This is a genomic window from Pseudoxanthomonas putridarboris, from assembly GCF_038321125.1.
Lineage (GTDB): Bacteria > Pseudomonadota > Gammaproteobacteria > Xanthomonadales > Xanthomonadaceae > Pseudoxanthomonas_A > Pseudoxanthomonas_A putridarboris.
The window spans coordinates 834,532-890,719 of record NZ_JBBWWT010000001.1; the positions used below are offsets into that span (position 1 = coordinate 834,532).

Annotated in this window: 50 protein-coding genes and 1 pseudogene (2 of these 51 running past the window's edge); 20 read left to right on the forward strand and 31 right to left on the reverse strand. The window is 67.8% G+C overall.

Annotation, left to right across the window (positions count from 1 at the left end; genetic code table 11):
• From exbB to dnaA, 9 genes are all read right to left on the reverse strand, one after another.
• Window positions 1-637: the 5' portion of a TonB-system energizer ExbB gene (exbB, locus tag AAD027_RS03655; RefSeq protein WP_341724642.1), read on the reverse strand. It extends 119 nt beyond the left edge of the window; 637 of the gene's 756 nt are visible here — the first part of the coding sequence; the start codon lies at window positions 635-637; its stop codon lies off the left edge, out of view.
• Between the two features lie 79 nt (window positions 638-716).
• Window positions 717-1,391, reverse strand: coding sequence for an energy transducer TonB (locus AAD027_RS03660; protein WP_341724643.1), 675 nt, complete (start codon window positions 1,389-1,391; stop codon window positions 717-719).
• A 160-nt stretch (window positions 1,392-1,551) separates the two neighbouring features.
• Window positions 1,552-2,745: a tetratricopeptide repeat protein gene (locus tag AAD027_RS03665; protein ID WP_341724644.1), complete on the reverse strand. Its 1,194-nt coding sequence runs from the start codon at window positions 2,743-2,745 to the stop codon at window positions 1,552-1,554.
• 133 nt (window positions 2,746-2,878) lie between these two features.
• A complete protein-coding gene (locus tag AAD027_RS03670; RefSeq protein WP_341724645.1) occupies window positions 2,879-3,685 on the reverse strand; it encodes a M48 family metallopeptidase in 807 nt (268 codons plus the stop codon).
• Between the two features lie 77 nt (window positions 3,686-3,762).
• The gene (locus AAD027_RS03675) at window positions 3,763-4,611 is read right to left on the reverse strand and encodes a CPBP family intramembrane glutamic endopeptidase (RefSeq protein WP_341724646.1); all 849 of its coding nucleotides are present in this window, start codon (window positions 4,609-4,611) and stop codon (window positions 3,763-3,765) included.
• A 10-nt stretch (window positions 4,612-4,621) separates the two neighbouring features.
• Entirely contained in the window at window positions 4,622-7,063 is a 2,442-nt protein-coding gene (gene gyrB, locus AAD027_RS03680; RefSeq protein ID WP_341724647.1) for a DNA topoisomerase (ATP-hydrolyzing) subunit B, read from the reverse strand.
• A gap of 128 nt (window positions 7,064-7,191) precedes the next feature.
• The gene (gene recF / locus AAD027_RS03685; RefSeq protein WP_341724746.1) at window positions 7,192-8,277 is read right to left on the reverse strand and encodes a DNA replication/repair protein RecF; all 1,086 of its coding nucleotides are present in this window, start codon (window positions 8,275-8,277) and stop codon (window positions 7,192-7,194) included.
• Window positions 8,278-8,498: 221 nt separating this feature from the next.
• Window positions 8,499-9,599 carry a DNA polymerase III subunit beta gene (gene dnaN, locus AAD027_RS03690; protein WP_341724648.1) on the reverse strand — a complete coding sequence of 367 codons (1,101 nt, stop codon included), beginning with the start codon at window positions 9,597-9,599 and terminating at the stop codon, window positions 8,499-8,501.
• A gap of 499 nt (window positions 9,600-10,098) precedes the next feature.
• Window positions 10,099-11,427 carry a chromosomal replication initiator protein DnaA gene (gene dnaA, locus AAD027_RS03695; RefSeq protein WP_341724649.1) on the reverse strand — a complete coding sequence of 443 codons (1,329 nt, stop codon included), beginning with the start codon at window positions 11,425-11,427 and terminating at the stop codon, window positions 10,099-10,101.
• A 272-nt stretch (window positions 11,428-11,699) separates the two neighbouring features.
• Between dnaA and rpmH the strand changes: the two genes are divergently transcribed.
• The 5 genes from rpmH to AAD027_RS03720 all read left to right on the forward strand — a co-directional run bounded on the left by rpmH (window position 11,700) and on the right by AAD027_RS03720 (window position 16,866).
• A complete protein-coding gene (rpmH, locus tag AAD027_RS03700; RefSeq protein WP_097123437.1) occupies window positions 11,700-11,840 on the forward strand; it encodes a 50S ribosomal protein L34 in 141 nt (46 codons plus the stop codon).
• An 88-nt stretch (window positions 11,841-11,928) separates the two neighbouring features.
• Window positions 11,929-12,369, forward strand: a complete 441-nt coding sequence (gene rnpA / locus AAD027_RS03705) for a ribonuclease P protein component (protein WP_341724650.1) — start codon at window positions 11,929-11,931, stop codon at window positions 12,367-12,369.
• Between the two features lie 13 nt (window positions 12,370-12,382).
• A complete protein-coding gene (gene yidC / locus AAD027_RS03710; RefSeq protein WP_341724651.1) occupies window positions 12,383-14,104 on the forward strand; it encodes a membrane protein insertase YidC in 1,722 nt (573 codons plus the stop codon).
• Between the two features lie 88 nt (window positions 14,105-14,192).
• Window positions 14,193-15,533 (forward strand): tRNA uridine-5-carboxymethylaminomethyl(34) synthesis GTPase MnmE, encoded by a 1,341-nt coding sequence (gene mnmE / locus AAD027_RS03715; protein ID WP_341724652.1) that lies wholly within the window; start codon window positions 14,193-14,195, stop codon window positions 15,531-15,533.
• Between the two features lie 319 nt (window positions 15,534-15,852).
• Entirely contained in the window at window positions 15,853-16,866 is a 1,014-nt protein-coding gene (locus AAD027_RS03720) for an energy transducer TonB (RefSeq protein WP_341724653.1), read from the forward strand.
• Window positions 16,867-17,048: 182 nt separating this feature from the next.
• On the opposite strand, the gene AAD027_RS03725 is transcribed toward AAD027_RS03720, so the two are convergent.
• The 4 genes from AAD027_RS03725 to AAD027_RS03740 form a co-directional block, all read right to left on the reverse strand.
• The gene (locus tag AAD027_RS03725) at window positions 17,049-18,230 is read right to left on the reverse strand and encodes an ABC transporter permease (protein ID WP_341724654.1); all 1,182 of its coding nucleotides are present in this window, start codon (window positions 18,228-18,230) and stop codon (window positions 17,049-17,051) included.
• The gene (locus tag AAD027_RS03730; protein WP_341724655.1) at window positions 18,227-18,973 is read right to left on the reverse strand and encodes an ABC transporter ATP-binding protein; all 747 of its coding nucleotides are present in this window, start codon (window positions 18,971-18,973) and stop codon (window positions 18,227-18,229) included. Before AAD027_RS03730 ends, AAD027_RS03725 begins: the two co-directional genes overlap by 4 nt.
• Before the next feature lie 53 nt (window positions 18,974-19,026).
• Window positions 19,027-20,532: an alpha/beta hydrolase gene (locus AAD027_RS03735; protein WP_341724656.1), complete on the reverse strand. Its 1,506-nt coding sequence runs from the start codon at window positions 20,530-20,532 to the stop codon at window positions 19,027-19,029.
• Window positions 20,533-20,887: 355 nt separating this feature from the next.
• On the reverse strand, window positions 20,888-21,676 hold the full coding sequence (locus AAD027_RS03740) for a ferredoxin--NADP reductase (protein ID WP_341724747.1): 789 nt from the start codon (window positions 21,674-21,676) through the stop codon (window positions 20,888-20,890).
• Window positions 21,677-21,757: 81 nt separating this feature from the next.
• Here AAD027_RS03740 and AAD027_RS03745 point away from each other — a divergent pair, with 81 nt between their 5' ends.
• The 4 genes from AAD027_RS03745 (at window position 21,758) to AAD027_RS03760 (ending at window position 26,116) form a co-directional block, all read left to right on the forward strand.
• The gene (locus AAD027_RS03745; RefSeq protein ID WP_341724657.1) at window positions 21,758-22,729 is read left to right on the forward strand and encodes an ABC transporter ATP-binding protein; all 972 of its coding nucleotides are present in this window, start codon (window positions 21,758-21,760) and stop codon (window positions 22,727-22,729) included.
• The gene (locus AAD027_RS03750; protein WP_341724658.1) at window positions 22,726-23,535 is read left to right on the forward strand and encodes an ABC transporter permease; all 810 of its coding nucleotides are present in this window, start codon (window positions 22,726-22,728) and stop codon (window positions 23,533-23,535) included. Before AAD027_RS03745 ends, AAD027_RS03750 begins: the two co-directional genes overlap by 4 nt.
• The gene (gene panE / locus AAD027_RS03755) at window positions 23,535-24,473 is read left to right on the forward strand and encodes a 2-dehydropantoate 2-reductase (RefSeq protein WP_341724659.1); all 939 of its coding nucleotides are present in this window, start codon (window positions 23,535-23,537) and stop codon (window positions 24,471-24,473) included. Before AAD027_RS03750 ends, panE begins: the two co-directional genes overlap by 1 nt.
• 104 nt (window positions 24,474-24,577) lie before the next feature.
• Window positions 24,578-26,116 (forward strand): OmpA family protein, encoded by a 1,539-nt coding sequence (locus tag AAD027_RS03760; RefSeq protein WP_341724660.1) that lies wholly within the window; start codon window positions 24,578-24,580, stop codon window positions 26,114-26,116.
• Window positions 26,117-26,255: 139 nt separating this feature from the next.
• Here AAD027_RS03760 and AAD027_RS03765 read toward each other — a convergent pair whose 3' ends face one another.
• Complete coding sequence (locus tag AAD027_RS03765; protein WP_341724661.1) at window positions 26,256-28,256, reverse strand: winged helix-turn-helix domain-containing protein; 2,001 nt, start codon at window positions 28,254-28,256, stop codon at window positions 26,256-26,258.
• A gap of 193 nt (window positions 28,257-28,449) precedes the next feature.
• Here AAD027_RS03765 and AAD027_RS03770 point away from each other — a divergent pair, with 193 nt between their 5' ends.
• Entirely contained in the window at window positions 28,450-28,779 is a 330-nt protein-coding gene (locus AAD027_RS03770; RefSeq protein WP_341724662.1) for a hypothetical protein, read from the forward strand.
• A 58-nt stretch (window positions 28,780-28,837) separates the two neighbouring features.
• On the opposite strand, the gene AAD027_RS03775 is transcribed toward AAD027_RS03770, so the two are convergent.
• Window positions 28,838-29,635, reverse strand: a complete 798-nt coding sequence (locus AAD027_RS03775; protein WP_341724663.1) for a TatD family hydrolase — start codon at window positions 29,633-29,635, stop codon at window positions 28,838-28,840.
• A 224-nt stretch (window positions 29,636-29,859) separates the two neighbouring features.
• Here AAD027_RS03775 and AAD027_RS19030 point away from each other — a divergent pair.
• The 3 genes and pseudogenes from AAD027_RS19030 to AAD027_RS03785 form a co-directional block, all read left to right on the forward strand.
• A pseudogene (locus AAD027_RS19030) lies at window positions 29,860-30,303 on the forward strand (ATP-dependent helicase HrpB); the annotation flags it as partial.
• A 27-nt stretch (window positions 30,304-30,330) separates the two neighbouring features.
• Window positions 30,331-32,508, forward strand: coding sequence for an ATP-dependent helicase HrpB (gene hrpB, locus AAD027_RS03780; protein ID WP_425605386.1), 2,178 nt, complete (start codon window positions 30,331-30,333; stop codon window positions 32,506-32,508).
• Window positions 32,509-32,698: 190 nt separating this feature from the next.
• Window positions 32,699-33,082: a hypothetical protein gene (locus AAD027_RS03785; protein ID WP_341724665.1), complete on the forward strand. Its 384-nt coding sequence runs from the start codon at window positions 32,699-32,701 to the stop codon at window positions 33,080-33,082.
• 171 nt (window positions 33,083-33,253) lie between these two features.
• Here the strand turns inward: AAD027_RS03785 and AAD027_RS03790 are convergent, their stop codons facing one another.
• Both AAD027_RS03790 and AAD027_RS03795 read right to left on the reverse strand, forming a co-directional pair.
• Window positions 33,254-33,790: a pseudouridine synthase gene (locus AAD027_RS03790; protein ID WP_341724666.1), complete on the reverse strand. Its 537-nt coding sequence runs from the start codon at window positions 33,788-33,790 to the stop codon at window positions 33,254-33,256.
• A 133-nt stretch (window positions 33,791-33,923) separates the two neighbouring features.
• Complete coding sequence (locus tag AAD027_RS03795; RefSeq protein ID WP_341724667.1) at window positions 33,924-34,784, reverse strand: class I SAM-dependent methyltransferase; 861 nt, start codon at window positions 34,782-34,784, stop codon at window positions 33,924-33,926.
• A gap of 181 nt (window positions 34,785-34,965) precedes the next feature.
• Between AAD027_RS03795 and AAD027_RS03800 the strand changes: the two genes are divergently transcribed.
• On the forward strand, window positions 34,966-35,994 hold the full coding sequence (locus tag AAD027_RS03800) for an NADP-dependent oxidoreductase (protein WP_341724668.1): 1,029 nt from the start codon (window positions 34,966-34,968) through the stop codon (window positions 35,992-35,994).
• A 25-nt stretch (window positions 35,995-36,019) separates the two neighbouring features.
• Here the strand turns inward: AAD027_RS03800 and AAD027_RS03805 are convergent, their stop codons facing one another.
• The 3 genes from AAD027_RS03805 to AAD027_RS03815 form a co-directional block, all read right to left on the reverse strand.
• Window positions 36,020-38,725: a bifunctional acetate--CoA ligase family protein/GNAT family N-acetyltransferase gene (locus AAD027_RS03805; protein ID WP_341724669.1), complete on the reverse strand. Its 2,706-nt coding sequence runs from the start codon at window positions 38,723-38,725 to the stop codon at window positions 36,020-36,022.
• Between the two features lie 83 nt (window positions 38,726-38,808).
• Window positions 38,809-40,518 (reverse strand): bifunctional isocitrate dehydrogenase kinase/phosphatase, encoded by a 1,710-nt coding sequence (gene aceK / locus AAD027_RS03810; protein ID WP_341724670.1) that lies wholly within the window; start codon window positions 40,516-40,518, stop codon window positions 38,809-38,811.
• 36 nt (window positions 40,519-40,554) lie between these two features.
• A complete protein-coding gene (locus AAD027_RS03815) occupies window positions 40,555-41,427 on the reverse strand; it encodes a LysR substrate-binding domain-containing protein (protein ID WP_341724671.1) in 873 nt (290 codons plus the stop codon).
• A gap of 111 nt (window positions 41,428-41,538) precedes the next feature.
• Between AAD027_RS03815 and AAD027_RS03820 the strand changes: the two genes are divergently transcribed.
• The gene (locus AAD027_RS03820) at window positions 41,539-41,772 is read left to right on the forward strand and encodes a hypothetical protein (RefSeq protein WP_341724672.1); all 234 of its coding nucleotides are present in this window, start codon (window positions 41,539-41,541) and stop codon (window positions 41,770-41,772) included.
• A gap of 142 nt (window positions 41,773-41,914) precedes the next feature.
• On the opposite strand, the gene AAD027_RS03825 is transcribed toward AAD027_RS03820, so the two are convergent.
• From AAD027_RS03825 to queF, 5 genes are all read right to left on the reverse strand, one after another.
• Window positions 41,915-42,262, reverse strand: coding sequence for a gamma-glutamylcyclotransferase family protein (locus AAD027_RS03825; protein WP_341724673.1), 348 nt, complete (start codon window positions 42,260-42,262; stop codon window positions 41,915-41,917).
• A 176-nt stretch (window positions 42,263-42,438) separates the two neighbouring features.
• Window positions 42,439-43,767, reverse strand: a complete 1,329-nt coding sequence (gene icd / locus AAD027_RS03830; protein ID WP_341724674.1) for an isocitrate dehydrogenase (NADP(+)) — start codon at window positions 43,765-43,767, stop codon at window positions 42,439-42,441.
• Window positions 43,768-44,097: 330 nt separating this feature from the next.
• Window positions 44,098-44,574, reverse strand: coding sequence for a hypothetical protein (locus tag AAD027_RS03835; protein ID WP_341724675.1), 477 nt, complete (start codon window positions 44,572-44,574; stop codon window positions 44,098-44,100).
• A gap of 31 nt (window positions 44,575-44,605) precedes the next feature.
• Window positions 44,606-44,905: a LysM peptidoglycan-binding domain-containing protein gene (locus tag AAD027_RS03840; protein ID WP_341724676.1), complete on the reverse strand. Its 300-nt coding sequence runs from the start codon at window positions 44,903-44,905 to the stop codon at window positions 44,606-44,608.
• A gap of 109 nt (window positions 44,906-45,014) precedes the next feature.
• Window positions 45,015-45,830, reverse strand: a complete 816-nt coding sequence (gene queF, locus AAD027_RS03845) for an NADPH-dependent 7-cyano-7-deazaguanine reductase QueF (protein WP_341724677.1) — start codon at window positions 45,828-45,830, stop codon at window positions 45,015-45,017.
• 70 nt (window positions 45,831-45,900) lie between these two features.
• Here queF and AAD027_RS03850 point away from each other — a divergent pair, with 70 nt between their 5' ends.
• The 5 genes from AAD027_RS03850 (at window position 45,901) to AAD027_RS03865 (ending at window position 50,697) form a co-directional block, all read left to right on the forward strand.
• Window positions 45,901-46,335, forward strand: coding sequence for a protease inhibitor I42 family protein (locus tag AAD027_RS03850; RefSeq protein WP_341724678.1), 435 nt, complete (start codon window positions 45,901-45,903; stop codon window positions 46,333-46,335).
• A gap of 14 nt (window positions 46,336-46,349) precedes the next feature.
• Window positions 46,350-46,949 (forward strand): hypothetical protein, encoded by a 600-nt coding sequence (locus AAD027_RS03855; RefSeq protein ID WP_341724679.1) that lies wholly within the window; start codon window positions 46,350-46,352, stop codon window positions 46,947-46,949.
• A gap of 138 nt (window positions 46,950-47,087) precedes the next feature.
• Complete coding sequence (locus AAD027_RS19105; protein ID WP_486660055.1) at window positions 47,088-48,347, forward strand: lytic murein transglycosylase; 1,260 nt, start codon at window positions 47,088-47,090, stop codon at window positions 48,345-48,347.
• Between the two features lie 5 nt (window positions 48,348-48,352).
• Window positions 48,353-49,219 carry a D-hexose-6-phosphate mutarotase gene (locus AAD027_RS19110; protein ID WP_486660056.1) on the forward strand — a complete coding sequence of 289 codons (867 nt, stop codon included), beginning with the start codon at window positions 48,353-48,355 and terminating at the stop codon, window positions 49,217-49,219.
• Between the two features lie 203 nt (window positions 49,220-49,422).
• Window positions 49,423-50,697 carry a TCR/Tet family MFS transporter gene (locus AAD027_RS03865; protein WP_425605375.1) on the forward strand — a complete coding sequence of 425 codons (1,275 nt, stop codon included), beginning with the start codon at window positions 49,423-49,425 and terminating at the stop codon, window positions 50,695-50,697.
• Between the two features lie 52 nt (window positions 50,698-50,749).
• Here the strand turns inward: AAD027_RS03865 and AAD027_RS03870 are convergent, their stop codons facing one another.
• From AAD027_RS03870 to AAD027_RS03895, 6 genes are all read right to left on the reverse strand, one after another.
• Complete coding sequence (locus tag AAD027_RS03870; RefSeq protein ID WP_341724681.1) at window positions 50,750-51,208, reverse strand: PepSY domain-containing protein; 459 nt, start codon at window positions 51,206-51,208, stop codon at window positions 50,750-50,752.
• A gap of 131 nt (window positions 51,209-51,339) precedes the next feature.
• Window positions 51,340-52,527, reverse strand: a complete 1,188-nt coding sequence (locus tag AAD027_RS03875) for a benzoate/H(+) symporter BenE family transporter (RefSeq protein ID WP_341724682.1) — start codon at window positions 52,525-52,527, stop codon at window positions 51,340-51,342.
• A 236-nt stretch (window positions 52,528-52,763) separates the two neighbouring features.
• Window positions 52,764-53,105, reverse strand: a complete 342-nt coding sequence (locus AAD027_RS03880; protein WP_341724683.1) for a hypothetical protein — start codon at window positions 53,103-53,105, stop codon at window positions 52,764-52,766.
• Between the two features lie 75 nt (window positions 53,106-53,180).
• Window positions 53,181-53,546 (reverse strand): hypothetical protein, encoded by a 366-nt coding sequence (locus AAD027_RS03885; RefSeq protein ID WP_341724684.1) that lies wholly within the window; start codon window positions 53,544-53,546, stop codon window positions 53,181-53,183.
• Between the two features lie 100 nt (window positions 53,547-53,646).
• Window positions 53,647-54,522 carry a methylglyoxal synthase gene (locus AAD027_RS03890; RefSeq protein WP_341724685.1) on the reverse strand — a complete coding sequence of 292 codons (876 nt, stop codon included), beginning with the start codon at window positions 54,520-54,522 and terminating at the stop codon, window positions 53,647-53,649.
• 254 nt (window positions 54,523-54,776) lie between these two features.
• Window positions 54,777-56,188: the 3' portion of an FAD-dependent oxidoreductase gene (locus AAD027_RS03895; RefSeq protein WP_341724686.1), read on the reverse strand. Its footprint extends 40 nt past the window's final position; 1,412 of the gene's 1,452 nt are visible here — the last part of the coding sequence; the start codon falls outside the window, past its right edge; the stop codon is at window positions 54,777-54,779.

Consider the following 56,188-nt stretch of genomic DNA (forward strand, 5'->3'; position numbering starts at 1 on the left):
TAGCGACGAACAGACCGATGGCGGTCATGATCAGCGCTTCGCCCACCGGGCCGGCGACGGCGTCGATGGAGGCCTGGCCGGTGGCGCCGATGCGGATCAGGGCGCCGTAGATGCCCCACACCGTACCCAGCAGGCCGACGAACGGAGCGGTCGCGCCCACGGTGGCCAGCAGGGTCATGCCGGTCTGCAGGTTGGAGCTCTCGCGGGTCACGGCCTGGCGCAGCGCGCGGTCCACGAACTCCGAACGGCTCAGCGATTCGGCGAGGCTGGAGCCTTCCTGGCGCTGGTGGTGGGCGGCGGCAAGCGCGGCGTCGAGGGCGATCTTGGAGAACGGCTCGTTCTTCGGCTGTTCTTCCATCAGGCGGATGGCGTCCTGCGCATTCGGGGTTTCCCAGAACGTGCTGGTGACGCGATCGGCCTGGCTCTTCAGGCGGGTGCTCTTCAGCACGTTGATGACCGTCCAGTACCAGGACATGGCCGACATGACCACCAGGGTGAGCAGCACGACCCAGGAGACGACGAACTCGCCCGGCTTGCTGGTCATCTCGCTGATCATGTGCTCGAAGCCCATCTGCGACAGGGCATTCGCGGCGTTGTTGCCCCCGGCTGCGGCGGCGAAAAGGGTTTCCTGCAGCATGACGCTTACCTTTATATGTGTGTTGATTGAGGGTGTTGCGGGTTACGGTGTGAAGCGGTTGGGATACCGGGTGCCGGCGTCAGCCACCCATGTTGAAGTCCACCGGCACGCGGACACGGCCCGCGGCCTTCTGGCCATTGACGATGGATGGGTTGAAGCGCCACTTGCGGGCGGCATCCATGGCCGCGCGATCGAGATCGCGGTTGCGGCTGGATTTTTCCACCGACACGTTGGTCACGTTGCCGTTGGCATCGACGTCGATGATCAGGATGACCGTGCCTTCGATGCCGGCGCGGGCGGCGGCCGGCGGGTAGCGGGGCGGGTTCATGTTCTTCGACGAGATGTCGACGCTGGCGCCGATGTCCGGCGTGGGCGCCGGCGGGGCCGGCGGCGACGGCGGGGTGACGATGTCGGTCGGACGTGGCTCGGCGATGTCGACCGGCGGGGCTTCCGGCGGCGGCGGCAGCGGCGTGGTCTTCGGCGGCGCCAGGTTCTTGACCGGCGGCGGCGGGGTGTCCTGCTTCGGCGGCGGCGGCGGCGGCGGGGGAGGCGGCGGCGGCGCGTCGACGATGACGACCGAGGTGCGACGCTCCTGCTCCTTTTCCGCCGGCGGGGCGACCGCCGGGATCAGCAGCGCAAGCAGGGCGGCTGCGTGCAACGCGATCACGAAGGCAATACCGATGATACGGGGCCAGTTGAGGCTGTTGTCCTCTTCTTCGTCCCGGTACCTGTTGATGACCAGTTGTTCAGCCATGCGCCAATTAACTCAAGGTTGGATACGGGTGCCAGGGCACCACGTTTGAATTGGATCCCGCCGACAGGCTTTCTGTCGGCGGAACCCCCAGCTTATACCAATCCGACGCCGCAGTACCATCACCGATTGCGATTTCTGGCCTACGGTGTCATGAATCCGATCACGGCAGCGCGATGATCTTCCTCGCGTCTTCCGGTTTCTTCAGGCCCTTGTCCAGCGCCGCCTTGGCGGCCACCTTCGCCTCCGGAATGCGGTCCTCCTGCCACAGCACGCGGGCCAGGTTGAGATAGGTGTCGCCGGTGGGCGCCAGCGGGGCCGCCTTCTGCCAGGCCTCGATGGCCGGGCCGACCTGGTCCGAGTAGTAGTACGCCTGCGCCAGCGCCAGCTGGGTCTGGTAGTCGGGCTTCAGGATGCCCTTCTGCAGGCCCTCGTTGACCACGGAGATCACATCCTTCTCCCTGCCGTCCATGTTGGCGTAGGTCACGTAAAGCTGACGATACTCTTTTTCATCGGTCATCTGGCCGGCGGCGCGTATCTTCTCCAGCGTGGCGGCGGCCTTGTCGAACTGGTCGGCCTGCTGGTACGTGGCCACCAGGTTCAACAGGGTCTTCTTGTCGTCCGGATTCTTGGCCGCCAGCTGCTCGGCGATCCTGACCGCCTCGCCCGGCTGGTCGGCGCCGGCGTACGAGGCCAGCAACAGGCCGTACCAGGCGTCCTTGGGTTCGGTAGTGGCGGCGATGGCCTGGTTCAGGACCGGAATGGCCTCGGCGTACTTCTCCATCTGGTAGAGGGCCTGGCCCTTCTGGATAAGGTCTTCGGGCCTGGCCGACTTGGTTTCGGCCAGGTAACGGTCCAGGTTGGCCATGCCAGGCTCGAACTCGTCGTCCTGCAACTGCAGCTGGGCCAGCATCAGCAACGCCTGGTAATGCGCGTTGTTGTCCAGGCTGTTGAGATCGACCACCTGTTGCAGCAACTGCTTGGCCGTGGCCGTGTCGTCCAGGTTGTAGGCCGCCTGCGCGCCCAACTGGGCGGCCATGCCCTTGTCGTATTCGTTCGCGTCGGCTTCGGCCAGCAGTTCCCTGGCGAGCGCCAGCGTCTCGGCGTCGTTGTCATCCTTCTCGTAGGCCTTGAACAGCTTGCTCAGCTTGTTCTGCATCTTGCTGGAAGCCTTGGCCTTGGGCTCCTCGCGGGTGGCGTCGGGATAGCGCACTTCGGCCTTGGCACTCTTGTTGCTGCGCGAACTGCGGTCGGCCGAGCGCGCGCTCTGCGCCACGGCTTCGGCGACGATGCCGCCGCCGAAGGCGGCCAGCAGCATCAGGCTGAGAACGGTCTTTTTCTGCGTCAGAAGCTTCATGTCTAACCTCGTCGGGCCATCCGGGGGGATGACGGTCTACCCCGCCTGCATGCGGGGCCGGCAAAACTAACAGAAACGGGCGGGCGGCGGATACAGGTCCGGATGTTGCGCGGCAACCATACCGGGCCGTGTGTCAGCCGCACTTGGGGGTGTTTCCGGCCTTCCTGGCCGCCTCGTAGGTGGGGACGAGGGAGGGGGCGTCGCGTTGCAGTTCGCGGATGCGGTTGGCCGGATCCGGGTGGGTGGACAGCCATTGCGGGGACCGCGCGCCGCTGGCGGCCATCATGTTCTGCCACAGGTCCACCGCCTGGCGCGGGTCGAAGCCGGCCTGCGCCATCAACCGCTGCCCGACCACGTCCGCCTCGCTTTCCTGGGTGCGCGAGCCCGGCAGCAGGAAAGCCGCCTGGGCGGTCATGCCGCCGAGCTGGTTGACCGTGCTCGCCGCGCCGTCGCCGTAGCGGGCGCCCGCCAATGCGCCGAGCAGGCCCAGGCCCTTCTGCGCGCCCATCTGCCGGGTGATGCGCTCCTCGTGGTGGCGCGCGATCACATGGCCGATCTCGTGGCCGAGCACGGCGGCCAGCTGGTCCTGGTTCTTCGCGACGGTGAAGATGCCGGTGTTCACCCCGACCTTGCCGCCGGGCAATGCGAAGGCGTTGGGCTCGTTGTCCGAAAACACCGCGGTTTCCCATGCCACGTTGCGCTGCTCGGGCGGCAGCTGGCGGACCAGTGCGTTGACCACGCAGGTGACGTAGGCGTTCTGCCGCGCGTCGCGATTGAGGGTTTCCTTGGCCTTGGTCTCGGCAAAGGCCTGCGCGCCCAGTTGGTTCAGTTGTTCCTGCGACACCGCGCCGACCATCTGCGTGCGGCCGGTGGGCGAGGTGGTCGTTGCGCACGCGGTGAGGCCGAAGGCCACGGCGACCGCGAGAATCATGGGTTTCATGCCTGCCCCCTGAGGCGATTCGTACACGGCCAGTGTGGGCAATGCAGTCTTAAACTTTCGTCAATCACATTTGCGTTTCAGCCGCCGGACGCCTGCAACATCCCCAGCGCTAGCGCATTGTTCAGCATGTGGGCGCCGATCGGCGCCCACAGGGTGCCGGTATGCCGGTAGACCACGGCGAAGACGGCCCCCATCGCGACATAGACCGCCAGCAGGAACACCGTGGTCAGCGGCGGATTGCCGGTCAGTCCCGGTATTTCATGCATCAGCGCGAATACCGCGCTGCTCAGCGCCACGCCCAGCACCGGCCAGCCCGCCGCCCACAGGCGGCCGAACAGCACGCGCCGGAACAGCACTTCCTCGTACAGCGGCGCCAGCACCACCACGAACAGCGACAGGAACACCGGATACTGCGCGAAACCGGCTTCGATCAGGGCCAGGTTGCTGGGGTTGGGCTCCAGGCCCAGCCGACGTCCGCACCAGGTCAGCAACGAGCTGAGCAGGAAGGTGGCCACGCCCGCGGCCAGCACCCAGGCCCAGGTGCGGAAGCGACGGGCGGCGGCGAAGGAGTGCGCGCGTTCCGCGGGGGTGGCGCGACGACGCCAGACGTAGAGCAGCAACGAAGTGCAGCCCATGCTGATCAGCGTCATCACGATCAGCACCAGCGCGCCCGGGGCGCCGAGTTGCGCGGCCAGCGCATCGGGGGCCAGTGCGCCATCGTGCTGCATCGCCAGTCGCACGCCGCGCCACAGTGCCCAACCGAAGTAGCACGCCATCATCAGCGCGAACATCATGACCAGCGCGAGCAACGCATCCAGCCCGAACGCCAGCAACGGGCCGCGCAAGGGCAGAGGCGGAGGGACGACGATGCGCATGCCGTCCGCGCGTGGCGCGGACGGCACCGATGACGATGCGGGTTCGCTCATCCGCGCACGATCACACGTCCAGGTTGGAAACCTTCAGCGCGTTGTCCTCGATGAACTCGCGGCGCGGTTCCACCACGTCGCCCATCAGCGTGCTGAAGATCTGGTCGGCGGCCACCGCGTCCTCGATCCGCACCTGCAGCAGGCGGCGCGTATCGGGATTCACCGTGGTATCCCACAGCTGCTCGGGATTCATTTCGCCCAGGCCCTTGAAGCGCTGGATGCTGCGGCCCTTCTTGGCTTCCTCCAGCAACCACGCCTGCGCGTCGGCGAAGCTGGCGACGGCCTGCGCCTTGTTGCCGCGGACAACCTGCGCGCCATCGCGCACCAGCCCGTGCAGCAATGCGGCGGCTTCGCGCAACGGGCGCAGTTCGCCGCTCTCGAACGCCGACAGCGAAAGCACCTGCACCAGCTCTTCGCCCATGTGCTTGCGCGTGGCCAGCAATGCGGCCGGGCGCTGCTCGTTGGCGGCCTGCAGGGTCAGCGAATAGCGCGCACTGCCCAGGCTGCCGCGGTTGAGCTTGGCTTCCAGCGCGTCCAGCTCGTGGCGCTCGTCGATGTTGCTCTGCAGATGCGCGGCGTCCAGCGGCGTGAAGTCGATCAGCGATTCCAGCAGGATGGGATCGTAGCGATGCGCGTTGCGCGCGATGGTGTCGCGCGCGGTGGTGAAGACCAGCAGCAGCTTCTCCAGCGCCTCGCCGGTGATCGGCGGTTCGCCTTCGGCGGGAATCAGCGACGCGCCTTCCACGGCATTGTTGGCCAGGTACACGTTGAGCGCCGCATCGTCCTTCAGGTACAGCTCCTGCTTGCCCTGCTTCAACTTGTACAGCGGCGGCAGGCCGATGTAGATGTGGCCGCGCTCGATCAACTCCGGCATCTGCCGGTAGAAGAACGTCAGCAGCAGCGTGCGGATGTGCGAGCCGTCCACGTCGGCGTCGGTCATGATGATGATGCGGTGGTAGCGCAGCTTGTCCGGGTTGTATTCGTCCTTGCCGATGCCGGTGCCCAGCGCGGTGATCAGCGTGCCGACTTCGGCCGAAGCGAGCATGCGGTCGAAGCGCGCGCGTTCCACGTTGAGGATCTTGCCGCGCAGCGGCAGCACCGCCTGGTTCTTGCGGTTGCGGCCCTGCTTGGCGGAACCGCCGGCCGAGTCGCCCTCGACGATGAACAGTTCCGACAGCGCCGGGTCCTTCTCCTGGCAGTCGGCCAGCTTGCCCGGCAGGCCGGCGATGTCCAGCGCGCCCTTGCGGCGGGTCAGGTCGCGGGCCTTGCGCGCGGCCTCGCGGGCGCGGGCGGCATCGACGATCTTGCTGGCGATGGCGCGGGCTTCGTTGGGGTGTTCTTGCAGGAACTCCTCCAAACGTGCACCGAACGTGCTCTCAACGGCCGGCCTGACCTCGGAACTGACCAGCTTTTCCTTGGTCTGCGAGGAAAAGCTGGGATCCGGCACCTTCACCGACAGCACCGCGATCATGCCTTCGCGCATGTCGTCGCCGGACAGGTTCACCTTGGCCTGCCTGGCGATGCCGTTCTGTTCGATGTAGTTGGTCAGCGTGCGCGTCAGCGCGGCGCGGAACCCGATCAGATGGGTGCCGCCGTCCTTCTGCGGGATGTTGTTGGTGAAGCAGAACATCGTTTCCTGGTAGGCGTCGGTCCATTGCAGCGCCACGTCCACCACGATGCCGCTGGCTTCGCCGGTCACCGAAATGACGTTGGGATGCAGCGGGGTCTTCAGCTGCGCCAGGTGCTCGACGAAGCTGCGGATGCCGCCTTCGTACTCGAAGACGTCCTGGCGGCCTTCGCCGCGCTCGTCGATCAGGGTGATCTTGACGCCGGAATTGAGGAACGACAGTTCGCGCAGGCGGCGCGCCAGGATGTCGTAGTGGAATTCCACGTCGCTGAAGATTTCCACCGCCGGCTTGAAGCGCAATGTGGTGCCGCGCTTCTCGGAGGCTTCCAGCTGCTTGAGCGAGTAGAGCGGCTCGCCCAGCGAATATTCCTGCTGGTAGTGATGGCCATCGCGCCAGATATCGAGCCACAGGTGCTCGGACAGCGCATTGACCACCGACACGCCCACGCCATGCAGGCCGCCGGAAACCTTGTAGCTGTTGTCGTCGAACTTGCCGCCGGCGTGCAGCACGGTGAGGATGACCTCGGCCGCGGAAACGCCTTCTTCCTTGTGGATGTCGACCGGGATGCCGCGGCCGTTGTCCGAGACCGAAACCGAACCGTCCTCGTGGATCTTCACCACCACGTCGTCGGCGTGGCCGGCGAGGGCTTCGTCGATGGAGTTGTCGACGACCTCGAACACCATGTGGTGCAGGCCGGTGCCGTCGTGGACATCGCCGATGTACATGCCCGGACGCTTGCGGACCGCTTCCAGGCCGCGCAGGACGGTGATCTTGCTGGAGTCGTAGTTGCCGTTCGGTGGTACAGGAATCGTTTCGTCGGTCATTCGCTTCTGGTCGGCTGCATAGCCCCGGACGGCGCTGCCAGGCTGGCGGGCGCCGCGCATTCGCTATTGGGTTCGGAGAGGAATTATAGCATCCGCCCTGTCGGCGCCCCGGGCCCGGGGCAGCGGGTTCAGGTAGAGCGGATCTCGCCTTGTTCCACGTGGAACAGCATCAATGGCGCGTCGATGCCGGCAAGACCGGCAGGCGGTTCGGTGCCGGTGACGAATACCTGGGCACCGCTGGCCAGCAGGCGATCCAGCACCCGCTGCTGATGGCGGCGATCCAGCTCCGAGGCCAGGTCGTCCAGGGCGATCACCGGCCATTCGCCGCGGCGTCGGGCATAGTCCTGCGCCTGCGCCAGCAGACACGAGAGCGCCGTCAGCTTGGCCTGGCCGCGCGAGAGGGTTTCCCGCGCCGGTGTCGCCGCATAGTCCACCCGCCAGTCGGCGCGATGCGGGCCGACCGAGGTGTAGCCGGCGGCGCGGTCGCGATCGCGGGCCAGCAGCAGAGCATCGGCCAGCGAAAACTCATGGCGGCGCCATCCCGGCTGGAATTCCAGGCTGGCCCGGCCTAACGACGGCACCAGTTCCCCGGCGACCTGCTGCAGATCGGTCTGCAGCTGCTCCAGGTACTGCAGGCGGCGTTGGGTCAGCGGTTCCCCGGCTTCGGCCAGCTCATGGTCCCACGCGTCAAGCTGGCTGCCGCCCGTTCCAGATTTCAGCAGGGCATTGCGCTGCTTCAGCGCCCGCGCATAGCGGCGCCACAACGATAGGAAATCCTGTTCCACGTGGAACAAACCCCAATCGACGAAGCGCCGGCGGGGTTCGCCGCCTCCGGTGACGAGGGCATGGCTGCCCGGCTCGAAGCTGACCACCGCCAGCGCGGCGCACAGATCGCCCAACTGGCCGACCGTCTCGCCGTCCAGGCGTCCCGTCCATGCCTGCCCGGAGTGCCGCAGCCCGGCCTTCCGCAGGCGGGGAACATCGCCTTCCTGCCATTCGACGAACACCTCCACGGCTTCGGAACCGGTCCGCACCAGCCCGTCACGGACGCGGCCCCGGAAACTGCGGCCGTAGGCCATCAGGTGCAGCGCCTCCAGCAGGCTGGTCTTGCCCGCCCCGTTGTCGCCCGTGATCAGGTTCAATCCCGGGCCGGGCGCCATGGACACCTGCTGGAATCGCCGCAGGCCCGCCACGCTCAGCCGGGTTACCTGCACAAGACGCAATCCGGATTATGGGAGAGAGGTATGCATGCCCGGGGAGAAGGGCGCGGGGGAGTGGGGGAAGCGCAAGGCATGGCGCGATTTTATGGGTATCCGGATTTCAGTGGGGGAATCCTTCGGGTGGCGCCGTTTCCATAGGAAGAAACGCCGGCCAAAAACGACTTCGCCCGGCACAGGCCGGGCGAAGGTCGTGTTCCACGTGAAACCAACCGTCGTCAGAGGCGCAGCGGCATCACTACGTGACGGGACTTCTCGCTGCTGGCCTCGCGGACCAGGGCCGACGAATTGGCATCGCGCAGCTGGATGATGATGTTCTCCTCGCGCAGGGCGGACAGGGCATCCAGCAGGTAGTTCACGTTGAAGCCGATCGCCAGACCATCGACCTTGGTGTCGGCCTCGATCTCTTCCTGCGCCTCTTCCTGTTCCGGGTTGTGCGCGCTGATCTTCAACTGGCCGGGCGAGACTTCCACGCGCACGCCGCGGTATTTCTCGTTGGACAGGATCGCGGCACGCTGCAGCGCGGCACGCAGCACCTCGCGGTCCAGCAGTACCTCGCGGTCGGCGCCGATCGGGATCACTGCGGCATAGTCGGGGAAGCGGCCATCGATCAGCTTCGAAGTGAAAGTCACATCGTCCCGCTTCACCCGGATATGGCTGCGGCCGACTTCCAGTTCCAGCGAACGGTCGCCGCCTTCCAGCAAGCGCTGCAGTTCGGTCACGCCCTTGCGCGGCACGATGATCTGGCGTTTGGACGCTGCTGCTCCTTCCAGCTGCGCTTCACACAGGGCCAGACGGTGGCCGTCGGTGGCCACACAGCGCAGCGTGCGGTCGGCCAGGTCGAACAACAGGCCGTTGAGGTAATAGCGCACGTCCTGCTGCGCCATCGCGAACGCCGTGCGTTCGATCAGTTCCTTCAGCGTCGCTTCCGGCACCTCGATCCGCTCGGTGGCTTCGACCTCGTCCACCGAAGGGAAATCGTTGGCCGGCAACGTGGCCAAGGTGAAGCGGCTGCGGCCGGCCTGCACGGTGACCTTGTCGCCGGTCTGGCTGACGGTGACCTTGCTGCCATCGGGCAACGCCCGGACGATCTCGAACAGCTTGCGGGCCGGGATGGTGGTTTCCCCGTCCTGTGCATCGTCGACCGCGCTGCGCGCGATCATTTCCACTTCCAGGTCGGTACCGGTCAGCGAAAGCTGCCCGTTCTGCACCTGGACCAGGAAATTCGCCAGTACCGGCAGTGTCTGCCGGCGTTCGACCACGTTGACCACCTGGGCCAAGGGCTTGAGGAAAGCTTCGCGCTGCAGACTGAAACGCATGAGTGTTGGGGCCCCTTCGCTTTGGATTTTGAAGACTAAAAGCTTAAAAGCTGGTGGTGATGGTAGGGCCGGAAATCCGGGAAAACCTACCTAACTATATGAATTGTATCGGTTTTAAAGCCGCCGAACCCGGTGGACAGGGTGCCGCGTAGCTGTGGTGGAACCTGTGGACAACTTTCCGGCCCGATTTCGCGCACATCTTATCCACAGAAGGTAGGCCTGCTTGTCCACGAAGTTGTGCGTTGTCCGCGCCGTAGGCCTTGCCTACAGTATCGCCACAGCGTGCGGCGATCGCTTGCAAGGGACGGCGACCCGGACCCGGAGATCGGCCAGCGGTGCGCGGGGCAGGCGCCGCCATACAGGCGTGCGGCGTTGCATCGCGTCCGTTCCGCCGGACCTGCCAGGGCCCACGAAGAACAGCACACTTCACAGCTCGGATAACGTGAAGCACCGGCCCGGACACTCTTGAATCCACGCGGACCGTAGGCGTGGCCAGCGCTTATTCGCTGAGTTTCCGGATCAGCTTGTCCCAGTCCTCGCGCAGCTTGCCGTCCGCTTCCATCAGGGTGCGGATCTGTCGGCAAGCGTGCAGCACGGTCGTGTGGTCACGGCCGGCGAACGCGTCGCCGATTTCCGGCAGGCTGTGTTCGGTCAGTTCCTTGGCCAAGGCCATCGCCACCTGCCGCGGGCGCGCCAACGAGCGCGTGCGCCGCTTGGACAGCAGGTCCTTGACTTGCAGACCGTAGTAGTCTGCCACGGTCTTCTGGATATTGGGGATGCTGATGGCCTGTTGCTGCGCGCGCAGCAGGTCGCGCAGCGTTTCCTGCGCGAATTCGGTGGTGATGGCGCGGCCGGTGAAGTTGGCGCGCGCGGCCAGCGTGTTGAGCGCGCCTTCCAGGTCGCGCACGTTGCTGCGCATCTTCTTTGCCAACAGGAAGGCCACGTCGTCCGGGATCTGCGCGCCGCGCTCGTGAGCCTTGGCCAGCACGATGGCCGCGCGCGTCTCGAAGTCCGGCGGGTCGATCGCCACGCTCAGGCCCCAGGCCAGGCGCGATTTCAGGCGCGGTTCCAGGCCTTCCACTTCGCGCGGATAGCGGTCGCAGGTCAGGATGATCTGCTGGCGGCCGTCGAACAGCGCGTTGAAGGTGTGGAAGAACTCCTCCTGCGTGCGGTCCTTGCCGGCGAAGAACTGGATGTCGTCGATCAGCAGCGCGTCCACCTGCTGGAAGCGGCGCTTGAACTGGTCCATCGACTTCTCGATCAACGCCTTGGTCATCGCGCTGAAGAACTGCTCGCTGCGCAGGTACAGCACGCGCGCGTTCGGGTTCTGCCGGCGCATCTCGTTGCCGGCGGCGAACATCAGGTGGGTCTTGCCCAGCCCGGTGCCGCCGTACAGCAGCAGCGGGTTGTGGGCGCGGTCGCCGGGCTTCTGCGCGGCCTGCCAGGCGGCGGCGCGGCCGAGCTGGTTGCTGCGGCCCTCGACGAAGTTGTCGAAGGTGTAGTGCGTATCGAGGTTGCCGGCGAACGGTTCCGCGTAGGCGGACGTGCCGACGGCGGATGCCGCGGCCGGCGCCGCCGTACCATCCACCGGCTTGCTGCGCGAGCCGATCTCCAGCGAGACGTCATTGTGGCCGGCGAAGTAGTCCAGCAGTTCGCGGATGCGTCCCAGGTAGCGCTCGCGCACCTGCTCCACGATGAAGGCGTTCGGCGCGTACAGCACCACGGCGTTGCTGCGCTGTTCGGCCTGCAGGGGCTTCAGCCAAGTGTGTACATCCTCGGCCGGCAGTTCGGCTTCCAGGCGTTCGAGGCAACGGGGCCAGGCATCCATCAGGTGAAGCAACTCGCGTATGGGGGTCGAACAGGCCGCCGCGCGATGTCGGTGACATCGCGGGCCGGATCAATGGGGTCGGCCAGCCTACCACCGCCGCCGGGACCCGCCAACGATCCTGTGCATAAGATGTGGATGAATGGACGAACGGCGGCCGTTCCGCCGCGTCCTTCCGGGGCGTGCGCCGGCAAGTGGCGCGGCAGTTGACCGTAACCTGCCGGTTCCTATAGAATTTCCGGTTCTTTCCACCCGCCAACACGCCCGAGGGCCCCATGGCCACCAAGCGCACTTACCAACCCAGCAATCTGAAGCGCAAGCGCGACCACGGTTTCCGTGCCCGCATGAAGACCGCCGACGGCCGCAAGATCCTGTCGCGTCGCCGTGCCAAGGGCCGCAAGCGCCTGACCGCCTGATGGCTTTGCCGCGCTTCGCGGCCAAAGCATCAATGCGTTCCCTGCATCACCAGGAGCCCGCACGTCCACGTGCGGGCTTCTTGCTGAGATGAGCACCGGTTTCCCGCGCGCCGCGCGGGTACGGGCACGCGCCGACTATGCGCGCGTGTTCGACCAGGCCCGCCGAACCTCCGATCCGCTGCTGAGCCTGCACTGGCTGGCGGGCGATGGCCCGGCGCGCCTGGGCCTGGCGGTATCGCGCAAGGTCGATACCCGCGCCGTGGTGCGCAACCGGATCAAGCGCCAGTTGCGCGAGCATTTCCGCCGCCTGCGCGCGGATCTGCCGGGCGGCGACTACGTGGTGGTGGCGCGCGCGCCGGCCGCCAAGGCATCCGCATCGCAGCTGCGTGCCACGTTCGAACGCGTGCTGGCGCGCGCCGGCGCATTGCCGACGGCGGCGGCGGGCGGCACAATGCCGCCGGCCTTGAATTCCCCGGCGCTTCCACCCATTCCTCCTTCTTTCCCCAAACCGGAACCCGACGCCGGTTGAGACCGCCTGCCTGATGAACCAGACCCGTGTATTCCTGATCTTCGCCTGGCTGATGGTGGCCACCCTGTTGTGGATGGAGTGGGGCAAGGAGAAGGCCGCGCCTGTCGCGCCGGCCGCTTCCGCACAGCCCGTCGCCGCGTCTGCGGCGGGCAGCACCGTACCCAGCGCAGCAGGCCTGGATGCCGCGCCGCCCGCCAGCGGCACGGTTCCGGCCGCGCCGACGGCGGAACCGGCCCTGGTCGCGCCGCCTTCGTCCCGTCCGGCTTCCGGCTCGCGGGTGACCATCACCACCGACGTGCTGCGGTTGGTGCTGGACGGCGGCAGCGTGCTGCAGGCCGACCTGCTGCACTACCCGCAGAGCAAGACCCCCGGCAGCGGTCCGGTCCGCCTGCTCAGCGAGGATCCGCAGCATTTCTACGTGGCCGAAAGCGGCTGGGTCAGCAGCCAGTCGAAGGCGCCTGACCACCACGCCTTCGTCGCGGAAGGGATTGCCGGCGAGGTATCGCTGGCCCAGGGCGACGACAGCGTGTCGGTGCCGTTCGTATGGCATGGCCCGGACGGCGTCACCATCCGCCGCACCTACACCCTGAAGCGCGCCAGCTACGAGATCGAGGTCAGCGATCAGGTGGCCAACACCGGCAGCGCGCCATGGCAGGGCGTGGTCTATCGCCAGCTGCTGCGCACTCCGCCGCAGGTCAAGAGCGGCATGACCAATCCGGAATCCTTCAGCTTCAGCGGCGCCACCTGGTGGGACGGCGGCTACCAGCGCCGCAAGTTCAACGAGGACTACCTGGAGGACGGTCGCGTCAACCAGGAAGTGACCGGCGGCTGGGTCGCGATCCTGCAGCACCACTTCTTCAGCGCCTGGATCCCGCAGGCGGCCGACACCACCACGATCTCGCTGGATGCCCCCGAAAACGGCAAGCGCGCGCTGATCCGCGAGATGGGCCCGGGCGTCAACGTCGCGCCCGGCCAGCAGGCCACGACCAGCGCGCGGCTGTGGGTCGGCCCCAAGCTCGTGGACAAGATCAAGGCCGCCAACGTGCCCGGCCTGGACCGCGCGGTGGACTACAGCCAGTTCTCGATCCTGGCGATCCTGGGCCAGGGACTGTTCTGGGTGCTCAACTTCCTGCACGGCTTCATCGGCAACTGGGGCTGGTCCATCATCGGCCTGGTGATCCTGGTCAAGCTGGCGCTGTATCCGCTGTCGGCGGCGCAGTACAAGAGCTTCGCCAAGATGCGCAAGTTCCAGCCGCGCATCCAGCAGCTGAAGGAACGCTACGGCGACGACAAGCAGAAGTTCCAGGTCGCCATGATGGAGCTGTACAAGAAGGAGAAGATCAACCCGATGGGCGGCTGCCTGCCCATCCTGGTGCAGATGCCGGTGTTCCTGTCGCTGTACTGGGTGCTGGTGGAATCGGTGGAGCTGCGCCAGGCGCCGTGGTTCGCGTGGATCCAGGACCTGACCGCGCGCGACCCGTACTTCATCCTGCCCGTGCTCAACATGCTGGTGATGTGGCTGACGCAGAAGATGACGCCGGCCCCGGGCATGGACCCGATGCAGCAGAAGATGATGCAGTTCATGCCGCTGGTGTTCGGCGTGATGATGGCGTTCTTCCCGTCGGGCCTGGTGCTGTACTGGGTCACCAACGGCGCGCTGGGCCTGTTGCAGCAGTGGTGGATGACCAAGCGCCACGGCGAACCGGCCACGCCGAAGACCAGTCCGGCGAAGTAATTGCTGCCGTGATCGATGCCGCAAAGCCCGCCGGATGGCGGGCTTTGCGTTTCCGCTACGCTAAGGCCGCTTGCCACGCCTCAATGCCATGACCGCACGCCAGGACACCATCGCCGCGATCGCCACTGCGCCCGGAGCCGGTGGCGTGGGCATCGTGCGGCTGTCCGGTCCGGCGGCGCTGTCGATCACGCGCTCGATCTGCGCGCGTGCGTTGACGCCGCGCCACGCGCACCACGTGCGTTTCCACGATGCGGACGGCGTGGTCATCGACGACGGCATCGCGCTGGCCTTCCCGGCGCCGCACAGCTTCACCGGCGAGGACGTGGTGGAACTGCAGGCGCACGGCAGCCCGGTGGTGCTGCAGCAACTGGTCGCACGCGCCTGCGCGCTGGGCGCGCGGCATGCGCGACCGGGGGAGTTCTCCGAACGCGCCTTCCTCAACGGCAAGCTCGACCTGGCGCAGGCCGAGGCCATCGCCGACCTGATCGCGGCGGCGGATACGCGCGCCGCCCGCGCGGCCCGGCGTTCGCTGGATGGCGTGTTCTCGCAGCGGGTGGAGGCCATCGGCACGCAACTGCTCGCGTTGCGCGTCCACGTCGAGGCCGCCATCGACTTCGCCGACGAATCGCTCGACACGCTGGGCGGTCGCGAAGTGCGAACGAAGCTGGCCGAAGCACGGGCGCGACTCGCGCGGCTCATCGTCGAAGCCGAACGCGGCCGCAAGCTGCGCGACGGCCTGCATGCGGTCATCATCGGTCCGCCCAACGCGGGCAAGAGTTCGCTGCTCAACGCACTGGCCGGCAGCGACCGCGCCATCGTCACCGATGTGGCCGGCACCACCCGCGACACCCTGCGCGAAACCATCCGCCTGGATGGGCTGGAACTGCATCTTGTCGACACCGCTGGATTGCGCGAAGGCGGCGACGCCATCGAGCGCGAAGGCATGCGCCGCGCGCGCGCGGAACTGGAGCGCGCCGACGTGGCGCTGGTCGTCGTCGATGCCCGCGACCCGCGGGCCGGCCGTGCGGCCGTGGCCGGCGACATTCCCCACGTGTCCCGGGTGCTGTGGATCCACAACAAGGTGGACCTGCTGCCGGAAGTGCCCGCGGACGATGCCGCGACGGTCTACGTTTCGGCCGCGCGTGCGCTGGGCCTGGACAACCTGCATGCGCGGCTGCGCGCCTTGGCCGGCGATCAGGGAGGCGAAGGCAGCGAAGGCGAATTCTCAGCGCGCGCCCGCCACGTGGAGGCGTTGCAGCGGGCCGCGCAGCACGCCGGGGCCGCGGCGGCGCAACTGGAGCATGAACACCTGGAACTCGCCGCCGAGGAACTTCGCCTCTCGCACGACGCGCTGGGCGAGATCACCGGCCGCCTGTCCGCCGACGACATGCTGGGCCACATCTTCTCTACGTTCTGCATCGGGAAGTAGCGCCGCGCATGCGTCGTGCGGAAACGGCAGCGCCGCCGCGCCGCGCAAAACTGTGACGCCCATCAAGAGATACCGGGCGTGGCCGAGCGTAACCTGAGTGCCGGGTAGGGGTACCCGGCCAATATCGCGGCGATCCACGCCGTGGATTGGCGACCAGTGAGGAACGCTCGTGCCAATCCGCGATGCACGCCGCGGCCGGATCGCTTCGCGATTCCCGGCCGGAAGCCGTCGCCAAGGTTGACAAAAGCGCCCGGATGACGCGTTCTACGCGCATTGGGGAATGTCGTCGTCATTCGCAAGCTTTGGGGGAGTTGAACCGATGTCTTTAGTCCGCATTTTCCGGCGCACGCGCCTCGTGGCGCCGCTGTTGCTGATCGTCGCCGTGGCGGCCTGCTCGAAGAAGGAAGAAGCTGCCGATCCCGCCGCAGCGGCAGGCACTCCGGCCGCGCCCGCGCCTGCGGTCGCCGAACCCGCCCCGCCGCCGCCGGCCGTGTCCGCGCAGGTGCAGGCGATGGACACCGACGCGCTGCGCGAGGCGGCCACCCAGGCGCTGCGCGAGAACCGCATCTACGCTCCCGGCGGCGACAATGCGATGGAGTACTACCTGGCCTTGCGCGACAAGCTGCCCAACGATCCGGGCGTGACCAGCGCGTTGACCGACCTGTTGCCGTACACGCTGATCGCCGCCGAGCAGAGCATCGCGCGCGAGGAATTCGCCGAGGCGCAGCGGCTGTCGGCCATTATCGAGAAGGTCGATCCCAACGCCCCCGCATTGCCGCGCTTGAAGCAGAGCATCGCCGCCTCGCAGCAGGCCGTCGCCCAGCGCGCGATCGCCAACGAGACCAAGAGCAAGGCCGACGAGGAAGCCCGGTTGAGGGAACAGCAGCGCCTGGCGCAGCTGGCCGAACAGCAGAGGGCCGCCGAAGCCGCGGCCGCGCAGCAGTTGGCGCAACAGCAGGAAGCCGCCCGCGTCGAGGCCGCGCGCCTGGAGGCCGAACGCCAGGCCGCGGCCCAGCGTGAAGCCGCCGAACGTGCCGCCGCCGCCACCCGCGCCGCCGCGCCGGCCGCTGCGCCGGCGGCACAGACACTGCGCGCGGTCAGCACGCCGGCGCCGCGTTATCCGCCGGAAGCCCTGCGTTCGGGCACCAGCGGCGAAGTGCTGGTGGAAATCACCGTGGGCACCGACGGTTCCGTCACCAACGCCCGCGTCGTGCGCGCCACTCCGGCCCGCGTGTTCGACCGCGAAGCGCTGAACGCCGTGCGCCGCTGGAAGTTCGAGCCGGTGGACTCGCCGGTCACGACCCGCCGCACCATCGGCTTCAGTCCCGGCTGACGGCCTGCCGTCGTGGGCAAGGAAAAAGTGGACCGGGAGGTCCGCTTTTTTTCTGCAGCATCCGGGACTTGGTGTGGATTGGCGCGGCGGCATCCCTCTTCCCATTGGCGGGGAGAGGGGCAACACTACGCCGGAATCCGGCTACCTGTTTCCTCTGGAAGTCGCCACCTAGGCCTTCGCCGTCATCCCGCCACGGCCAGCTTCTCCTGGTGGTAGCGGCGCACCGCGGCGAACCACAGCAGCGCGGCCACGCCGAAGCCCGCCACCAGATAGATGGCCCATGTCTGCGGTCCGATGAACTCGTTGCGGATCACCTTCAGCAGCATCTGGTTCTGTGCCAGGAAGGGCACGGCGAACTGCCATGGCTGGCTCTTCAACGGATTGGCCATCAGCGCGAAGGTGGGGATCATCGGCAACAGCATCAGCCAGGTCATGTGGCTCTGCGCCTCCTTCATGCTCTTGGCCGACGCGGCCAGGTAGGTCAGCAGCGAGGTGCCGACGAACAGCATGGGCACCAGGATCAGCAGCATCTTGCCCATTGCGGCGAACGACACGTTCAACTGCCGGCCGATGCCGCCGGAGAACTGCGCGCTGAACTTGAACGCCAGCAAGGTCAGCAGCAGCGTGCCCAGTCCGATCAAGCAGGCCGCCGCGATCTTGCCGCTGACCACGGCGCCGCGCGGCGCCGGCGTGGCCAGCAGCGGTTCCAGCGACTGCCGTTCGCGCTCGCCAGCCGTCGCATCCAGGATCAGGTAGGCGCCGCCGATGAACGAGGTCAGGATCAGCAGGTAGGGCATCAGCACCGACAGCAGCACGCCCTGCTTGGCCTCCGGCGTGGCCAGGTCCTGCAGGCCGATGTTCACCGGGCGCGCCACGGATGCATCAACGCCGCGCGCGTACAGGCGCAACGCGCCGACCTGCTGGCTGTAGCCGTTCAATGCGGCCTGCAGGCGTTGCGTCGGGATGTCGGCGTCGCGGCGGGTGCTGTCGCGGATGATCTCCACCAGCGCCGGGCGGCCGCTGCGCCAGTCCTTGGCGTAGTCGGGGCTGATGCGCAATGCGACGTCGATCTCCTGCGAGCGGATCGCCGCATCCAGGTTGGCCGGCGGCTTGGCGGCGTTGATGCCGTTGGTGGCCAGGAACTTGACCAGGTTGGGCGCGTGTTCGGCGCCCATCACCGGCACTTCCAGCGTCTTGTCCACCTGGGTGCGGATGCGGTTCTCGGTCAGGTAACCCATGCCCAACATCAGCGCGGGATACAGCAACGGGCCGAGGAACAGGGCCAGCGCGAGCGTGCGGCGGTCGCGCGACAGGTCGCGCAATTCCTTGCGCATCACGGTGAAAACGGTCGAGAAAATGCTCATGCCAGCAGGCCCTCCTCCGAGCCGATCACCTTGACGAAGGCGTCCTCCAGGTTGTCCTCGCCCGCCTGCGCGCGCAGTTCGTCGGCGGTGCCGGCGGCGACCACCGTGCCCTTGGCGATGATGACGATGCGGTCGCACAGCGCGGCGACCTCCTGCATGATGTGGCTGGAGAAGATCACGCAGCGGCCTTCCTCGCGCAGCTGGCGCAGGAAGCCGCGCATCGCGCGCGTGGTCATCACGTCCAGGCCGTTGGTGGGTTCGTCCAGGATCACGTTGCGCGGATCGTGCACCAGCGCGCGGGCGATCGCGGTCTTGGTGCGCTGGCCCTGGCTGAAGCCCTCGGTCTGCCGGTCCAGGATGTCGTCCATGTCCAGCGCGTCCGACAGCGCCCGGGTTCGCTCGGCGATCCTGGCCGAGGAAAGCCCGTGCAGCTCTCCGAAGTAGGCGATGTTCTCGCGCGCGGTCAGGCGCTTGTAGACGCCGCGCGCGTCGGGCAGTACGCCCAATGCTCGCCGCACCGCGACCGGGTCGCGCGCGGCATCGATGCCGTCCACCGTGACCTGCCCGCGGTCGGGCGTCATCAGCGTGTACAGCATGCGCATGGTGGTGGTCTTGCCGGCGCCGTTGGGGCCCAGCAGGCCGGTGATCTGGCCATCGTGGGCGGTGAAGCTGACGCCGTCCACGGCGGTGACCGTGCCGGTCTTGGTCTTGAATGACTTGTGCAAGTCGTTGGCGATGATCATGGCGATGATGTCTCGTAGGAGGAAGGGAATCCGTCGCGGCGCGCGATGACGGCTTACGGTTCCCAGCCGTTGAAGCTGGTGAAGGGCGGCACGTAGTCCAGCGAGTCCAGGCATTTGGCGTCCAGCGCCTTCGCGTCGGCGCTTTCCAGGAAACGGCCCAGCAGCTTGGGCATGCAGCCCACGCCGAAGGTGCCGTGGCCCTGGCCCTTCAGCACGATGTGGCGGCCGTTAGGCAGGTTGCGCACGATCTGCTCGCCGTAGCGCGGCGGCGTCACCGGGTCCAGTTCGCCGGACAGCAGCAGGGTGGGTAGATCCGACGCCCATGGCGCGTGGAAATCCGCCGGGCGCTTTCCGGTGGGCCAGGCCGAGCACTGCGCCTTCAGGTAATCGCCCATCGTGTTGCCCAGCACCGTGTCGCGGTCGTCCGGGTTGTCCTGCAGCAGGTCGGCATCCTCGGCGCAGATCACCGACAGCTGCATGCCGTGCATGAACTGGTCGCCCATCTGCGTCTCCAGCAGCTTCGCCAGCGACATCAGCGAGCCATAGCGGCCCTGGTGGGCTTCGCTCAGCACCAGTGGCAGCAGCGCGGCGCCCTGCGGGTAGTACGAATACATGCGGGTGATGCCGGCCACCGCGCCAGGCGTGACGCGGTCGCGCGCCACTTCGCCGGTCAGCGGATCGCGGTAGTCGGTTTCCACGGTCTCGGTACCCAGCCGGGCCATCAGCCCGCGCAGCTGTTCGCGCATGTCGCCGCCGAACTTGTCCTTGCAGGCCGGGGTGTCCTGGCAACGCTGGAATTGCAGCGCCAGCGCGGCATCCAGGTTGCGCGCATGGTCGCTGCCCAGCGCGAGTTCGTTCGGGATCACGCCGTCGATGACGACGCTGCGCGTGTGCTGCGGAAGGCGCATCGCGTACTGCTGCGCCACCCGCGTGCCGTACGACGCGCCGGCCACGTTGATTTTCTCCGCGCCCAACGCGGCGCGCACGCTGTCCAGGTCGCGTACCGCGTCGGTGGTGGTGTAGAAGCGTGGATCGGCTTCCAGCGACGCCGCGCACTGGCGCGCGAACGCGACCGCCGCCGCTTCGCCCAGGTCCTCCGTATCGCCGTAGGCGTTGCGGCCCTGGTCGTCCTTGCACGACAGCGGGTTGGACTGGCCGGTGCCGCGCTGGTCCACCAGGATGACGTGGCGCGACTTGCGCACTTCGCGGAAGGACGCGTCGATGGCCGGCCACACTTCCACGGCCGACTGGCCCGGGCCGCCGGCCAGGAAGAACACCGGGTCGTCGGTGGCGGCGCCTTCGTTGGTGGCCGGCAGCCAGGCGACGTTCAACGCCACCTTGCGGCCTTCCGGCTGGTCCGGATCCTCGGCCACCGGCAACGTGGCGCACTGCGCCTCCACGTTGGTGGTCAGGTAGGGCGAGGTCAGTGTGCAGGGCCTGAACGCGAGGCTGCCGTAGTGCCGCACGGCGTGCTGGCCGGTGTCCTGGGCGGGCCCGCTGCAGGCGGCCAGCAGCAGCGCGCCCAGCGCGGCGGCCAGTGAACGACGTGGTGTTTCCATGGTGTCTGTCCCGTTTTAGGCTGTTCCCAGCATGCCATGACGGGCCGGATGGCCGGATGTGACCGAAGTAGGGAGCGGGTGATTCGCCTTCTCCGATTTGGGCGGCGAACGATCCTTCTCTCCGTTTCCAGGGGAAAAGCCTGCTCCGAGCCTGATACGGGGTGTCCGGAAAACGGAAAGGAGAGCCGCCGGCGCAAGCAGGCTTCCATTTCCGGTAGCGGCTTGAAAGCAATCGTCTCCGGAAACCTCTCGCAAACGGGCGGAGACCGTCTCCGTTCGCCCCTCACCCGCCTTCGGCACCCTCTCCCCAGCAAACGGGGAGAGGAAGTTCCTTCCAGGATTCCGGTCGCTCCGTTTACTTGCTGCTGACGTACTTCTCGCGCCGGATCTGCGGCACTGGCAGCCCGTGCTCCTTCAGCGCCTCGAAGCAGGCGTCCACCATGTTGGGGTTGCCGCACAGGTAGGCGATGTCGCGGGCCGGATCGGGGGCGAACTCCGGCAGGAACTGCTGCACGTAGCCATGGCGCACGTCCGGGTGCGGATTTTCCGGCAGCTCGCGCGAGAAGCAGGGCACGAAGCGGAAATTCGGATGCCTGTCGGCGAAGGCGCGGAACTCGTCGCCGTACAGCAGCTCGGCCGGCGTGCGGGCGCCGAACAGCAGCACCACTTCGATGCCGCGCTGGGCGATCAGCGTTTCCAGCTGCGGCAGCATCGCGCGGTACGGCGTGACGCCGGTGCCGGTACCGATCAGCAGGTAGCGCCTGTTCTGGTCGCCCGGCATCAGACAGAAGCGGCCGTAGGGGCCGCTGGCATCCACGTGGCCGCCCTCCGGCAGGCCCTCGAACAGCGCCGTGGCGGCGCCTCCGGCCACGTAGCTCACCGCGATCTCCACCGCTTCGCCCGGGCCCATCGCATGGTCGTGGATGGTCGCCAGCGAGTAACTGCGCTTGGTGGCGGTGCCATCGGCGTACTGGAAATGCACCTGGATGAACTGTCCCGGGATGAAGTCCAGCGGCTGCCCGTCGTCGCGGACGAAGGTGTAGTGGCCGACACTGGGGGCCAGCATGCGGCGCCCGACGAGCTTCAGGGGGAAATGCTTGGATGAGGCGGGCGCGATGGCCAAGGCGGCTGGAACACACTGTATGCCGGGACCGGCCCGGCGGGACGCCTATAATAAGCGCTTGCATCTCCCCCGGCGCCCGCAGGGCGCACAAGGTACGGCTCCATGGCGTCTCCCACCACGGCATCGGCTGCGGCTCCCGCGCTGGCCATCACCGACCTGCGCAAGGTCTACGACACCGGCGTGCAGGCCCTCAAGGGCGTGTCGCTGCAGGTCGATCCCGGCGATTTCTTCGCCCTGCTGGGCCCCAACGGCGCCGGCAAGTCCACCCTGATCGGCATCGTCAGTTCGCTGGTCAACAAGAGCGCGGGCCAGGTGCGCGTGTTCGGCACCGACCTGGACCGGGACCGCGACGGCGCGATGCGCCTGCTGGGCCTGGTGCCGCAGGAACTCAACTTCAACATGTTCGAGAAGCCGCTGGACATCTGCGTGAACTACGCGGGCTTCTACGGCATTCCGCGCGCCGAGGCGCTGATGCGCGCCGAGGAGGAACTCCGGCGTGCGCAGTTGTGGGACAAGGCCACGGCGATGAGCCGCACGCTGTCCGGCGGCATGAAGCGGCGGCTGATGATCGCGCGCGCCATGATGACCCGCCCGCGCCTGCTGATCCTGGACGAACCCACCGCCGGCGTGGACATCGAGATCCGCCGCGGCATGTGGAAGACGCTGAAGGAGATCAACGCCGCCGGCACCACCATCATCCTGACCACGCACTACCTGGAGGAGGCCGAGAGCCTCTGCCGCAACCTGGCCATCATCGACCGCGGCACCATCGTCGAGCAGGGGCCGATGCGCGCGCTGCTGGCCAAGCTGGACGTGGAAGGCTTTTTGTTCGACATCGACGGCGACCTGCCGGCGCAGCTGCCGGCGATCGAAGGCACCACGTTGATCGCGGCCGACGGCCACACGCTGGACCTGGACATGCCGCGCGCGATGGACCTCAACCGCGTGTTCGCCGCGCTGGGCGATGCCGGCATCCGCGTGCGTTCGATGCGCACCAAGAGCAACCGGCTGGAGGAACTGTTCGTCCGCCTGACCGGCGACGAAGCCGCCGCCAAGCGGGAGCAGGCCGCATGAGCGCCGTGACCCCGCAGGAGACCGCCGCGACCACGCCGTTGCAGAAGAACCTGGTCGCGCTGGGCACCATCGTCCGCCGCGAAGTCGCGCGCATCCTGCGCATCTGGGGCCAGACCCTGGTGCCGCCGGCCATCACCATGACCCTGTACTTCCTGATCTTCGGCGGCCTGATCGGCTCGAAGATCGGCGACATGGGCGGCTACACGTACATGGAGTTCATCGTGCCGGGGCTGGTGATGATGAGCATCATCCAGAACAGCTACGGCAACATCAGCTCCAGCTTCTTCGGCGCCAAGTTCGGCCGCCACGTGGAGGAACTGCTGGTCAGCCCGATGCCCAACTGGGTGATCCTGCTGGGCTACGTGGCCGGCGCGGTGCTGCGCGGGCTGATGGTCGGCGCCATCGTGCTGGTGATCGCCATGTTCTTCACCAAGGTCCGCATCCCGCATCCGCTGGTCACCATCACCACCGTGCTGCTGGGCGCGACGATCTTCTCACTGGCCGGTTTCGTCAACGCGGCGTATGCGAAGAAGTTCGACGACATCGCCATCGTGCCCACTTTCATCCTGACCCCGCTGACCTACCTGGGCGGCGTGTTCTATTCGGTCACGCTGCTGCCGCCCTGGGCCGAGGCGCTGACCCACGCCAACCCGATCTTCTACATGGTCAACGCCTTCCGCTACGGCCTGCTGGGCACCAGCGACGTGCCGCTGTGGGTGGCGTACACGCTGATGATCGGCTTCGTGGTGGCGCTGGGTGCGCTGGGCCTGTGGCTGCTGAAGAAGGGCGTGGGGCTGCGCAGCTGATGCGCATCCTCGTGCTCGGCGCCGGCGGCACCGGTGGCTACTTCGGCGGCCGCCTGGCGCAGTCCGGCGCGGACGTGACCTTCCTGGTGCGGCCTGCGCGCGCAGCGTTGCTGCGCGAGCACGGCCTGCATATCGTCAGTCCCTTGGGCGACGCGCAGTTGTCGGTGGTCGCCGTCACGGCGGACGAACTGCCCGGCGTCGTTGCGGAGAATCCCTTCGACCTGGTGCTGCTGAGCTGCAAGGCTTACGACCTGGACAGTGCGATGGACGGTATCGCGCCGGCGGTGGAAGCGGGCGCGCAGGTGCTGCCGCTGCTCAATGGCCTGCGCCATTACGAAGTGCTGGATGCGCGCTTCGGCTTCGCCAATGTGCTGGGCGGGTTGTGCTTCATCAGCGCGGCGCTCGGCGGCGAAGGCGAGATCCTGCACCTCGGCAAGCCGGCTTCGATGACCTTCGGCGAGCGCGAAGGCCAGCCGCCGAACGAACGGCTGCGCGCGTTGGCCGCACTCTGCGCGCAGGCCGGCATCGACCACCAGCACACCGGCGACATCGCGCAGGCGCAGTGGATCAAGTACGGCTTCCTCGCCGCGCTGGCCGCCGGCACCTGCCTGATGCGCGCGCCCATCGGCGCCATCGTGGCGGCCGAAGGCGGCCGCGACTTCATGACGGCGCTGTACGCCGAATGCCTGGCGGTCGCCGCGGCCTCCGGCCAGCCGATTCCCGCCGCCGCCCAGACGACCGCGCTGGAAACGCTGACCCAGGCCGATTCGCCGTTGAAGGCGTCGATGCTGCGCGACCTGGAAGCCGGCCAGCGCGTGGAGGCGGTGCACATCGTCGGCGACATGGTTCACCGCGCGGCGGAGCTGGGCATCGATGCCCAGCGACTCCAGGCGGCGTGGATACATCTGCAGGCCTACCAGGCGCAGCGTGCGACCTAGGTGCGCGGCATCGGCGCCGCCCTCGATGGGCCGCCATATTCGTTGAACATTGATCGGGTACGCTCGGCGCTTCCCAACCAAGGAGCGACTACGGAATGCGGAGCATGATGCTGGCCACGGCGTGTGCCGCGGCGCTGGTGCTGTCGGCATGCGGCGGCAAGTCCGGGAACGAGGGCGAACAGGCCGCCATGGAAGGAGTGCCGGCGCCTGCGGCACCCGCCACGGCGGACCCGACCCCTGTTGCGGTGGACGGTACAGGCGGCGACGCCCTGCTCGACAGGGGGAACCACCCGATCGCGCTGGTGCCATTCGATATCGGGAGCGTGCCGGTCAGCACGCAGGCATTGGGCGAATTGCCGGTCTTCTCGCTACCCACCGGCTATGCCCCGGCCAACTATGCCCCGGCCAACGGCGAGCAGAAGCGTGCCTACGCACGCTTTCCGTTCCGCGTGGGCGACGGCCTGCACTGGGTGGAAGGCGCGAGCTGGAGCGCGCGCATCGGCATCGACCGCCAGACCGCGCCGGACAAGGAGTATTCGGCGCTGGAACTGCGCCGCAACCTGGAGGCCGTGCTGGAACAGGCCGGCGCGAAGAAGATCTTCGAGGGTCCGCTCAAGCGTGACCTCTACTATGGTCCGCAACTCGAGGACGAGATCGGCGGCGGTTTCATCGATGGCGTCAACATGGACGGGGACACGCCGACCACGGTCCACGTGGTCCGCCAGGCCGACCGCAACATCTGGGTGCAGCTGTCCGCCGACACCATGTCGGCGGGCCTGGTGATCGTGGAGGAGCGTCCGTTCGTGGCGACCTCGCACTGGAAGAACGAATTCCCCTACCTGTCGCTGCCGGCCGGCTACGACGACGGCAACCGGCCGCGCCAGCGCGACTACGACGCCTATCCGTTCTGGACCGGCAGCGGTTTCGAGACCGTCGAGGGCAAGACCCATGCCGCTTCGGTCAAGGCCAGGGAGGGACTGCACTCGATGCACGAGGTGCGCCGCAACCTGGAGGCGATGATGGCGGAGGCCGGCGGCACCAAGCTGTTCGATGGCCGGATCCCGAAGGATGCCGCTGACAGCATCACCTTCGAGCAGAAGAGCCCCTACAGCGATGCCACCAGTTTCGGCTGGGGCGATTACGACTCGCTGGTATACCGTGTCGACCTGCCCGATGGCCGCCAGGTGTGGGTGCACGCGCGATCGGAATACCTGGCCGCCGGCTGGGTGGTCGTCGAGCGCCAGGGCTTCGCGCAGACCTCCGCCCTGCTGCCGGCCGATGCGCTGAAGAAGCAACTCGATGCCAGCGGGCGCGTGGCGATCCAGGTCAACTTCGCCACGGACAAGGCCGACATCCTGCCCGAGTCGCAGCCGCAGATCGACCAGGTGCTGGCCCTGCTGCGGCAGGACCCGGCACTGTCGCTGTCGATCGAAGGCCATACCGACGACACCGGCACCGTCGAACGCAACCGCACGCTTTCGACGGCGCGGGCGGCATCGGTGGTCGCAGCGCTGACCGGCCAGGGCATCGACGCCCAACGGCTCTCCGCCGCGGGCTTCGGCCAGGATCGCCCCATCGCCGACAACGGCACGGACGCGGGCCGCGCGAAGAACCGGCGGGTGGAACTGGTCAGGAAACCCTGACGGTCAACCGAGTGTCGGTGCCGGCTTGGCCCGGCACGGTGGCCCGAGCCGGGGACAGTGGGATTGATCGATGCGGCGCGGCCTCAGGCCGCACCAGGCAGCCGGAAAACGCCCGCGCTGTCGCCGTCGCGGCCGGCGGCTATTCGCAGACCGCGCCGTCCCCCTGCGCGCGGCATTGCGCCGGGAAACCATGCTTGCGCCAGTAGGCGAGTATCCCGTTGTCGCGCAGGAACTCCTGGAACGCGGGATCGCGGCGCAGGAAGGCCAGGTCCTTGGACCACAGCAGCAGGTCCCAGCTCGAATAGCCGCGCTGGCGGATCTGGTTGAGTTCACGGATCAGGTAGGCGGCCCGCGCCGGCGCATCCGGCGTCAGCACGCGGGCGAAGTTGGTGAGTCCCGTGGACTGTTCGGACTTCTCGAACTCGGCGACCGCCTGCGGCCACAACGACGGATCGGCCAGCGCGCGCGAGGCCGCCACGTATCCCGGCGCCAGCCGCGATGCGTAGGCGTCGGGATGGTCCGGCGCGCCGATGTCCCGCTCGGCGATGCGCAGCGCAGCCGCGTAATCGCGGCGCCACACCGCGTTGAACCAGCGCGCGTAGGCCGCGTCGGGCGGCAGCCCCACGAACTCGCGACGGGCCTCGTCGTGGCGTCCCTGGGTGTCGAGGATGCGGCCCAGGAGAAAGCTGGGCCTGTCGCTGATCGGGTCGCGCGCGGCCAGTTCGCGCATCACGGATTCGGCGCGGTCCAGGTAGCCCAGCCGGGCCAGGATGATGGCGTTGCCGTAGACCACGTCGGTGTTGCTGGGCGCCACCTTGAGCGTCTTCGCTTCCAGCTCCAGGCAGCGCTCCCATTCGCTCTTGTAGCAGGCGTCCGATGCCAGCACGAAGTACGGTTCGGGCAGGCTGGGGTCGAGCTGCATGGCGAGGGTGGCCTCGCGCAGCGCCTCTTGGCGCAGCGCCGGCGCCAATGTCGGTTTGCGCTGGGCGCGTACCTCCAGCGCCAGGGCCAGCCCGGCGCGTGCGCGCGCATCGTCGGGGTGCGCGCGCACCAGGTCGCGGAACTCGCTTTCGGCCAATTCGGTGGACGCTTCCGGCGGCAGGTCGCGGCGGTTCACCAGCGCCCGCGCGACCAGGTAGCGGTGAAGGAACTCCGCGTCGCCGCTCCTGGCCGGGACCGCGTCCAGGCCCAGCTTCAGCGCCAGCGAAGCGGCCACCGCCTCGGCGATCTCGCGTTGCAGCAGCAGGACCTCGGACGCGTCGCGGTCGAAGTCCTTGGTCCACAGCGCGCCGCCCCCGTGCGCATCGACTAGGCGCAGGCGCACCCGCAGCGACTGCCCCGACTGCTGCAGGTTGCCTTCCAGCGCATGGGTGATGCCCAGGCGTTGCACCAGCTGTGCCGGATCGTTCGATTCGGCGGCTGCCAGGCGGGTGGAATCGCGCGCGATCACCCGCAGGCCATCGATCTGCGCCAGGCTGCAGATCAGTTCTTCGCCCAGCCCGTCGGCGATGATCCGCGTGCGGTCGCCATCGTCGATCGGCTTCAGGGGCATCACCACCAGGGTGGGAGTGCCCACGGTGGCGGTGGAAGACGAGACGGACGCCGGTGGCGCGGGATCGGCGCGCGGCCACAGCCACAACGCGCCCACGACGGCCACGACAAGTACGGCCGGCAGCAGCGGCAGCCGGCGCGCGGTGTGCCATGGCCTGCGCGCCGGGGCCTGGTCGCTGGCGCGGCGGTTCAGCGCCTGGATGGGGGAAGTCTCAGCGCTGGCGCCGGGTGGATTCGGCAAGGTCGTCTCCGTCGCGGGCGACGCACAGGCGGCGGGCAGGTCGAAGCGGTAGCCGACACCGTGGAGCGTATGCAGCAGGCGCGGGTGATGGGCGTCCTCGTCCAGCGCCTGACGCAGCAGGGTCACGATCCTGTTCAGCACGCCCGGGGTGACGTGGCGATGGCCCCAAACCGCATCCAGGATCTCGTCCCGGGCGAAGACCCGGCCGGGTTCGCCGGCCAGCAGGGCCAGTACCGCGAATGCCTTCGGTTCCAGCGCCTGCTCCACCCCGCCACGCAGCAGCCGGCGGCCGGCGAAATCGATCACCACGTCGTCGAAGGCAAGCTGGGCGGGTGCTGGCAGGGACATGGCGGCGCGGCAATCCCCATGGGGGCTCGTAACTCCTGATACGGAATCCCGTCCGGCGGTCGGCCTAAGCATTCCCCAAGCATTCCCGACAAAGCCCACGCGCCGCCCGCGTCTTTCCTCAAGACGCGCCGGGGGCGCCGGCGGGAGTCTGGTCGCGCCGGCACGACCCGGCCCACTCACTCAGGAAACCGCCATGAACGCCTGCAACCACATCGCCCTTGCCCTGCTGTCGGCCGCCGTGGGGCTGGCTGCCGCACCCATCGCCAGCGCCGGCCCAGACGGCGTCCCCGCCCACATCGTCATCGACTGCGCCCATCCCAGACTGCCCAGCCAGCGCGAGGTCGGCGAACTGTTGGGGCAGCACAACTTCAGCCAGGTCTATGCCAGCCGTACCGCGCTGATGGGCGAAGCCCGCCGGGCCTGCCTGCGCAGCCAGGCCCGGAGCGTGCGCGTCGTGTTCGATGCGCCGGCCGCGCGTACGGTGGAAAAGCGCCGCGTCGCCGACAACCGTCGCCGCCGGTAGCGGCGCATCGCCAAGCGCGGCCGGCGACGCACGCAATGCGTCCCGGCGGTGGCGCGCTTCAGCCGGTGGCCGGCAGGCGGAAGAACGCCCGCGCCGTTCGCGTGGTCTGCGCGGCGGTGGCGTCCACGTCCTCGCCGCGGTCGCGCGCCAGTTCGGCCACGATGTGGGCCAGGTACATCGGTTCGTTGCGGCGGTGAGAGGGCTGCGGCTTGACCGTGCGCGGCAGCAGGTAGGGCGCGTCGGTCTCGATCATCAGCCGGTTCGCTGGAATGGACCTGACCAGTTCGCGCAGGTGCAGGCCGCGGCGTTCGTCGCACAGCCAGCCGGTGATGCCGATGTGCCAGTCCTGGTCCAGGTAGTCGAACAGCTCCTTCTTCGTCCCGGTGAAGCAGTGCACCACCGCCGGCCCCAGCCTGCCGTCGAAGTTCCCCATCGCCGCCATCAAGTCATCGTGCGCGTCGCGCTGGTGCAGGAACAATGGCTTGCAGGTGTCTGCCGCGATCTGCAGTTGCCGCTCGAAGGCCCTGCGCTGCGCCGGGCGCGGCGAGAAGTCGCGGAAATAGTCCAGCCCGCATTCGCCCACCGCCACCACTTCGGCATGCGCGTGCAGCGCGCGCATCTCGGCATCGCATTCGTCGGTGTATTCGCTGGCGTGGTGCGGGTGCACGCCGGCGGTGGCGAACAGTTCCCCGGGGTGCGCCTGCGCCAGGGCCAGCGCCTTGGGCGAATGCTCGCGGCTGGCGCCGGTGACGATCAGTTGCGCCACGCCGGCCTCGCGCGCGCGGTGCAGCACCGCGTTGCGGTCGTGGTCGAAGCTGTCGTGGGTCAGGTTGGCGCCGATGTCGATCAATTCCATGCCCGCATTCTACTGGCCGCAGACCCGCACCGCCCCTGCAGGAGCGGCTTCAGCCGCGACCGGGAACCACAAAAAACCTTTAAGCCACGGATTGACACGGATCAACGCGGATAAAGCTTTTTGCTTTGATTGGCTTTATCCGTGTCTTCTGCCTTCTTGATTCCCGGTCGCGGCTGAAGCCGCTCCTACAGGGGGAGGGAGGGAAGGCTTTATTCTTATGCGGCATGCTGTCGCCCGAATTTCCCATCACCCCGCTGCTGCCGGATATCGCCCGCAGCCTGTCCGCGCACCCGCGCCTGGTGCTGGAAGCGCCGCCGGGCGCCGGCAAGACCACGCAGGTGCCGCTGGCGTTGCTGGACCAGCCATGGCTGGAAGGGCGCAAGATCGTGATGCTGGAACCACGCCGCGTGGCCGCGCGCGCCGCCGCCGGCTTCATGGCCCGGCAGCTGGACGAGGCGGTTGGCGAGACCGTGGGCTACCGCATCCGCTTCGAGAACAAGGTCGGCCCGCGCACCCGTATCGAAGTCGTCACCGAAGGTATCCTGACCCGGATGATCCAGGACGATCCGATGCTGGAGGGCATCGGCGCGATCCTGTTCGACGAGTTCCACGAACGTCACCTGTCCGGCGACCTGGGCCTGGCGCTGGCGCTGGACGTGCAGTCGCAATTGCGCGAGGACATGCGCATCGTTGTAATGTCGGCCACCCTGGACGGCGAAAAGCTGGCGCGTTTCCTCGATGCGCCGCGGCTGAGCAGCGAGGGCCGCAGCCATCCCGTCGAGATCGCGCACTTCCCCGCGCGCCGCGACGAATCGCTGGAAGTGCAGACCCGCCGCGCCATCGAACACGCCCTGCAGACGCATCCTGGCGACGTACTGGTGTTCCTGCCTGGTCAGCGCGAGATTGCACGGGTGGAAGCCGCCTTGAGCCCCTCTCCCGTCGGGAGAGGGGTTGGGGTGAAGGTCTGGGACGAGCGCGGCGGTTCCGGCATTCCGGACTCCGCCGCACCCTCATCCGGCGCTTCGCGCCACCCCGCATCAAGTACGGGGCAGGCCCTTCTGCCGGAAGGAGAACGAAACAACGACATCGTCGTCCTGCCGTTGCACGGCGAACTTCCCGTCGAGAAACAATCCGAAGCCCTGCAACCCGATCCACACAGCCGTCGCCGCGTGGTGCTGGCCACCAACGTGGCCGAATCCTCGGTGACGCTGCCCGGCGTGCGCGCGGTGATCGACAGCGGGTTGGCGCGCGAACCGCGCTACGACCCCAACAGCGGTTTCGCGCGATTGGACGTGGTGAACATTTCGCAAGCCTCGGCCGACCAGCGCGCCGGCCGCGCCGGCCGCGTCGCGGAAGGCTGGGCGTACCGGCTGTGGCCGCAGTCGCAGCGGCTGGATCCGCAGCGTCGTCCGGAAATCGCGCTGGTCGAACTGGCTTCGCTGGCGCTGGAACTGGCCGCTTGGGGCATCACCGACCTCGGATCGGGTCCGGGGCAGGCTCTGCGCTTCGTCGATGCCCCGCCCCCCGGGGCGCTGAGCGCCGCGCGCGACCTGCTGCGCCGGCTGGGCGCGTTGGATGGATCGAACGCGATCACGCCGCTGGGCAGGCGCATGCTGGCGTTGGGCACGCATCCGCGGCTGGCCGCCATGCTGCTGTCCGTGAGCGGCCAGGAAGACCGTGCACTGGCCTGCGACCTGGCCGCGTTGCTCGAAGCGCGGGATCCGCTGCGCCAGGGCGGCGATGCGCTGGCCGCACGCTGGCGTGCCCTGGCGGCGTTTCGCAATGGCCGCGTGCCGGCCGAGGCGAACCGTTCCGCCCTGGCCGCCATCGACGCTGCCGCCAGGCAGTGGCGTCGCCGCGCACGCGTCGATGCCTCGCCGCCTTCCAGCGTGGAGGCGCATCGCCTCGGCGACGTGCTGATGCATGCCTTTCCGGACCGCATCGGTTTCCAGCATCCGCAGGACCCGCGCCGTTACGCGCTGGCCAATGGCCGTACCGCGCGACTGTTCGACGACAGCGCTCTGTTCGGCGAGCCATGGATCGTGGTCGGCGAGCTGCGCCACGAAGCGCGCGATGCGTTGATCCAGCGCGGCGCGCCGGTGGACGAGCGGCGCCTGCGCGGGGACTTCGCCGACCGCTTCGTCACCGAGGACAGCGTGCGCTGGGATGCCGGCCGGCGCGCACTGGTCGCGCAACGCGAATCGCGCTTCGACCAGATCGTGCTGGATGCACGGCCGGCCGGCCGTGTCGATCCTGCGCTCGCGGCCGCCGCGCTGACCCAGGCCGTGCGGGAGTTGGGCCTGTCCGCGTTGTCGTGGAGCGAATCGCTGCAACAATGGCGCGAACGCGTGCGCTGCCTGCGCGAGTGGATGCCGGAACTCGGCCTGCCCGACCTGTCCGACGAAGCGCTGCTGGCGACGCTCGACGACTGGCTGCGTCCCGCCTTCGCCGGCAAGACCCGGCTGGACGCGCTGGGCGAGGACGAACTGGCCGCTGCGTTGAAGTCATCGCTCGACTGGTCGCTGCGCCAGCGCATCGACCAGCTCGCCCCGTCTCGCATCATCGTGCCCTCGGGCATGGAGCGGCGCATCGAGTACGCGCACGGACAGTCGCCGGTGCTGGCGGTGAAGCTGCAGGAACTGTTCGGCCTGGCCGATACGCCGCGGATCGCCGACGGCCGCATCCGGGTGACGTTGCACCTGTTGTCGCCCGGAGGCCGCCCGCTGCAGGTCACGCAGGACCTGAAGGGTTTCTGGGAACGCACCTACCCGGAAGTGAAGAAGGAAATGAAGGGGCGATATCCCAAGCACCCATGGCCCGACGATCCCTGGTCGGCGCAGGCGACGCATCGGGCAAAGCCGCGGGGCACTTGATCGTCGGGCACTCGTGATCGCCTGCGACGGGACGGCGGTGGACTGGATGTCGCGGCAGGCAGGGTCCCCGATCGCAGGGTCGTGCGGTGCTTCGTTCAGCATCGGGCCAGTTGCCGGAAGCGGCGCTAACGCGCTGTAAACATCGCGCGGTGGAGACTGGCCCCCTCCACCCACTTTCAGGGACAGCCCCATGAGCAAGCTGACGATCATCACCGACCGCGCGCTGGAACTGGCCAGCCAGGCTGGCAGCAGCCTGAAGCAGGTGGTGCCCAACGCCGACAAGCTGTTGCAGACCGGGGCCGCGCTGGGTGCGGTGAAGGCCGGTGCCAAGGTGGCGCGCGGTTTCGTGCGCCGCAATCCGGTGGCCACCATCGCGGCGGCGGCCGGCGTGGGCCTGCTGGCGTACGCCGCCTACCGCAAGCGCAAGCGCGAACAGGCCAATGCGCCGATCGAAGGCAAGTCGCGCCGTATCGAGGCGCGCAAGGTCAACGGCACCGGCAAGGCGGGCGCCAGCAAGCGTGCGACGCCGCGCAAGCCGCGCAGCACGGCACCGTCCAGCTCAGCGGAAACCTGATCGGCCCCGGTTCTTCAATTTCTGTGGGAGCGACGTAAGTCGCGACCGGAATCCGGACGAGCCAGGAGTGCCGTCGCGACTTACGTCGCTCCCACAGGCTCGCGCAGAGATGGTGACTTGGCGGATCGAAGTTACGGTCCGCAACATGGCAAGCCGCGATTTCCCGCTCTTTCAGACCTCGCGCCACTGCCCGGGCGCCAGTCCATCCAGCCGCACCTCGCCCATCGCCACGCGCACCAGCCGCAACGTCGGCAGGCCGACCGCGGCGGTCATGCGCCGTACCTGGCGGTTGCGGCCTTCGGTGATGGTCAGTTCGATCCAGGCGTCCGGCACCGTCTTGCGAAAGCGCACCGGCGGATCGCGCGGCCACAGCGCCGGCGCAGGTTCGAGCAACGACACCACAGCCGGCCGCGTCGGTCCATCGTTCAACACCACGCCCTTGCGCAATGCGGCCAGCTTAGCCTCGTCCGGCGTGCCTTCCACCTGCGCCCAGTAGGTCTTGGGTTGCTTGTGGCGCGGATCGGTCAGCCGGTTGGCCAGCGCGCCGTCGTCGGTCAATAGCAACAGGCCTTCGCTGTCGTAGTCCAGCCGGCCGGCGGCATAGACGTTGGCCGGCAAGCCGAACTCCGCCAGCGTCCGTCGCGGCGGATCGCCGCGGTCGGTGAACTGACAGAGTACGTTGAAGGGTTTGTTGAAGGCGATCAGCACGAGGGACGAGAGTGGAGATGCGGGATTCGGGATTCGGGATTCGATCAGAGCGGATCGCGCATCCTGACCGCTACCGTGCGTGGTAGCGGCCCTGCTTTTCCCAATCTCCGATCCAAATCCCGAATCCCGGTCTTCAGGGTTTCACGAACCGCAGCGTCATCCGGTCGCTTTCGCCGATGGCCTGGTACTTGGCGGCATCGGCGGCATCGTGGTTGTTGCTGGGCGGCAGCGTCCATACGCCGTTGGGATGGTCCTTGGTGTCCTTGGGATTGGCGTTGACCTCGCTCTTCGCATCCAGCCGGAAGCCCGCGGCCTCGGCCAGCGCGATCACCTGCGCCTCGCCCACGTAGCCGCTGCGGTCGTCTTCCGGTACGTCCCGGGTGGCGCGGTGCTCCACCACGCCCAGCACGCCGCCGGGCTTGAGCACGTCGAAGAAGCCTTTGAACATACCCTCGGCCTGCCCGGCGCTGCGCCAGTTGTGCACGTTGCGGAAGGTCAGCACCACGTCGGCCGAGTCGGCCGGGCCGAACTCCGGTGCGGTCGGCGAATACTTCACGATGCCGGCCTTGCCGTACTGCGCCGCGCCGTCGGCGAACTTCTTCGCCAATCCGTCCACGCCGCGCTGGTGGTAGTCGCGGCTGCGACCTTCCGGTACCGCCATCGGGTCCACCACGGCGGCGATGTACTGGCCGCGCTCGCGCAGGTAGGGCGCCAGGATCTCGGAATACCAACCGCCGCCCGGGGTGATCTCGATCACCGTCTTGCCCGGGGTCACGCCGAAGAACGACAGGGTTTCCTTCGGATGGCGGAAGCCATCGCGGGCGACGTTGCCCGGGTCGCGCCACGCGCCCTTCAGCACGGCATCCAGCGACGCGGTATCGGCAGCCGAAAGCGTGTGGGTGGCGGCATCGGTCCTGGCCGGCGATTCGGCCAGCAGCGGTTGCGAAGCGGCGAGTGCGGCGACGACCGCCAGGCACAGGGACATACGGGTCATGGATCTGCCTCCAGAAAGGTGGGCGGAGCCTATCACGCGCCCTGTTCATGCCGCATCGCGCCGTGGCCGCAGTGCGCCGATGCGACGCGATGCCGCGCCAGCCCGTGGCTGCGTTCATGATCGCGGCGGACTATGCTGCGGTTTCGTCCGCTCATTCCGCGCCGCAACATGCGAGGCACCCATGAACACCGACACGACTGTACCGCTGACCCGCATCGTGCTGGCGTCGCGCCCGCAGGGCGAACCCACCGCCGACAACTTCCGCATCGAGCAGGCGCCGTTGCCATCGCCCGGCGAAGGCCAGGTACTGCTGCGCAATCTCTACCTGTCGCTGGACCCGTACATGCGCGGACGCATGAATGCCGGGCGTTCCTACGCCAGGCCGGTGGAGATCGGCGAAGTGATGGAGGGCGGCACGGTATCGGAAGTGATCGCGTCCCGTTGCGACGGACTGCAACCGGGTGACGTGGTGCTGGCGCACGGGGGGTGGCAGACCCACGCCATCGCCGAAGGCCGGACGCTCACGCGCAAGCTGGACGCCGGCATCGCGCCGCTGACCACCGCGCTGGGCGTGCACGGCATGCCGGGTTTCACCGCCTACGCGGGCCTGCATGAAATCGGCAAACCGCAACCCGGAGAAACCGTCGTGGTCGCCGCGGCCAGCGGTCCGGTGGGCGCCACTGTCGGCCAGATCGCCCGGCTGCACGGCGCGCGCGCCGTGGGCATCGCCGGTGGCGAGGCGAAGCGCGCGTACGTGCGCGACGAACTGGGCTTCGACGCGGCGCTGGACCATCGCGCGCCGGATTTCGCCGATCAACTGCGTACCGCGTGCCCGAACGGCATCGATGTGTACTTCGAGAACGTCGGTGGCGCGGTGTTCGATGCCGTGCTGCCCTTGCTCAACGACTTCGCCCGCATCCCGGTGTGCGGACTGGTGGCGCACTACAACGACCGCGCATTGCCGCCCGGTCCGGACCGCCTGCCGATGCTGATGAGCCAGATCCTGACCCGCCACCTGACCGTGCGCGGCTTCATCCAGCGCGATTTCATCTCCCTCTATCCGCAGTTCCTGCGCGAGATGGGCGGCTGGCTGGGCGAGGGAAAAATCAAGTACCGCGAGGACATCGTCGAAGGACTGGAGAACGCGCCCGCCGCATTGATCGGCCTGCTGAAGGGCAGGAACTTCGGCAAGGTGGTGGTGAAGCTCTAGCGAGGAAAGATCACCTGCCGCACCGTCACGTGGCCGCCGCCACCGGCAGGCTGACATTCATCAGGGTGGGATCGTCCGGGTCCGGATGCACCTTGAAGCCCAGCTGTTCGCACATCGCCAGCATGGTGCGGTTCTCGCGCAGCACCTGGCCTTCGATCACTTTCAGGCCCTGCCACTGGGCGTACTCGATCATGATCCGCATCAGCTGCCAGCCGATGCCATGCCCTTTCAGGTCGGAGCGCACCAGGATGCCGTACTCGCCCTTTTCGTAGTTGGCATCGGCATGCAGTCGCACCGCGCCGAGCATGTCGTGCGTGCCGGGATACACGGCGACCAGCGCGATCGAGCGGGCGTAGTCCAACTGGGTGAGGCGGGCGATGAATTCGTGGCTGAAGTGCTTCACCGCCTGGAAGAAGCGCAAGCGCAGGTCCTCGTGGGTGACGTGGGTGAAGAATTCGCGGAACATCGCGTCGTCTTCGGGCTTCACGGGCCGTACCTGCACCGTCTGGCCGTCGCCGAGGGTCAGCGTGCGCTCCCACTCCTTCGGATACGGGAAGATCGCGAAGCGCGGATGGCCGCGGCCCTTGTGCAGCCGGCGATCGCGCGCCACCGCGATGCGCGCATCCACCGCGATCACGCCGTCGCGGTCGGCCAGCAGCGGGTTGATGTCCAGTTGCAGGATCTCGGGAATGTCGGCCGCCAGCTGCGCCAGCTTGACCAGCACCAGCGCCACCGCGCGTTCGTCGGCGGCGGGCACGTCGCGGTAGGCCTTCAGCACGCGCGAGACGCGGGTGCGCGCGATCAGTTCGTGCGCCAGCCGCAGGTCCAGCGGCGGCAGCGCCACCGCCTGGTCGTTGATGACTTCCACCGCGGTGCCTCCGCGGCCGAAGGCGATGACCGGGCCGAACACCGGATCGTCGGCGATGCCGGCGATCAGTTCGCGCGCCTTGGGCCGCTGCACGGTCGGCTGCACCAGCACGCCTTCGATGCGCGCATCCGGGCGGCGTTCGCGCGCGCGCCGCAAGATGCCGGAAGCCGCTTCGCGCACCGCCGTTTCGTTGGGCAGGTTGAGGCGCACGCCATCGACATCGGACTTGTGCGGGATGTCGGGCGACAGGATCTTCACCGCGACGGTGGCGCCTTGCGCCAGCAAGGGCGCGGCGAGCCGCACGGCCTGCTCCGGATCGCCGGCGCGCCATAGCGGCGCCATCGGGATGCCGTACGCCGCCAGCAACTGCGTGGTCGCCAGCGGGTCCAGCCAGGTCTGGCCGGCATCCAGCGCGGCATCGACCAGCGCGCGGGCGGTGGCGACATCGGCGCTGAAATCCTCCGGCAGGCTGGGCGGGGTCTCCATCAATGCCGCCTGCACTTCGCGGTGGCGGACCAGGTGCATGAAGCCGGCCACCGCATCCGATTCGCTGGGATAGCGCGGCACCTGCGCGGCGTCCAGGATCGCTTCGGCCTGCGGGTCGTTGCCCAGCCAGACCGTGAATACCGGCTTGCGCCGGCCGTGCGCGGGACGGCGGCGCAGCACGTTGGCCACCGCCTCGGCGGCTTCCACTGACGAGGACAATACGGTCGGGACGTTCACCGCCAGCAGCGCGTCGTTGGCCGGATCGTCCAGCAAGGTCTCGATGGTGGCCGCGTAGCGCTCGGCGTCGATGTCGGTCAGCAGGTCCACCGGGTTGGTGCGCGACCATCCGACGGGCAGTATCCCGTCCAGCACGTGCCGCGTACCGTCCGACAGGTCGGCCAGCGTCCCGCCGAGCAGGTGCAGGTGGTCCACCGACAGCGCACCGACGCCGCCGCCGTTGGTGAGGATGGCAAGGCGGCGTCCGGGGAAGGGGCGTACCTGCCCCAGCGTGCGCGCGGCGGCGAACAGTTCGTCCAGCGAACGCACGCGCAGCAGGCCGGCGCGGCGGAACGCGGCACCGTACACGGCACTGGGGCGGGCCAGGTTCTGCGTATGCGTGCTGCCCGCCGGCGTCGCCAGCGTCGCGGCGCCGTGGCCGGACTTCACCACCACGACGGGTTTGGTGCGCGCTGCGGCGCGCGCGGCCGACATGAACTTGCGCGCATCGCGGATCGCTTCGACATACAGCAGGATCGCGCGCGTGCGGTGGTCGGTGGCGAAGTAGTCCAGCAGATCGGCGAAGTCCACGTCGAGCGCGTCGCCCAGCGACACCACGGCGGAGAAACCGACCGGCTGGCTCATGCTCCATTCCACCAGCCCGCCGGATATGGCGCCCGACTGCGAGATCAGCGCCAGGTCGCCGGCCTTGGGAAAACGGCTGGCCAGGCTGGCGTTGAGCCGCGCATGCGGGGCGATCACGCCCAGGCAGTTCGGGCCCAGCACGCGCAGTCCTTTCTCCCGCGTCAGCGCCTGCAGCCGCGCCGCCGGCGAACCCGGCCCATGACCCATCGCCGCGGTCAACACGACCACCGCGCCCGCGCCTTTCTCCGCGGCTTCCGCCGCCAGTGCCGGCACGGTGTCGGCGGGCGTGGCGATGACGACCAGGTCCGGCGTCCACGGCAATTCGCGCAGGTGGCGCACGGTGGTGACGCCCTCCCAGGCGGGGGGATGGCGGTTGACCAGCCCGATGGGCCCGCTGAAGCCGGAAGCCAGCAGGTTGTTCACCACCGCGCGCCCCACCGAGCGCGGACGCGACTGGCTGCCCACCACTGCGACCGAGCGCGGCTTGAAGATGGAGGAGAGACGGTAGGTGCTCATGGTGGCGTCGGCGCGTTCAAGGCGTGGTCAGGGTAGCGCGTGCGCCGTGGCAAAGGCGTGTATCGGTGTGCATGCCGGCGTGCTCATGCCAGTTTGAGCGCATCCGGATAGGGCGGCGTGTCCGGGTAATCGCCGGCCGCCAGCCTGGCCTGCAGCTCGCGCCACCACTGCGCGCGGAACAGGTCGCCGTGCACGGCCTTCAGCGCTTTCGCCAGCGGGTCGGGCAGGCCGAGGAACTGCGGGAAGCGCTCCGGGAACACGTCCTTCGGCCCCACGTAGAACCACGGGCCGTCGGACATCTCTTCCTCGTAGCAGGTCGGCGTGGGGTAGTCGCGGAACTGGCAGTCGGTGACCAGGCACAGCTCGTCGTAGTCGTAGAACACCGCGCGGCCATGGCGCGACATGCCGAAGTTCTTCAGCAGCATGTCGCCGGGGAAGATGTTGTTGCGCGCCATGTCCTTGATGGCCTGCCCGTAGTCGATGGCGGCCGCGCGCGCGGCTTCCGGCTTCTGTTCGCGCAGGTACAGGTTCAGCGGCCGCAGGCGGCGCTGCACGTAGCACAGGTGGATGATGATGTCCTCGCCGTCCTCGGCGATGCTGTGCGCGCAACCGGTGGTCAGTTCCTCCAGCAGCGCCGGCGAGAAGCGCGCGCGCGGGAAGCGCAGCGAGCGGTACGGCTGCGCATCCAGCAGCCGGCCCACGCGGTCCAGGTGGAAGACCAGCGAATACTTGTCCTCCACGTCCTTGCGGCTCATCTCCTTGGGGTAGGCGAACCTGTCGCGGATCACCTTGAACACCAGCGGGTAGCTGGGCAGGGTGAACACCGCCATCACCATGCCCGGCGTGCCTTCGGCATGCACCAGCCGTTCGTCCGGGTGCGCGGCGAAATGGCGGAAGAAGGTGCGGAAGCGCTCCGTCTTGCCCTGCTTGGCGCGGCCCAGCACCGTGTACAGCTCGTCGATGGGCTTGTTGGGCATCAGCGTGCGCAGGAACACCACCGCGTCGCCCACCGTCGACAGATCCGCGTGGAAGTAGCTGCGCGAGTAGCTGAACAGCTGGGCCACGTCGGCACGGCTGGTCAGCACTGCTTCCGCGCGCAACTGGCCGTCGTCGTTGACCAGCGCGATGACGCAGGGCGAGAAGCGGTGCTCGCCGAACACGCGGCCGACCAGATAGGCGCGGCGTTCGCGGTAGAACACCGTGTCCAGCAGTTCGATGGAACGCACCGGATGCTCGCCCCAGTGCGCCAGGTCGTCCTGCAGCCGCACCGCGATGGCCGCCGCGCAGCGCGTGCGATGGGCGTAGGGCACGTCGAAGCGGTAATCGCCCAGCACGCGCACCAGCGTGTCGGTGGGCCGCAGTTCGGAGATCGCATAGCTGTGCCGCGCCACCGGATGGGTGATGGCATCGGTCGGTTCGATGTCCAGCGCGATGAACTCGATGGCCGGGTCCACGCCGCGGGTCTTGAAGAAGCGCCGGCTGAGCGTGTTGTAGAAGGTCTTGTACAGCTCGCGGTCGATCAGCTCGCCGATCAGCCGGTCGTAGCCGTCGCGCACCTGCGACCACAGCGCGCGATCGTGCGCATGGTCCAGCAGGGCCGACTGCAGCCGCAGCGCGCATTCGGCGATGCACTGGTCGTACAGCTCGATGCGCTCCACCGCGTCGCCGCGCGCGCCGGCCCAGTCCATCGTCTCGAAACGCCGCTTAGCGCGGCGGGTGATCTCGGCGAAACGCGCGTGGTAATCCGCGAACGCGTCATGGATCAGGTGGGCGATGGCATCGGCGCGGACCATGCCGGCATCTTAGCCGTCCGCCGGCCGAGCCATCACTCAGCCGGGCACGCCAGCTTGCTCCAGCAGCCACGTCCGCACCTTCTGGAAACCGGGATGCGACAGGCTGCGCTCGGGATACACCAGGTAATGGGCGAAGTCGGCCTGCAGGCGCTTCTTCGTCAACGCCACCAGCCGGCCGGCCTTCACCAGCGGCTCGGCCAGCGTCCACCGCGCCAGCGCCACGCCCACGCCCTGCGCGGCAGCCTGGTGCAGCGTCTCGGTGTCGTCGAACTGCGCCACGTAGCGCGCCGGCGGCTGGCCGCCGAAGTGGCCGAACCAGTCCTTCCAGCGGTTGGCCGGGTCGCCCAGCAAGGGCAGCCGGCCGAGCTGGTCCGGGGCCGCCTTGCCGTGGCGCTTGATCAGGTCGGGACTGGCGACGGGAGTGATCCATTCGTGGAACAGGAACTCGGACTGCACGCCGGGCCAGCGTCCGCCGCCCAGGCGCAGCGCCAGGTCGACCGGCTCGCGCTCGAAGTCCACCACGTGCGTGCTGGACTGCAGGTTGAGGCCCAGCTCGGGATGCTGCGCCAGGAACGCCGGCAGCCGCGGCACCAGCCACGCGGTCGCCATCGACGGGATCAGGCTGAGCGTCACCGTGTGGTCGTTGCGCAGCGTCGCGCGGCGCAGTGCGTGCTCGATGGTGTCCAGCGGCCCGGCGACCGCATCGAACAGGCGCTGGCCTTCCGGGGTCAGTTCCACGCCGCGCGGCCCGCGCGCCAGCAGGCGATGGCCCAGCCGTTCCTCCAGCAGCCGCATGCGGTGGCTCAGCGCGCTGACGGTCAGGTGCATGGCCTCGGCCGCGCGGGTCAGGTTGCGCAGGCGCGCGGCGGTGACGAAGGCATCCACCTGGTCCAGCGGAAGGCGGCTCATCTTGAATACACCTCAAGTCTGGGTTGCGAAGCTTTCGCTTTTTCCTGACAGATGATGCGCTTACCTTGCTCCTTGTTCAAGCCGGAGGTTCCGGCGGACAGGAGAAACCCCATGCAATCCGAGACCAGAAAACAATGGTGGCAGCAGCTGGGCGGCATCAGCCAGGGCATGCTGTTCATGCACGGCCATATCGTCAGTCCGGAGGCCTTGGAAGGCTCCGACGGAGACAGGCGGCGCGAACCCCGCACGCGGGATGCCGCCGGCAAACGCCGCCACGAACGCGCCGTGCAGCGGCTCAGTGCCCGCCGCCTGCGCGAGATGACGTCGCTGTCGCTGTTCCGTTGAATGCAGGTACTTTGTGGGAGCGACGTGAGTCGCGACCGCGCGCCATCGGCATCCGTACGGGAATGGTTGCTCGACATCGTGCACAGTGAACGACTATCGGGGGCGGTCGCGACTGACGTCGCTCCCACGGGGCCAACAGGTTTCAGGCCTGCACGTACACCCACGCATCCAGGCCGGACTTCAGCCGCACCCGCACGCGCTGGTAGTCAGAGACTTCGTAACGGTCGGCGGCGGCGAGTTCCTCCGCGCTGATGCGGAACACCATGCCCTGCACTTCGGCATTGGCGTCGTCGCTGCGCTGCACGATCGGGTGGAAGCGCTGGCCGCTGGTGGCCAGCACGTCCGGGTCGGTGATCTCGACCATCGTGCAGACGTAGCCGGGCATCGTGTCGGGCTCGCCGTCGAGGCGCCGGCCGAACGAGGCCAGCTGCACGCTTTCCAGCTGCAAGGTGCCGTAGGAGAACAGGCGGATGTCGTGGGTGTCGGTCATCGTGATGCTCCGGAAGATCTCACCTACCGTGTAGGAGCGCCCTCGGGGGCGATGCTGTCGAATTTGTCGAATCGAAGAGCATCGCGCCCGAGGGCGCTCCTACAGGAAGACCAAGGCGTACATGCGAACGCCCGGCATGACCGGGCGTTCGCGGGTTCAGCGGTACCGCGACGACATCACAGGTGCTTGATGATCTCGTCGGCGAACTCGCTGCACTTCACTTCGGTGGCGCCGTCCATCAGGCGGGCGAAGTCGTAGGTGACGCGCTTGCTGGCGATCGCCTTGTTGACGCCCTCGATGATGGCGTCGGCCGCTTCGGTCCAGCCCAGGTAGCGCAGCATCATCTCGCCGGACAGGATCACCGAGCCCGGGTTGACCTTGTCCAGGTCGGCGTACTTGGGCGCGGTGCCGTGGGTGGCTTCGAACACCGCATGGCCGGTCACGTAGTTGATGTTGGCGCCCGGCGCGATGCCGATGCCGCCGACCTGCGCGGCCAGCGCGTCGGACAGGTAGTCGCCGTTGAGGTTCAGCGTGGCCGACACGTCGTATTCCTTCGGGCGCAGCAGGATCTGCTGCAGGAAGGCGTCGGCGATGGCGTCCTTGATGATCAGGCCGGCGCCCGGCTTGCCTTCCGGGATGACATGCCACGGACCGCCGTCCAGTTCCACCGCGCCGAAGAAGTCGCGCGCCACCTGGTAGCCCCAGTCGCGGAAGCCACCTTCGGTGAACTTCATGATGTTGCCCTTGTGCACCAGCGTGACCGACTTGCGCTTGTTCTCGATGGCGTAGCTGATGGCGCTGTGCACCAGGCGCTCGGTGCCCAGGTAGGAGACCGGCTTGATGCCGATGCCGACCTGCACGTCGAGCTCGCGCTTGGGCGCGCCGATGCCTTCCAGCACCTGCTGCCACTGGTCGACCTTCTCCTGCGTGCCGAAGCGGATCTTGCCGGCGGCCTGCGGGAATTCCTTGTTGAGGAAGTCCAGCACCTTCTGCGCGTCGGCGCTGCCGCCTGCCCATTCGATGCCGGCGTAGATGTCCTCGGTGTTCTCGCGGAAGATCACCATGTCCACGTCGCCCGGCTTCTTCACCGGCGAGGGCACGCCTTCGAACCAGCGCACCGGGCGCAGGCAGACATACAGGTCCAGCATCTGCCGCAGCGCCACGTTGAGCGAGCGGATGCCGCCGCCCACCGGCGTGGTTAGCGGGCCCTTGATGCTGACCAGGTAATCGCGGCAGGCCTGCACGGTGGAGTCCGGCAGCCAGGTGCCGAACTGGTTGTTCGACTTCTCGCCGGCGAAGACTTCCAGCCAGTGGATCTTCTTCGCGCCGCCGTAGGCTTTTTCCACCGCCGCATCGAGCACGCGCACGCTGGCGCGCCAGATGTCCGGGCCGGTGCCGTCGCCTTCGATGAAGGGGATGATCGGGTGGTTCGGCACGTTGAGCTTGCCGCCCGAGATGGTGATCTTCTCACCGCCGGCCGGCGGGGTGAGCACAGGTTCTGCCATGGAACTGCTCCCGGTAAAGGACACGCGCGCCGGGTGGGTTGCGCGTGGGGTGTAAGGGACCGCCATTGTCGCGGTTTATGCGGGTGGGGGCAAAACCCGTGGGTGGATCGCGCTGTCCCGGGGACAGCATGCTTTCGCATCCGGCAAGGGGCGCGGGGTTCCGACTTCACCAGCGCGGACCAGGAGCGGGTGCGCTGGTGGGGGCAACGCGCGCGGTAGCGGGCGGCATTTCCAGGTCGGCGCGCCCGGAGGAAGAACAAAAAAAGCGGGCGTGGATCGCTCCACGCCCGAGCTTGCCCACTGAGGTGGGAGAGAGGGTTGCCTTGCTGATTACTTGACTTCGATTTCCTGGGTGAAGCCCACCGGCTGGCCGTTCAAGGTCACGTCGACCTTGTACTTGCCGACCGGCCAGTCGGTAGCCTTGGTGAATTCGACATTGGTCGTGTCCACGCCACCGGCCACAACATTGGCAGTCTGCTGGCCGGCGACTTGGCCGTCCTGATAGGTCAGCTTGGCGTCGATGGCGGCATTGGCCGGCGTGGCGGCGTCGGTCGTCACAGAAACGATGATCTTGTCCTTCACGCCAAACGTACTGACAGCGGCGACCGACTTGTCGGCCGCAGCAGCGTTGCCGACGGTGACGCTGGTGGCACTGACCGGAGCCGGCGCGGACTCAATTGGCGCGGGTGCCGGTTCGACGGCGGTCGGCGGCGGTACCACGGCCTCTTCCTTCTTCTTGCAGCCGACGATGGCGACGCTGCCGGCCAGGGCAACGATCAGGGCGTAGGAAATGCGGGTGTGCTTCATGGAGTCGTTCCTTGTCTATGGAAGAGGGCGATCAGGCTTCGGTGGGCTTGGGCGGCAGCTTGATGACCTGCCCGGGGAAGATGCGGTCGGGATCGTCCAGCACGTCGCGGTTGGCCTCGAAGATCTGCTTCCAGGCACTGGCGCTGCCGTAGTGCTGCTTGGCGATCTTGGAGAGGGTGTCGCCCTTCTCGATGGTGTAGGACTGCTCGCCGATGATTTCCGCGGTGCTGTCTACGCGTGTCGTAACGTCGGAGAAGTCGGCGGCTTTTTCTGCCGTCGTGTCCACCTTGGCGGCGACATCGGAAAAATCGGCTTTCTTTTCGGTGCTCATGATGCAACCACCCTTCCTGGCTGGATGTTGGGATGAGCTAGCGTTGCACGCGCCCTGTTAATAATCCATATCGCGGACGTGAAAATGCGTCATTGTTACAAGTGCAACGTTATTGGCGTAATTCGCGCTTCAGGTCGGGCGGCTGCGCGCCGGGCGTGGCGCGCCAGGGATTGATGTCCAGTCCGCCGCGGCGGGTGTAGCGCGCTTCCACCGACAGCAAGGCGGGATGGCAGTGCGTCATCACGTCGTGGAAGATGCGTTCGACGCACTGCTCGTGGAATTCCGCATGGTCGCGGAAACTCACCAGGTAGCGCAGCAGTTCGACGCGATCGATGCGCGGGCCGTGGTAATGGATCGACACGGTGGCCCAGTCCGGCTGGCCGGTGACCGGGCAGTTGGATTTCAGCAGCTCCGACGCCAGCGTTTCCTCGACCACGGTTTCCGGGTCGATGGTGAGGAATTCGGCGCGCGGCGGACCGTAGTGGTCGATCTCCACGTCCAGCGCGTCCAGCAGTTCGCCTTCCACCGCCTCCGCCATCCGCGGCAGGCCGAACGCCACGGCCACATCGGCGCCCGCGCGTACCGACAGGTCGGTGCCGATGCATTCCAGCACCGCGGCATCGCTGTTGAAACGGGTGGCGTTCAACGAGTTGAGGTAGAGCTTCAGCGACTTGGATTCCACCAGGCACGGCGAATCGCAGGGTACGGTGAAGGTGGCCGTGGCCACGCGCGGCTTGCCGCGGGCGTCCAGCCAGCCGAGTTCGTAGGCGTGCCAGCGGTCGTGGCCGATGAAGGGCAGTGCGCCGGCGGCGATGCCGATCTCGTCGCGCGCACCCTGGCGCGGGATGGGGAACAGCAGGGTAGGGTCGTACTGCCTGGGGTAGGCGACTTCGCGGCCCAGCGAGGAATCTTGGGGGGTGCTCATGCCGCCATTTTACGGACGCCGCTTTAAGCGCGGGTGTATAACGGCGGCGTCCGCAGGGAGGTGCCGATCGATGATGAAGCCGCTGTTGCCGCTGGGCCTGTTGCTGGCCCTGTCCGCCTGCGCCGCCGCGCCCGCGCCCGCGTCCGGCGACGGTCCCGGCCCCGCCGCGCCACCCGGCGACGGCATCGTCCGGCCCGACGGGTCCGGTCCGGTGACGCTGAAGGTCGGGCAGGTGCTGGAGATCGCCCTGACGTCCAACGCCAGCACCGGCTACCAGTGGCAGGTGGTCTCGGATGGTGCGCCCGCACTGGCACGCACGACCGGTCCGGCCACGCCCCCGCCCCTGGATACCCAGCCGCCCATGCCGGGCGCGCCGGGCATCGCGCGCTGGTGGTTCCGCGCGGAGCGGCCGGGCGAGGTCACGGTGAAGCTGGAATACCGGCGGCCTTGGGAGAAGGAGGTGCCGGCGGCGGAGGTGGTGCAATATATCGTCCGGGTGGAATAAGGAGTAATTGACTCGTGTCAAGAAGCGTTGAAGACCCGCTGAAAACTATCTACTTGGATCGCGAGTTCATCGCAAATTTGTATGAGCAGGAAACAGGTAATCAGCCAGAGACCAAGATAAGTACATCTGAAACATTACATGCGACGGCAAAGATTCCGCTATTCAGCGGCGGAGCTAGCTCGGCTGAAACAAGGACCTATTCAGTCTCTATTCGAGGAATGCTTGAAGCCCTGAAAGCTAAGCTATCAACGTTCCCTGACGAAGCTCAGATCGAGCTAGAGCACGATAAACCATCCGTCTACATGTGGGTCAGTGGAGTTTTGAGCATTAATGTACTAAAGCGTTCTCGCAAGATGCAGAGCGAGAAAACGGGAAGGCAAGAAAATGTCGTGCTAGCTGAGGTCCCGTACTACGCTCTTGAAAAATCTAAGTACAAGTTTGCATTGATTCCATCAGAGGATTACTTCCAGTCAGGATTCCGAGGATTAAGGGAATTGCACAATACCGTCCTTGGCCCAATAGATTTGCCTGTCAACGCCCTTCTTCGAGTCGTATCGGCCCAAACAAACTTTAATCAGTGGATTGCCATACCATTGATCATATATGAGTCATAGTGCGTAGGATCAGTTCAGTTGGCTGGCATGCTGCGCATGAGGGGATGCCTGCGGCTAACCCATCCTGCGCCGCGCTCGCTTGGATTCGTCGCTCGGGCAAGGCAAAGTGAAGCCTCCCTCCAGGCCAGGGAGGCCACCATGAAACCGAACGCGTGCGGATGGCTGCTGGCCAGCCTGATCGCCGGCTCTGCGTTCGCGCAGCAGGTCGCGGATGTTCCCGTGGCGCCACCCGACAACTCCGCGTACACGAATTGCCTGGCCGACCTGCGCACGCAGGCAGCGCAGCAGGGCATCACGGCCGCGACCTTCGACGCGCACACGACAGGCCTTGCGCCCGACATGAGCGTGCTGGGCCTGCTGGACGCGCAGCCCGAGTTCACCACGCCATTGTGGGACTACCTGTCGGGGCTGGTGGACGAGGAACGCGTCGCGGACGGCAAGGCAATGCTGGCGACGCATCGCGATCTGTTGGCGCGCGTGTCGCAGGCCTACGGCGTGGACGCGGAAACCGTGGTGGCGGTGTGGGGGGTGGAAAGCGACTTCGGCCGCGTGTTCGGCAAGCGGCCGCTGCTGACGTCGTTGTCCACGCTGTCGTGCTTCGGAAGGCGGCAGCCGTTCTTCCGTGGCGAATTCCTCGCCACGCTGAAGCTGTTGCAGAAGGGCGACATACGCGCCGAGGGCCTGGCCGGTTCGTGGGCGGGTGCGTTCGGGCACACGCAGTTCATGCCGACCACCTATGCGCGCATCGCGGTGGACTTCGACGGCGACGGGCGGCGCGACCTGGTCGGCAGCATTCCCGATGCGCTGGCGTCCACGGCGAACTACCTGGCGCGCTCGGGCTGGCGCACCGGCCAGCCCTGGGGTTACGAGGTGAAGTTGCCCGCCAATTTCAACGCGGCGCAGGCCGGGCGCACGAACCGCAAGCCGGTCGCGCACTGGCAGGCACAAGGCATCGTGCGGGCCGACGGGCAGCCGTTGCCCCCCGGCGAAACCATCGCCGCCCTGCTGGTGCCGACGGGCGCGATGGGACCGGCGTTCCTGGTGTTCAAGAATTACGACACCATCCATGCCTACAACGCGGCGGAAAGCTATGCGCTGGCCATCGCCCTGCTGTCCGACCGCCTGCGCGGCAGCAGCGGCATCGCCGCGGCGTGGCCGACGGACGATCCCGGCCTGTCGCGCGCGCAGCGCCGGCAGTTGCAGACATTGCTGCTGGGGCGCGGCCATGCCATCGGCGCGCCGGACGGCATGATCGGCACGCTGACCCGGCGCGCGATCCAGGCGGAACAGACGCGGCTGGGCCTGCAACCCGCCGACGGCCGTGCCGGTGCGAGAATACTGGCCGCGCTGCAGGCGGAAGCGCCAGCGGCGGCTCTTCCGCAATCCGCAAGACCGTGACCACGATGAACGCATTGCCCGAAGGCATCATCCACGACACGCTGCAGGGACTGGACGTGCTGCGCCTGCGGACGCCGCACTCCACGGCGGTCCTGAGCCTCCATGGCGGCCAGCTGCTGTCGTTCGCGCCGGAGGGTTTCGACGACCTGCTGTGGCTGTCGCCCACCAGCGCGCGGCCGCCGAAGGCGATCCGCGGCGGCATCCCGGTGTGCTGGCCGTACTTCGGCCGGAAAGGGCGGGACGCATCCGTGCCGCAGCACGGGCATGCGCGACTGACGCGCTGGCAGTTGGCCGATGCGCGTACGCAGGCCGACGGCGGCCTGCAACTGAAGCTGGCCTTGCCGCTGGAGCCGGGCGTGCCGCTGGAGCTGGGGATGACCCTGCACATCGGGCGCGAATTGCGGCAGAGCATCGACACCGTGCATCGCGGCGATGCGCCGTACACGCTGACGCAGGCGCTGCATACCTACTTCCGGGTGGCCGACGCCCGGCAGGCGCGCGTCACCGGCCTGGACGGCCTGCATTACGCCGACAAGTACGATGGCGGCACGCATCGCCAGGCCGGCGACTGGTCGATGCACGATCCGCGCGATCCCGGCCGCAGCGACCGCATCTACACCGGCACCGGCCATCGCTTCGATCTGCTCGACCAGGCCGGCGCGCGCCGCATCCGGCTGGACACCTTCGGCAGCCGTTCGCTGGTGGCGTGGAACCCGGGCGCCGACGGCGCGCGCGACATCGCCGACATGCCGGACGACGGTTGGCGGCAGTTCGTCTGCCTGGAAGCCGCCAATGCCGGCGACGACGCCATCGAACTGGAACCCGGGCAGCGCCACCGGCTCAGCCACGTGATCTCGGTGGCCTTGCTGTAGGAGCGACGCAAGTCGCGACCGCACGCGGACCGTCGTGCATGATATCGAGCGCGCGGCAGCGCGTCCGGATGGCGAACGATCAGAACTTCACGGACAACCATGGTCCGCGGTCGCGACTTGCGTCGCTCCTACAGGAGGGAAGGAGGGCGCCATGCACGGCGGCGATGTCCTACACTTGCGCACCTTTTGCCGGTTCGCCGCCCGTGAACGCAGACTCCCAGCCCTTGGGCGGCCGCCGCCGCGCCGCCTTGATCTTCATCTTCATCACCGTGCTGATCGACGTGCTGTCGTTCGGCGTGATCATCCCGGTGCTGCCCGGCCTGGTGCGGCAGTTCACCGGCGGCGACTTCGCCCAGGCGGCATGGTGGGTGGGCGTGTTCGGCATGCTGTTCGCCGCCATCCAGTTCGTCTGCACGCCGATCCAGGGCACGTTGTCGGATCGTTTCGGCCGCCGTCCGGTGATCCTGCTGTCGTGCCTGGGCCTGGGCATCGACTTCATCCTGATGGCGCTGGCGCAGTCGCTGCCGTGGCTGCTGGTGGCGCGCATCTTCTCGGGCGTGTTCTCGGCCAGCTTCACCACCGCCAATGCCTACATCGCCGACATCACCGCGCCGGAGAAGCGCGCGCAGGCGTTCGGCATGATCGGCGCGGCGTTCGGCGTGGGCTTCATCATCGGGCCGATCATCGGCGGCCAACTGGGCGCCATCGACCTGCGGTTGCCGTTCTGGTTCGCCGCCGGGCTGGCGCTGCTGAATTTCCTGTACGGCTGGTTCGTGTTGCCCGAATCGCTGCCGAAGGAAAGGCGCACCAAGACCTTCGACTGGTCGCACGCCAACCCGGTCGGCTCGATGATCCTGCTGAAGCGCTACCCGCAGGTGTTCGGCCTGGCGGCGGTGGTGCTGATCGCCAACCTGGCGCACTACGTCTACCCCAGCGTGTTCGTGCTGTTCGCCCAGTACCAGTACCGGTGGAACGAACAGCAGGTCAGCTGGGTGCTGGCGGCGGTCGGCGTGTTCAGCGTGATCGTGCAGGCGGGCCTGGTTGGCAAGGTGGTGCCGAAGCTGGGCGAGCGCCGCACGCTGCTGTTCGGCCTGGCCTGTGGCGTGCTCGGCTTCTTCATCTATGGCATGGCCGATGTGGGCTGGATGTTCCTGGTCGGGTTGCCAATCAGTGCACTGTGGGGCCTGGCCGGTCCGGCGACGCAGGCGTTGATCACGCAGCAGGTGGGCGCGGACGTGCAGGGCCGCATCCAGGGCGCGTTGATGAGCCTGGTCAGCCTGGCGGGGATCGTCGGGCCGATCATGTTCGCCGGCACCTTCGCGCTGTTCATCGGCAAGCAGGCGCCCGCGCACCTGCCGGGCGCGCCCTGGCTGCTGGCGGCGCTGTTGCTGGCCATCGGCTGGCTGGTGGGCTGGCGGTTCGCGCGTCCGGTACCCGCCCCGCTTTCCCGCCAGGGTTCGCCAGCGGGAACGGAATGAAGAAGGCCGCCCTTGGGCGGCCTTCTTCATCGCGGACGTTGACGGATACCGGTCAATCGTTCTCGACGTGGATGATCTCGCCGGTGTCGGCGGCCAGGTGGATCTCCACGTCGTTGCCGTCGGCGCGCTCGGCCTCGGCCTTCCACACGCCGTCGTCGAAGTCGATGTCGTGGATGCTGGAATAGCCTGCGGCCGTCAACTTGGCCTTGACGTCGTTCTCGCTGAGGCTGGACACCAGCTTCTCCGCGATGATGTCGCCGCTGGCCGGATTCACGCGCACGTCCACGCGCTCGCCATTGGCGCTGGTGGCGTCGGTTTCCCACATGCCGTCCTCGAAGTCGAGATCGTCGATGCGGGTGTAGCCCTTCTCGGTGAGCAGCGCGCGCACCTGCGGCTCGGCCAGCGCATCCTTGCCGGCGGTCGGTGCCGGTGCCTGCGCGAAGGCGGCGCCGGACAGCGCCACCAGCGCAACGGCGAACAGCATGCGATGGCGGAAGTGGAAGGTCTGCATGGCAATCTCCTGCAAGAGTGGAGTCGCGATGCTGCTCCGCACGGCATCACCCGCGGGTGAATTCACCGCCGGCAAACTGAATGTTCCACGCGGCTTTCACATGCATGAGCCGCGTGCGAACGCGCGGCCTGTCAGGCCTTCCTCCACAGCAGCAACGTCAGCACGCCGGCGATCAGGCCCCAGAACGCCGAGCCGATGCCGGCCAGAGACAATCCCGACGCGGTCACCAGGAAGGTGATAAGCGCCGGCTCGCGTTCCGATTCCTCGCGCAGCGCCGCGGCCAGGCTGTTGCCGATGGTGCCGAGCAGGGCGATGCCGGCGATGGCCAGGATCAGCTCCTTCGGGAACGCGGCGAACAGCGCCGCCACGGTCGCGCCGAACAGGCCGACGACGAGGTAGAACACGCCGGCGGCGATGGCGGCCACGTAGCGGCGCGCGCTGTCCTCGTGCGCCTCGCGGCCCATGCAGATCGCCGCGGTGATCGCCGCCAGGTTCAACGCGAACGCGCCGAACGGCGCCAGCAGCAGGTTCGCCACGCCGGTCCAGCCCACCACCGGCGAGATCGGGATCGGGTAGCCCGACGCGCGGATCACCGCCACGCCGGGCACGTTCTGCGAGGCCATCGTCACGATGAACAATGGCAGCGCGATGCCGAACACGGCGGCCAGCGAGAACGTCGGCGCGATGAAGATCGGCTTCGCCAGTTCCAGCGCCAGGCCGTCCACGCGCAGCAATCCCAATCCGCCCGCGAAGGCGATGCCGACCAGCAGCGTCAGGATCACCGCGTAGCGCGGCAGCAACCGGCGCGCCAGCAGGTACACCGCGAACATGGTCAGCACCATGCCGAGCTGGGTCTTCATCGCGCCGAACGCCTCCAGCCCGAAGCGCAGCAGCACGCCGCCCAGCATGCCCGAGGCCAGCGACACCGGGATGCGGCTGATCATCCGTTCGAAGAAACCCGAGAACCCGGCCACGCAGATCAGCAGCGCCGACAGCATGAAGGCGCCGATGGCATCGGACAGCGGCAGCCCGGCCGCGCTGCTGATCAGCATGGCCGCGCCGGGCGTGGACCACGCGGTCACCACCGGCATGCGGTAGCGCAAGGAAAGCCCGATGCAGGTCAGGCCCATGCCCAGCCCCAGCGCCCACATCCACGAACTGATCTCGGCAGGCGACGCGCCCAGCGATTGCGCGGCCTGGAACACGATGACGGCGGAACTGGCGAAGCCGACCAGCACGGTGACGAAACCGGCGGCGATGGCGGACAGGGACAGGTCGCGCAGCAGGTGGCGTGGCGGGGTGGTCTGGGAAAGGGACATGCGGGGGCGCGTCGATCGAACCGCCGCCATTCTCGCCGAAGTCGGCGGCACCCGCCCGCAATCCTCCCTGTAGGAGCGGCTTCAGCCGCGACTGTGGAAACAAAGAGCCCTTTGGCCACGGATTGACGCGGATCACCACGGATGAAACACAAAGGCTTTATCCGCGTGCATCCGCGTTGATCCGTGGCTGAAGCAAATTCTTTCCACGGTCGCGGCTGAAGCCGCTCCTACAGGGGTTACAGCCCCTGCTTCTGGAATTCGGCGTTGAGCGCGTGGACCAGCCGGCCGATCTCGGGCGTCAGGCAGGTGTTGAACGTCTGCGGGTCGTTGCAGCGGGCGTCGATGTCCTGCGAGACCCGCTTCAAGCCGTAGCCGGCCAGTATGTTGCGCGCCCGGGTGAAGCAAGCCGCGCCCGGCGAGCCGGCCAGCAGGTTGCCGTGCCTGGTGCTGCAATAGGTCATCGCCGAGGCGATGGCGGCGGAATTGACGGCGTACAGCGACGGGTTGGCCGGTCCCGCGGCGAAGGCGGGACCGGCGATCAGGCTGGCTATAGCGAAGCAAACGGCGGTCAAGCGCATGGGAGTGTCCTGCGGGAAGAGAAGCGGGCTCGACGCTGTTCGGTCTGCCCGCAACGCATACGGGTAAAGCCGGGTCTACTGGCTCAGCTTGGAGTCGGGGAACGGCAGGATTTCCTGCGAGCTGCTGGGTTGGGCGACCCAGCGCCGGCCATCCCAATGGAAATCCGCTTGGCTTTCGGACGAACCTCCCGCGGAGGCCAGCGCGAACGTGCAGGCGATCTGTCCCGCGTGTTCGGGAGCCAAGGCGGGCAGGCAGGTCCCGAGCTTGACGGTGGTGCCTTCCAGTTCCGACGCGCCACCGAACATGGCGACGATCGCCGCATGCGCTTGCTGTTCGCCGGGGGCGGGGCCGGGGGCCGCATCCGGTGGCGCGTCCTGGGCACAGGAAGCCGTCGCCGATGCCGCCGCCAGCAGGATGCCCAGCAAGAGTTCTTTCTTCATTCGATTGCGCCTTCGATGCCGGAGGTCGCGCTCCTTTCAGCGGAAGAAGCGCCTTTTCAGTATCGACACGAACGGCCGGGACAGGACATCGGTCCGGTCTTCAACGGGGTCCCGCCCGCAGCGGCACGGCGCTTGCCCACCGTCGCGCCACCACCGGCGAGGTCATGCACATCGCCTCGTCGGTCACCGTGGTCACGGCGCGTTCCAGCAGTTGGATGTCGGCTTCGTGCTGGCGAGCCACGTGCGGGTCCTCGAAGAAGATCACGCGCTGGCAGCGGTGTTCCAGCACGCGATCGGCGATCTGCGCGTCGCCGCCCAGCGGACCGCTCTGGAAGCGTTCCACCCACGGCTGGCCCTGCGGCCAGCCGCGGCTCCATGCCAGTTCGTTGAGGCGCTGGCCGGTGGTGCCGGTCGCCATGCGGTGGGCGAAGCGCGAAAGCACGTCGAAGTGGTCCGCGGCGAATGCGATCATCTGCGGTTTCATCGCGTCGTGCGCGATCAGCGCCAGCGTCTGCGCTTCCAGTGCATGGAAGTGGTCCGCACCCGCATCCGGCGCCAGGCCGGCGTGGATGCGTTCCATCTCCACCCAGTCGCGCGCCGAGGCGACCGTGGACAGGAACGGTTTGCCGTGGATCACGCACTGGCGCTTCAGGGCGATGGCTTCCGGGAAAATCGAGGAGGGATCCACCGGGTCGATCAGGTAGATGGCGCCATCCAGATGGCGTTCGGCGCCCTCCAGGCCCACCACCTCGGCGACCAGCTTCATCAGTCCGCCATCGCGGCCGTAGGGATAGCGCTTCAACCCGTCGTAGCCGCGCAGCATACCGGCGGCGGCGATGGCGTCGTGCGTGCGGCCCACCGCGTGCAGGCCCAGCCGCAGTTCGCGGATGCCCGGCTCGCAGGCGCGCAGCCAGCGGAACAATGCGGCGTCCTCGGTATGGTGGTGCAGGCGGTTGGCGGCCAGGCCCAGGCGCATCGCGTCGCTCGGCGTAGAAGGAACCCACAGTCTAAGCGAGCCCCGCCACTCCTAGGGATGCTGAGTGGCATAGCCCCTGTAGGAGCGGCTTCAGCCGCGACCGGAAGCTATCGAAAAAAGCATTGGACACGGATCAAAGCGAATACACACGGATCAAAGGCAAACGCCTTATCCGCGGCTATCCGCTTTGATCCGTGTCTAAAGGTTTTTCTGATTCCCGGTCGCGGCTGAAGCCGCTCCTACAGGGGACAGGCTTATGCGTCGATGCGCAGCCAGCGGGCGATGCTGCCCGCCGCATCGCGGCCTTCGGCCACGGCGGTCACCACCAGGTCGGCGCCGCGCACCGCGTCGCCGCCGGCGAACAGCTTCGCGTTGGTGGTCTGGAACGGCAGCCGGTCGCCGCCGCCCACCACGATGCGGCCGTTCGGGCTGCCTTCCACGCCCTGCGCGGCCAACCATTCCGGCACGCTGGGCGAGAAGCCGAACGCGATGATCACCACGTCCGCGTCCAGCACCGATTCGCTGCCCGCCACCGGCACGGCGCTCTGGCGGCCGCGTTCGTCCGGCTCGCCGAGCTTCGTTTCCACCACCTGCACGCCGGCGACCTTGCCGTCCTCGCCGGCGACGATGGCCAGCGGCTGGCGGTTGAACAGGAAGCGCACGCCTTCTTCGCGCGCATTGGCCACTTCGCGCGCGGAGCCGGGCATGTTGGCCTCGTCGCGGCGGTACGCGCAGGTGACCTTGGCCGCGCCCAGCCGGATCGCGCTGCGCACGCAGTCCATGCCGGTATCGCCGCCGCCCAGCACCACCACGCGCTTGCCGTGCAGGTCGGGCAATGCCAGCTTGTCCTCCCAGCCGGCAATGGGCCGGCCCCACGGATCGTTGCCGCCGACGATGCGGCCGTTCTGCACCAGGAACGGCAATGCGGGCAGGACGCCTTCCAGGTCCTGGCCCGGCAGGCCGCCATCGGTATAGCGATAGGCGCCGGTGCCCAGGAACACCGCGTCGTATTCGGCCAGCAACTGCTCCAGCGTAATGTCGCGGCCGACGTCCACGCCCAGGCGGAATTCCACGCCCATGCCTTCAAGCACCTCGCGGCGCTGCGCGATGACGCTCTTCTCCAGCTTGAACGACGGGATGCCGAACTGCAGCAGCCCACCGATCTGCTCGTAGCGGTCGTACACCACGGCCTGGATGCCGGCGCGCGCCAGCCGGTCCGCGCAGCCCAGGCCGGCGGGGCCGGCGCCGACCACGGCCACGCGCTTGCCGGTCGGCTTGACGTCGCTGAGGTCGGGCCGCCAGCCATTGGCCAGCGCGGTGTCGACGATGTATTTCTCCGCCGCGCCGATCGTGACCGCGCCGAATTCCTCCAGCGTGCACGCGCCTTCGCACAGCCGGTCCTGCGGACAGACGCGGCCGCAGACTTCCGGCAGCGGGTTGGTGGAATGGCACAGCTCGGCGGCTTCCTCGATGCGGTTTTCCTGCAGCAGCTGCAGCCACTGCGGGATGGCGTTGTGCACCGGGCACTTCCAGCTGCAATAGGGATTGCCGCAATCCAGGCAGCGGCCGGCCTGGTACTGCGCCTCCTCCTTGCCGAACTTGCCGTACAACTCGCCCCAGTCGCCGGACGTGCGCAATTCCAGCGGGATCCGCTGCGGCATGGTGC

What these genes read in the sequence shown, in the direction of transcription:
- AAD027_RS03660 (WP_341724643.1), bottom strand. Translation starts at nt 1,391, where the DNA reads ATGGCTGAACAACTGGTCATCAACAGGTACCGGGACGAAGAAGAGGAC.
- AAD027_RS03665 (WP_341724644.1), bottom strand. Translation starts at nt 2,745, where the DNA reads ATGAAGCTTCTGACGCAGAAAAAGACCGTTCTCAGCCTGATGCTGCTG.
- AAD027_RS03670 (WP_341724645.1), bottom strand. Translation starts at nt 3,685, where the DNA reads ATGAAACCCATGATTCTCGCGGTCGCCGTGGCCTTCGGCCTCACCGCG.
- AAD027_RS03675 (WP_341724646.1), bottom strand. Translation starts at nt 4,611, where the DNA reads ATGAGCGAACCCGCATCGTCATCGGTGCCGTCCGCGCCACGCGCGGAC.
- gyrB (WP_341724647.1), bottom strand. Translation starts at nt 7,063, where the DNA reads ATGACCGACGAAACGATTCCTGTACCACCGAACGGCAACTACGACTCC.
- dnaN (WP_341724648.1), bottom strand. Translation starts at nt 9,599, where the DNA reads ATGCGTTTCAGTCTGCAGCGCGAAGCTTTCCTCAAGCCCTTGGCCCAG.
- dnaA (WP_341724649.1), bottom strand. Translation starts at nt 11,427, where the DNA reads ATGGATGCCTGGCCCCGTTGCCTCGAACGCCTGGAAGCCGAACTGCCG.
- rpmH (WP_097123437.1), top strand. Translation starts at nt 11,700, where the DNA reads ATGGCCACCAAGCGCACTTACCAACCCAGCAATCTGAAGCGCAAGCGC.
- rnpA (WP_341724650.1), top strand. Translation starts at nt 11,929, where the DNA reads ATGAGCACCGGTTTCCCGCGCGCCGCGCGGGTACGGGCACGCGCCGAC.
- yidC (WP_341724651.1), top strand. Translation starts at nt 12,383, where the DNA reads ATGAACCAGACCCGTGTATTCCTGATCTTCGCCTGGCTGATGGTGGCC.
- mnmE (WP_341724652.1), top strand. Translation starts at nt 14,193, where the DNA reads ATGACCGCACGCCAGGACACCATCGCCGCGATCGCCACTGCGCCCGGA.
- AAD027_RS03720 (WP_341724653.1), top strand. Translation starts at nt 15,853, where the DNA reads ATGTCTTTAGTCCGCATTTTCCGGCGCACGCGCCTCGTGGCGCCGCTG.
- AAD027_RS03725 (WP_341724654.1), bottom strand. Translation starts at nt 18,230, where the DNA reads ATGAGCATTTTCTCGACCGTTTTCACCGTGATGCGCAAGGAATTGCGC.
- AAD027_RS03730 (WP_341724655.1), bottom strand. Translation starts at nt 18,973, where the DNA reads ATGATCATCGCCAACGACTTGCACAAGTCATTCAAGACCAAGACCGGC.
- AAD027_RS03735 (WP_341724656.1), bottom strand. Translation starts at nt 20,532, where the DNA reads ATGGAAACACCACGTCGTTCACTGGCCGCCGCGCTGGGCGCGCTGCTG.
- AAD027_RS03745 (WP_341724657.1), top strand. Translation starts at nt 21,758, where the DNA reads ATGGCGTCTCCCACCACGGCATCGGCTGCGGCTCCCGCGCTGGCCATC.
- AAD027_RS03750 (WP_341724658.1), top strand. Translation starts at nt 22,726, where the DNA reads ATGAGCGCCGTGACCCCGCAGGAGACCGCCGCGACCACGCCGTTGCAG.
- panE (WP_341724659.1), top strand. Translation starts at nt 23,535, where the DNA reads ATGCGCATCCTCGTGCTCGGCGCCGGCGGCACCGGTGGCTACTTCGGC.
- AAD027_RS03760 (WP_341724660.1), top strand. Translation starts at nt 24,578, where the DNA reads ATGATGCTGGCCACGGCGTGTGCCGCGGCGCTGGTGCTGTCGGCATGC.
- AAD027_RS03765 (WP_341724661.1), bottom strand. Translation starts at nt 28,256, where the DNA reads ATGTCCCTGCCAGCACCCGCCCAGCTTGCCTTCGACGACGTGGTGATC.
- AAD027_RS03770 (WP_341724662.1), top strand. Translation starts at nt 28,450, where the DNA reads ATGAACGCCTGCAACCACATCGCCCTTGCCCTGCTGTCGGCCGCCGTG.
- AAD027_RS03775 (WP_341724663.1), bottom strand. Translation starts at nt 29,635, where the DNA reads ATGGAATTGATCGACATCGGCGCCAACCTGACCCACGACAGCTTCGAC.
- hrpB (WP_425605386.1), top strand. Translation starts at nt 30,331, where the DNA reads ATGTCGGCCACCCTGGACGGCGAAAAGCTGGCGCGTTTCCTCGATGCG.
- AAD027_RS03785 (WP_341724665.1), top strand. Translation starts at nt 32,699, where the DNA reads ATGAGCAAGCTGACGATCATCACCGACCGCGCGCTGGAACTGGCCAGC.
- AAD027_RS03795 (WP_341724667.1), bottom strand. Translation starts at nt 34,784, where the DNA reads ATGACCCGTATGTCCCTGTGCCTGGCGGTCGTCGCCGCACTCGCCGCT.
- AAD027_RS03800 (WP_341724668.1), top strand. Translation starts at nt 34,966, where the DNA reads ATGAACACCGACACGACTGTACCGCTGACCCGCATCGTGCTGGCGTCG.
- AAD027_RS03805 (WP_341724669.1), bottom strand. Translation starts at nt 38,725, where the DNA reads ATGAGCACCTACCGTCTCTCCTCCATCTTCAAGCCGCGCTCGGTCGCA.
- aceK (WP_341724670.1), bottom strand. Translation starts at nt 40,518, where the DNA reads ATGGTCCGCGCCGATGCCATCGCCCACCTGATCCATGACGCGTTCGCG.
- AAD027_RS03815 (WP_341724671.1), bottom strand. Translation starts at nt 41,427, where the DNA reads ATGAGCCGCCTTCCGCTGGACCAGGTGGATGCCTTCGTCACCGCCGCG.
- AAD027_RS03820 (WP_341724672.1), top strand. Translation starts at nt 41,539, where the DNA reads ATGCAATCCGAGACCAGAAAACAATGGTGGCAGCAGCTGGGCGGCATC.
- AAD027_RS03825 (WP_341724673.1), bottom strand. Translation starts at nt 42,262, where the DNA reads ATGACCGACACCCACGACATCCGCCTGTTCTCCTACGGCACCTTGCAG.
- icd (WP_341724674.1), bottom strand. Translation starts at nt 43,767, where the DNA reads ATGGCAGAACCTGTGCTCACCCCGCCGGCCGGCGGTGAGAAGATCACC.
- AAD027_RS03835 (WP_341724675.1), bottom strand. Translation starts at nt 44,574, where the DNA reads ATGAAGCACACCCGCATTTCCTACGCCCTGATCGTTGCCCTGGCCGGC.
- AAD027_RS03840 (WP_341724676.1), bottom strand. Translation starts at nt 44,905, where the DNA reads ATGAGCACCGAAAAGAAAGCCGATTTTTCCGATGTCGCCGCCAAGGTG.
- queF (WP_341724677.1), bottom strand. Translation starts at nt 45,830, where the DNA reads ATGAGCACCCCCCAAGATTCCTCGCTGGGCCGCGAAGTCGCCTACCCC.
- AAD027_RS03850 (WP_341724678.1), top strand. Translation starts at nt 45,901, where the DNA reads ATGATGAAGCCGCTGTTGCCGCTGGGCCTGTTGCTGGCCCTGTCCGCC.
- AAD027_RS19105 (WP_486660055.1), top strand. Translation starts at nt 47,088, where the DNA reads ATGAAACCGAACGCGTGCGGATGGCTGCTGGCCAGCCTGATCGCCGGC.
- AAD027_RS19110 (WP_486660056.1), top strand. Translation starts at nt 48,353, where the DNA reads ATGAACGCATTGCCCGAAGGCATCATCCACGACACGCTGCAGGGACTG.
- AAD027_RS03870 (WP_341724681.1), bottom strand. Translation starts at nt 51,208, where the DNA reads ATGCAGACCTTCCACTTCCGCCATCGCATGCTGTTCGCCGTTGCGCTG.
- AAD027_RS03875 (WP_341724682.1), bottom strand. Translation starts at nt 52,527, where the DNA reads ATGTCCCTTTCCCAGACCACCCCGCCACGCCACCTGCTGCGCGACCTG.
- AAD027_RS03880 (WP_341724683.1), bottom strand. Translation starts at nt 53,105, where the DNA reads ATGCGCTTGACCGCCGTTTGCTTCGCTATAGCCAGCCTGATCGCCGGT.
- AAD027_RS03885 (WP_341724684.1), bottom strand. Translation starts at nt 53,546, where the DNA reads ATGAAGAAAGAACTCTTGCTGGGCATCCTGCTGGCGGCGGCATCGGCG.
- AAD027_RS03890 (WP_341724685.1), bottom strand. Translation starts at nt 54,522, where the DNA reads ATGCGCCTGGGCCTGGCCGCCAACCGCCTGCACCACCATACCGAGGAC.